The sequence below is a fragment of the Bradyrhizobium sp. genome (assembly GCF_027451485.1).
Taxonomy (GTDB): domain Bacteria; phylum Pseudomonadota; class Alphaproteobacteria; order Rhizobiales; family Xanthobacteraceae; genus Bradyrhizobium.
The window spans coordinates 1-48639 of the sequence record NZ_DAIDJE010000001.1; the positions used below are offsets into that span (position 1 = coordinate 1).

Sequence of the window (48639 nt, forward strand, 5' to 3'; positions counted from 1 at the left end):
TTCTTGACCGGCCTGTCGAAGGTGTAGGCCTCGGCGATGAAGAGGTCGGCATCACGGCCCAGCGAAATCAGCGTCTCGGTCCATTCGGTATCGGCCGTATAGGCGATGATGCGCTCTTCCGCCTCGATCCGGTAACCGAGGAATGGACCACCGGATTGCCCATGCTCCACCGGAAACGGCGTGACGCTCACCTCTCCCAGGCGAACGGTCGCCTCGGGCGAGAGCGAAACGACCTTGAGATCAAAGCGCCGCTTGGTTTGCGACGAATTTTCGAACAGCGCCTCCATCACCTGGCCAAGCCGCATCTCGATGCCTTCGGGACCTGCGATCGTCAGAGGGCGCGTTCGGCGGGAAAACTGCGCATCGAGCAGCAGAAACGGCAGGCCGCCAAAGTGATCGCCATGAAAATGCGTGATCAGGACGAGCTCGATATCGTTGCGGACAATGTCCTGGCTTTTCAGCGCCGGCAGCGACGACGCCCCGCAATCGATCAGGAAGTTGACGCGTTCGCCGGTGTTGTGAAAGCAGGTGTTGAACCTGCCGCCGGAGCCGAACGCGTCGCCGCAGCCGATGAAACGCAATTGCATCGCTTGATCCTTCAGCCGGCAGCAACGATCGCAAGCTCTCCGAACGGCGCACGCATGCTGCGCTCGTTAGCGCCCGCGCGGCGCACCGAACAGCCGGGTCAACAGCCAGACCGGGACCACGACGACCGCGCCGAGCAGGAAATAGCGCCACAGCCAGTTGACGGCGTCGAAGCCGAGATCCCAGATCCGGCGAAACAACAGTTGGATGCTGTGCAGGATATTCCAGGGATCGAAACCGATTGCCGCCAGCACGATCCCGACCAGGATCGAGAGCAGAATCAGCCTAAACGCCACGGCCAAAGGCGAGCCGCCCAGGAAGCGGTACACGGCATCATTATTACTCGCCGGCAATTCTCTCGTGTCGTTCGGCATCAAATGGTCTCCCGCAGGCTGCCGACTTCATTCTAAGGCATGACCGGCAAGGGTGGGAACACGTTTTCCGCTCTTTCTATGGCAGTTTGTCAGTCCGGGGCGGCTTCCGCGGACTCCGATGCTTCGCTTTTCAATAGCCGCTCCAGCGTCTCCAGCCGGTCGGCTTCGCGCGGCGGCTTGTCCCAGCGCAGGCGGTTGATCCGCGGAAACCGCATCGCCACGCCGGATTTATGCCGCGTCGAACGTTGGAGCCCTTCGAACGCGACTTCCAGCACCAGCCCCTGGTCGGGCTCATGCACCACCTGCCGGACGGGACCGAATTTCTCGGTGGTGTTGCGGCGGACGAAGCGGTCGATTTGCAGGAGCTCCTCGTCGGTAAAGCCGAAATAGGCCTTGCCGACCGGTACGAGCTGCGCATCGCCGTCGTCACCGGTCCAGACCCCGAAAGTGTAATCGGAATAGAAAGACGAGCGTTTGCCGTGACCGCGTTGCGCATACATCAGCACGGCATCGACGATGTACGGATCGCGCTTCCACTTCCACCATTGGCCCTTGGGGCGTCCGGGCAGATAGAGCGCATCGCGGCGCTTGAGCATCACGCCTTCCACCGCTTCGGCGTCCGCACCGGCGCCCGCGCTCGCCGGCTCGCGCCGTGCCGCGGCCAGCGCCTCCCAGCTGTCGAAGGCGATTGTCGGTGAGAGGTCCACTCTGGGATCGCCAAGTCGTGCGATGAAGGCCAGAAGCCGCTCGCGCCGTTCCGCAAAGGTGAGATCGCGCAGGTCGGTCTCGTCGTCGGCCAGCAGATCGTAGGCGCGCAAGTGGATCGGATAATCCTTGATCAGCTTGGGCGAGACGACCTTGCGGTTGAGGCGCTGTTGCAGCACGTTGAAACTCTGCACGCGGCCCTGGCGCAACACCAGCAACTCGCCGTCGATGGCTCCGGGCAGATGCAGCGATGGCAACAAGTCCGGAAAGCTTTTGCTGATGTCTTCGCCGGTTCGCGAATAAAGCCGGCTGACGATGTGGCTTTGGGGGCCGCGGCCGCTGACGGCCTGGACGCGAATCCCGTCCCACTTCCATTCGGCGGCATAGTCGGCAGGATCGAGAGTGGCAAAATCGGCTTCTTCGACCGCATGCGCCAGCATCACCGGGCGGAACGGCGCCGGATCGCGATTGACCGGCTTTTCGCCGCAGCCTTCCAGCCAGGCGAACAGATTGAGATAGGGCGGGGCGAGGCCCGGCCAGAGCAGTTCGACCTCGTGAGCATCCTTGTCGCCGAGCGCCGCTGCCGCTGTCTTGGCGAGCCGGGCGGAAATGCCGATCCGCATCGCGCCGGTCACGAGTTTCAGCAGCGCCCAGCGGCCGGTCTCGTCGAGATCGTCGAGCCACCGCGAAAGCTGTTTCGGAATTTCGGTCTTGCCGAGTGTGCGCAGTGTCGTGACGACCTCGGTCAGCGTCGGCGGCGGCGGATTGTTGTGGAGAGGCTGATCGGATTGTCTCGGCCACATCAGCGCCACCGTTTCCGAGAGGTCGCCGACATAGTCATAGGACAAGGCAAACAGCATGGGATCGGTGCGTTCGGCGATCAGATCGCGGATCAGGCCCGGCTTGGCGTGCTTGAACGACAGCGCGCCGGTGAGCGCCGCGAGCGCATAGCCGCGGTCGGGATCCTCGACAGAGCGAAAGTAATTCGTGATCAGGCGCAGCTTGTTGTTGCGGCCGGGCTCATAGGCGAGGCGGTCGAGCAGTTCGGCGAAACGGTTCATGCGTCCTCGGCGTCGCTCGAGGCCACGTCGCCTTCGCCGCTGTCCTCGTCGCCATAGCCGACGAGATCAAGCGGGCGGGCTGCGAGCCCCTGCATCTTGCACCAATGCACCAGCGCGTCTTCCTGGCCATGGGTGACCCAGATCTCGCGCGCGCCGGTGGCCTTGATCGTTGCCGTCAGGCCGTCCCAGTCGGCGTGATCGGAGATCACCAGCGGCAGCTCGACGCCGCCCTGGCGGGCGCGGGCCCGTACGCGCATCCAGCCCGAGGCAAAGGCTGTGACCGGGTCGGGAAATCGCCGCGTCCAGATATCGGACGTCGCCGATGGCGGCGCGAGCGTGATGGTGCCGGCGAGCTCGGCCTTCTTCATGCCTTTGACGGCGCGGAGTTCGCCAAGATCGACGCCGCGGCTTTGGTAATAGCGGGTGATCTTTTCCATCGCGCCGTGCAGATAGATCGGCGCGTCGAAACCGGCTGCGCGCAACAATGCGATCACGCGCTGCGCCTTGCCGAGCGAATAGGCTCCAACCAGATGCGCGCGCTCCGGAAACAGTGTTAGCGAGGCAAGCAGCTTCCTGACTTCGTCAGCCGCATCGCCATGGCGGAACACCGGCAATCCGAACGTCGCTTCGGTGATGAAGATATCGCAGGGCACGACCTCGAACGGCATGCAGGTTGGATCCGGCGCATCCTTGTAATCGCCGGAGGCGACGATTTTCGTGTTGCCGCTTGTCACCGCGATCTGCGCCGAGCCGAGGACGTGCCCGGCGGGATGGAACTTGACCGCGACATCGCCGAGCCGCAGCTCCTCGCCATAGGCGACCGCCTGCGTCGAGCGCGCGAAATTCTCGCCGTAGCGCAGCCGCATCATGTCGAGCGTCTCTTGCGTGGCGAGCACCGCGCCGTGGCCGGCCCGGGCATGGTCGGAATGACCATGGGTAATCAGGGCGCGTTCGACCGGCCGCACCGGATCGATATGGAAACCGCCTGGCTTGCAGCACAGGCCGGCCGGTTGCGGCGTCAGGATGTCTTGCGGGCGCATGTCGTTTATATAGGCTGATCCGGAACTCATTCGAGTCCGGCTTGCAATGGATATCGGCCCTTAAGATGCCCGCGCGCCTGTTTCTGTCCTCCGGCGATCTGATTGCCGACCGCCGCTACGAATTCGCACGCGACCTGCAACTCAAGGACGACCTCGTCGCCGCGGCCGAGGTGTTGGAGCAGGCGATCGAGCTTGCCCCCGGGTTCGTCTCTGCCTGGTTTACGCTGGGCGAAATTCGTCAGCAACTCGGCCAGCAGGACGCGGCGATCGCCGCCTTTCGGAGGGCGCGCGATGCCGATGCCGCCGACCCCCATGGCGCCAGTCTGAAACTGATGCACCTGGGGGCTGAAGAACTGTCGGCGATGCCGCCGGCCTATGTGCGGACGCTGTTCGATCAATACGCGCCGCGCTTCGACCGCGCATTGATCGACGATCTCGGCTATCGCGGACCCTCGCTGCTGTTCAAGGCGGTCCTGGCGGCGCGCCACGCGGTACGGAAGCCTGCCTTCTTCAAGCGTGCCATCGATCTCGGCTGCGGCACTGGCCTTGCCGCGTCGGCCTTTGCCAGGGAGGTCGATCATTTCACCGGCATCGACCTGTCGCCGGGCATGATCGGGCAAGCGAGGCAGACCCGCCTTTATGCCGAGCTTGAGGTAGGCGACATGCTCGAGGGCTTGCGAACGAAGCCCGACGCCTGCGCCGACCTCGTGCTCGCCGCTGATGCCATGGTCTATGTTGCCGATCTCGTTCCCGTGCTGACGGAAATCCGCCGAGTACTTGCCGCCGGCGGCCTTGCGGCATTCACGCTGGAGCGCAATAGCGGTGAGGGCGTCATCCTTGGCTCGGGCCTGCGCTATGCCCACGGCGTGCCATATGTCCGCGCCTCGCTCGCAGCCGCCGGTCTTGAACTGTCGCAGATCGAGGAACAGTCGTTCCGCAACGAGAACAACAATCCGGTTCCCGGTCTCGTCGTCGTTGCGGCGAAATCGTGATCTGAAGTGGAAACGTCAGCCCAACCAGATCTGTTGACCGATGCGCTGCTGCCGGTGAATTTTCTGCGCTGGTTTGCCTTACGCGGATGGTCGCCGCGGGCGCATCAGCTGGCGCTGCTGGAAAAAGCACGCGAGGACCGCTCGGCGCTGCTGATCGCTCCGACCGGCGCCGGCAAGACGCTGGCGGGTTTCCTGCCGACGCTCGTCGAACTGTCTGCAGGCGGCACTTTCGCGTCCACCGGGCGCAGCGTGACGCGCAGCCGGGGTCTGCATACGCTCTACATCTCGCCGTTGAAGGCGCTCGCGGTTGATATCGCCCGCAACCTGGAAACGCCGATCGCCGAAATTGGTCTGCCGATCAAGGTCGAAACCCGCACCGGCGACACGCCAATGTCGCGGCGGCAGCGGCAGCGGCGCTATCCGCCGGATATTCTGCTCACCACGCCCGAGCAACTCGCGCTGCTGTTGTCGTCGGATGATGCGCCGTTTCTGTTTTCGTCGCTGAAGCGCATCGTGCTCGACGAGTTGCATGCGCTGGTGACCTCGAAACGGGGCGATCTGCTATCGCTCGGATTGGCGCGGCTGTGGCGGCTTGCGCCGCAGGTCCGCGCCATAGGGCTTTCGGCGACCGTCGCCGAGCCGGAGCAGCTGTCGCGATTTCTGGTGCCGCAACGCGACGGCAGGCAGCAATCCGCCGACATTGTCGTCGCCGGCGGCGCCGCCGCGCCTCAGGTCGAAATGCTGGATACGCGCGAACGCCTGCCCTGGGCCGGCCATACCGCGCGCCACGCGCTCGGCGAAATCTATGAACTCATCAAGCGCAACAAGACCACGCTTGTCTTTGTCAACACCCGCGCCCAGGCCGAGATGCTTTTCCAGGACCTGTGGCGGATCAACGACGAAGGGCTCGCGGTCGCACTGCATCACGGCTCGCTCGACGTGGCGCAACGCCGCAAGGTCGAGGACGCGATGACCAAGGGGAAATTGCGCGGCGTGGTCTGTACCTCCTCACTCGATCTCGGCGTCGACTGGGGGGACGTCGATCTCGTCATCAATGTCGGTGCGCCCAAGGGCGCCTCGCGGCTGATGCAGCGGATCGGCCGCGCCAATCACCGTCTCGACGAACCTTCGCGCGCGGTTCTGGTGCCGGCCAATCGTTTCGAGGTGCTGGAATGCCGCGTTGCAATCGATGCCGTGGCTGAGAATGCGCAGGATACGCCGCCGCTCCGCACCGGTGCGCTGGACGTGCTGGCGCAGCATGTCTTGGGCTGCGCCTGCGGCGAAGCGTTCCTGGCCGATCGGCTTTACGACGAAGTCCGCACGGCCGCGCCGTATGCGGAACTGAGCCGCGTCGATTTCGACGACGTGGTCGACTTCGTCGCGACCGGCGGCTACGCGCTGAAGACCTACGAGCGATTTGCGCGCATCAAGCAGGACAAGAATGGTCGCTGGCGCGTCGCGAACCCCAAGGTGCGACAGAGCTATCGCCTCAATGTCGGAACCATCGTCGAGGAGGCGATGCTGAAAGTGCGACTGGTGCGTTCGCGCGGCAGCGGATCGGGTTCGACCGGCGCGATCGCGCGCGGCGGCCGCCTGCTCGGCGAGATCGAGGAATATTTCATCGAGGGATTGTCGGTCGGCGATACCTTTGTGTTCGGTGGCGAGGTGGTGCGCTACGAGGTGCTCGCCGAAGACCAGGTCTACGTCTCGCGCGCGAACGATAGCGATCCGAAAGTACCGTCCTATATGGGCGGCAAGTTTCCGCTGTCGACCTATCTCGCCGAACGGGTGCGCAACCTTCTCGCCGACAAACGGGCATGGAAGGGCCTGCCCGAACAGGTGCGCGAATGGCTGTCGCTGCAGGCGCATTTTTCGCGTGTGCCGGAGACGCGCGAGCTGGTGGTCGAGACATTTCCGCGCGGCAACAAGCATTACCTGGTCTGCTATCCGTTCGAGGGACGGCTCGCGCATCAAACGCTCGGCATGCTGCTGACGCGGCGGCTGGAGCGAGCGCGGGCGCGGCCGCTCGGCTTTGTCGCCAATGAATACGCGCTGGCGATCTGGGGTCTCGGCGATGCCTCGTTCATGATCCGCCAGGGCAAGCTCGATCTGAACGCGCTGTTCGATCCGGACATGCTGGGCGATGATCTCGAAGCGTGGCTTGACGAATCGGCGCTGATGAAGCGCACCTTTCGTACCTGCGCGCTGATTTCCGGCCTGATCGCGCGGCGCTTTACCGACGAGGAGAAAACCCGCCGCCAGGTGCTGTTCTCGACCGATCTGATTTACGACGTGCTGCGCAAACACCAGGCCGATCATGTACTGCTGCGCGCCGCTCGCGCCGATGCGGCCGCGGGCTTGCTCGATCTCCGGCGATTGGGTGATATGCTGACGCGAATCAAGGGACGAATCACCCACCGGGAACTCGACCGCGTTTCGCCGCTGGCAGTGCCGGTGATGCTCGAAATCGGCCGTGAGGCCGTCTATGGCGAGGCGTCCGACGAACTTCTGGCGGAAGCCGCCGAGGAACTGGTCAAAGAGGCGACGGGATAGGGATACATCGGGTGGATAGAGACCTATCAACGTCGTCAAGCCCGGCCATGACGAGGACCTCCATTGAACTGGCCACGCGATCTTCAATGACTGTGGCTGGCGTGACGTTCTCCGCCGATCTGTCCGGCGCGCTGTTCTGGCAAGAGCAAAGCCTGCTGGTGGTGTCCGATCTTCATCTCGAAAAGGGATCGAGCTTTGCGGCACGCGGCGTCCTTCTGCCGCCGTATGATACGCTCGCGACGCTGGGCCGGCTCGCGTCGGTGGTTGCCCGCTTCGATCCGAAAACCGTGATCGCATTGGGCGACAGCTTTCACGACCGCACCGCCCATCAGCGTTTGTCGACGGCGAATCGCGAAGCGATCGCTGCACTGCAGGCGCGGCGCGACTGGATCTGGATTTCCGGCAATCACGATCCGGCGTTGCCGTCCGATCTCGGCGGCGCCATCGCGAGCGAAGTCGCGATCGGTCCGATCGTGTTCCGCCATGAGCCGACGGGGGCAATGGGCGAAATCGCCGGCCACCTGCATCCCAAGGCGCGGGTCGCGACGCGGGCGCGCTGGCTGGAACGGCGTTGTTTTGCCAGCGACGGCGAGCGCGCGGTGATGCCGGCCTTCGGCGCCTATGCCGGGGGCCTGAGCATCCGCGACGAGGCGTTTGCGAAAATCTTCCGCAGCCCAGGTTTCATGGCGCACGTGCTTGGCGATCGCCGGATGCACACGATCTCCGCTTCACGGTGCCACTGATCACGGCACTGCTTGCGGGAGGCAAGCCAGGTGAGTAGCCGGCAAGCTGCGTCATTTGGATAAATCGTTGCGGCGTTAGCAAGTCTCTCGATTGCGTCCCCCTTGCTGGATTTGGCCCGGCCCCGTGCTATCTCGGCCGCGGCGGCGATCGCGCGCAACCGCCTGATTCCAGACCCATTCTCACCCGCGGGAGCTTTACGTCCCGGGCTGGGGTTCTTGCATTCGTTCGCAACTCGTATGTTCAAATTTGAACAGAACGCGTCCAACGAATCTGCCACTTCGTGCCGGGTGAGTGGCGCGAACGCTGGTGCGAGTCTCGCCTGAACCGATTTGGCTCCAGAGATCATCTTGAGGTTCAATTGGACGAGAGTCTGCGGCTAGTTCGCGCCATGGCCGCACATGGCTGTCGGCCGGGCGTCGATATTCAAACGCGAGAGGTCGTTCAGTGGCTTCGCGAAAGCGGCATGGATGAGCACGATATTATGATCGGGCTTGTGCAGGCGAGCGTCCGCAAATGGGTTGTTGCGTGGACGTTCGGCACCCTCAGGATCACCGAGGACGGTGCGGCCGCAGGAGCGGAGCACGGACCCAATTGATTTTGCAACCGACCTTCTCTCCATCCCCTCGCGCGCTCCAGCTGCGGGGAAAGCAGCCGCGTAAGACGCACGACGGCACCCAACGCCAGAACTTTAAACTGATCGGGCCACAACTCGGTGCAGCGCACTTTTGCTGGATCTTCCTGGTGCCCGAGGTAGTTAGCGATCGGGTTTTGCCATCGACGGGTTGGATCGCTGGCGCGCCGCCGCATTCACGAGGCATCTTCCACGAGGGCGAACATCGCGGCACCGCCGTGCCGGACCTGTTGCAGCGAATCCCGACGATGCAACTGCGGAGGAATCGCCCTTCCGCGAATGATGGCCGGGATCATCTCCAGGAGATGGATCGCTGAAGCGTCCGTGAGTGTGTAGAAGACCAGCTTGTGCTCGCGCCTGGTCGTCACGAGGGCCGCCTCGCGCAGTTCGCCAAGGTGCTGCGACAGGCTTGGTTGGCGGATCTCGAGCACGCGCTCCATTTCGGCGACCGACGACTCTCCGCCTGCCAGATGCAACGCGAGACGCAGCCGCGTTGGATGCGACAGGATCTTCATCAGCTCGGATGCGCGCTTGAACTCGTCTTCGGACAACGCCTTCGCCGTCATTCCCATGCGGCTCCTTCGAGCGCATCCAGCGGGAATTTCAGATAGCGGCGGCCGTTGGCTTCGGGTTCGGGCAGTTGCCCTCCGCGGATGTTCACCTGCAAGGCGTGCAGGATGAGTTTTGGCATCGGCAGCGAGGCGTCTTTCGCATGTCGGAACCGGACGAACTCGTCCTCGCTCTTGCACTTCATATGGATGTTCGACGCGATCTGCTCGGCAACTGTACTCTCCCATAACGCCTTGCGGCCTCCAGGCCGGTAATCGTGGCCGGTGAAGACACGCGTCTCCGCGGGTAACGAGAGGATATTCTGGATCGATTGCCACAACATGGCCGCATCGCCGCCCGGAAAGTCGGCGCGGGCGGTGCCCGAGTCCGGCATAAAGAGCGTATCGTGGACGAACGCGGCGTCACCAATCACGTAAGTGATCGAAGCCAGCGTGTGACCGGGTGAAAACATGACCCGGCCGGTCAGATCGCCGACCGTAAACGTGTCGCCGTCCGCGAAGGTTCGGTCCCACTGCGAGCCATCGACCGGCAGATCCGGAAAGTTGTAAATGCGCTTCCATAGCTCTTGCACTTTCACAACCCGTTCACCGATGGCGGTGGGCGCCGCCACTTTACCCTTCAGGTATTGCGCGGCGGAAAAATGGTCGGCGTGCGGATGGGTGTCCAGAATCCACTCAACGGTCATGTCGTTGTCCCGGACATAAGCGAGAATCGCGTCGGCGTTGCGTGTTGCCGTCGCTCCCGACTTCTCGTCGAAATCCAGCACCGGATCGATGATTGCGCAGCGTCGGGTGACCGGGCAGGCTGCCACGTATTGGATGCTCCCGGTGCGCCTGTCGTAGAACCCTTTGACGGTGGGACGAAGTTCGGACTTTTTCAGCATGTCACAGGTTCCCGAGCCGATAGTACCAATCGCCGGACTTGTCCTCATGATGAGGTTGGTCGGCTCCCCCAAAGGTCAGCGGCGGCGGCACGAGGATCTGATTGCCCGGGCGCCAGCCCTCCGGAGTCAGGACGTTTGAGCGATCGGTGACGCGCAACGCCTCGAGCAGACGTAAAATTTCCTCCACGTTCCGTCCAACCGTCATGGGATAGGTGATCGTTGCGCGTATCATTCCCTCCGGATCGATGACGAACGTGGTCCGCACGGTGGCGCTCGATCTGGCCTCAGGCGGCAACATTCCGTAGGCGCGCGCGATCGCCATTGAGGGGTCCTCAAGCATGGGAAACGGCACTCTGATTCCGAAGCGAACTTCGATGTCGCGCGCCCAGGCGAGATGTGATGACAGGCTGTCGACCGACAGCCCCAGCAGTTCGCAGTCCAGCGCCTTGAACCGATCATAGGCACGCGAAAAGGCAATGAACTCGCTGGTACATACGGGGGTGAAATCCGCTGGATGCGAGAACAACACGATCCAGCGGCCTCGAAAATCCTCGAGTTTGCGCTCGCCCATTGTACTGCGGGTTCGAAACGGCGGCGCCCTCTCCCCGATCACCGGCGGCCGCACCGGCAGCCCGGAAAGCGGCTGCCGAAGCTCGATATGTGATTCCATATATTGAACTCGCACGTTTAGTTGATTTGTCAGAACGTTCAGTTGATCTCTGGAACGATCGCGTTGGTTTAGTGGTTTGCACTGTCGACAACGAATTCCGCGGCGATTGTTTCAATATGCGTGATCACATAATGACGAGCGGTTTTTGGCAGCGAACAGCTTGCCTGCTCTCGCACACTCAGATCGCGGAAGTGGCCCGCTACGAGATGACCTCCGCCGCTATCGCGGCGAGCGACGTGGCGCAGTGCGGCGGGAGCCGCGGAGGCCTGCCGGACGCGACGCGAATGCCGGCATTGAAGAAGTTTTGCGCGCGGAGGTGCCCATGAAAGTCGAAACGGATCGAAGGACAGTACTGAAGACCATAGGCATGGCGACAGGTGCCGGTGCGCTGTCGGTCGGTGCCGCCGGTGCTGTGGAAGCCGGAGCGCCCTCGGATGAAGGCAGGCTGCTCAAATCCTTGATGATGGAGCTGACGCGCACAACTGCCCACCGGGATTACAAGACCGTCCCGATGATCCTCAATGAGCGCTCGCAATGGGATGCCGACGCGATCGAGTTGCTCAAGAACTATCGAGGTGAGCCGAAGCAGGTCTGGGACCAGACCGAGATCGACGGTCCATGGCTCAACCTGATGCGCAATTCCTTGAACGCACAGGTTTGGTCGTTTAGGCACCCGGATTTCCTCGTGGTCTCCGCAACGCACGGGTCGGCCCATCTTGCGCTGTTTGATCAGGCGATGTGGGACAAATACCGCCTGGCAGAAATGACCAAGGGGAAGATGAAGAACAACGCGCTGATCGAGGCCTCATCCACGCCAACGTCGACCGACTATGAAGATCCGAAGGGAGCCTATTCCGCCGCCGCCAACTCGATCCCTGCTCTTCAGCGCCGTGGCGTGGTGTTTCTCGGCTGTCATAATGCGATATGGGAAGTGGCGGGCAAGCTGATCAAGGCCGATATCAATCCTGACCACCTTGCGCAGGATGCGCTGGCGGCCGAACTGACCAACCACTTGATTCCACGGGCGGTACTAAGCCCTGGAGCGGTGGCAACCATACCCGAGCTGCAGCGCGCCGGATTTTTCTACATCAAGTGAGGCGTCAGATGCTTCACAAAGGCAAAAAGCTGCCCGTTGCCGCCAATATTGCAGCTGGATTTGTTGCCGCCGGATCGCTCTTTGCGACGGCAGCGTCTGCCCAGCCGCCTGATCGCGCGAGTATCGACCCGCCATGGCAACATGGCGAAAACAATGATGCGATCGATCGCGGCCTGGATTTTACCGTCCCCGGGATCGACAGTCTTGCCGATTTTCACGGTGACCTGACGAACTCCCGCCTGGTCCTGTTTGTCGGCGGCAATTATTACTTCGCCATGGCGCCGTTGGTGCGGGCCTTCGAAGAGCAACACCCCGACTATCGCGGACGCATTTACTGGGAGACGCTTCCGCCGGGCCTTCTCGTTGATCAGATTAAACACGGCGGGCGGGTCACCTCCGGCAACATGACCTGGCAGATCAAGCCAGATGCGTATCTCGCAGGGCTGCGCAAGATCCGCGAACTGGTGAAGGACGGGACGCTCACGGGCCCTCCGGTGCCCTATGTTACCAACACCCTCACCATCATGGTTCCGCGAGGCAATCCCGGCAACGTCCATGATCTGGCCGATCTCGGTCGGCCGGACATTCGTCTCGCGATGCCGAACCCGGAATACGAGGGGATCGCCAGGCAGATCAAGCTTGCTCTGGCAAAGACCGGCGGTCCGAAATTGGCCGACGCCGTTTACGGCGACAAGGTCCGCGACGGCACCACCAAGCTCACCCGCATACACCATCGGCAGACGCCGCTGTTCCTGATGCAGCAAAGTGCGCAAGCCGGCGTGACGTGGCAGTCGGAGGCGATCTTTCAGGAGCAGATCGGCAATCCGATCGCGCATATCGACATTCCCGCCGAACAGAATGCGACCGCCATTTACGCCGGAGCCACGGTGAACGGAGCCAACAATCCGGACGGCGCAAAAGCATGGCTCGACTTCATTCGCTCGCCCGAGGCCATGCGCATCTTTGCGCGCTATGGTTTCAAGCCCTACGCCGGGGAGGAGCCCAGCCATGAATGAATTAGCTCGTCCTTCGCTCCGGGCGATCACGATCGATGAGAAGGCCAATTGGCGGATGCTGGCCTTGTCGCTGCTCTCCGTCCGCTTCATCCAGGGCTTCATCTATTGGGGTGGCGGGTCGAGGCGCTTTATCTACGCGCCGGCGAAGCTTGATCCCTCGGCACCACACTGGATGGCCAACAAGTCCCAGTCGGCGATGCCCGGCGCGATTCTTGGGACGGGTCACATCATCTCCTGGCTGCTCCAGCATTTCGTGGCGCTCTATGCCGGCCTCATCGTCTTCAGCGCGCTTGAGCTGTTGTGCGGTCTCGGCTTGATGGCCGGCTTTTTGACCCGGCTGTCCGCGCTCGGCAGTGTCTGCTTTTCGATTGTCCTGATGCTCATGTTCGGCTGGCAGGGCGCAACCTGCATCGACGAGTGGACGATGGCGGCCTGCAATCTGGCGATGGGGATGACGCTGGTGCTGGCTGGCGCCGGCGTCTACAGCCTGGACAATGTCCTGCTGGCACGCAGGCCCTGGCTTGCCAGCCGTTTCTGGTTTCGCTGGGCATGCGGCAGCCTGCCGCTGCCGCTTTCCGGACCCGCGTTTCTGAAGCTCAGCGTGGCCGTGTTTGCTCTCACCGTGGTCTTCAACGTGGGGACCTATAACTATTACCGCGGATCGGTATTCACGCCGTTCCACGCGGGACCGACCAGTCCGAGCAAACATCATTTCTCACTGGACGGCCTGAACGTCACTGCTGATGGGTCGGTAGGCTTCCACCTTTACCTCGATGGCGGCACGCCGGAAGCGCCGGCGCATGTCATGGAGGTGACGCTTCAGGATTCGACCGGGAAGAAGGTCGAAGTCTGGAATGCAGATCAACTCTCTCACCTGCCCAAGGAAGCGATTCAGAACGATTATTCGTACAATCAGATCAAGCCGGGCCGATACGGCCTCAGCGCCGAAATGGGCGCCGCGGCGACAATCCACTTGTCCATGCCGGCTGATCGCATGGATGGAGCAAAGCCGTTCAAAATAGTCGTGACGGATATCGAAGGCCGATCATTCTCGGACTGAGCGTCGAGCATCGAGCCGGAAAAATATCAGGAGCAAGAGAAGAAGTCATCCACTGTCGTCTCCGTGCCAATGGCCGCCTCCGAAGTGGCACTGGACGGTAGCGACGAACGCGCACCGAGCGGCCTCAGCTCGCCAATGGCGGCGAGACAGCTGCCGGCACATTCGCTGCAATCACACAAAGCGGAGAAAAAATGCCAAAGACAATCACCCGCCGTCATCTGCTGACCACAGCAAGCGCTGCCGCACTGGCCCTGAGCTTTACGCCTGCCACAAAAGCCCAGAACCTGGACGTGCGTCAGGGCAAGCGCGTGACCCTGCTGCATTTCACGGATTCGCACGCGCAACTCGAAACCCATCTCGATTATCTCCCGGGAGCTGTACCTCAGTTCCAGATGATGGGCGGCTTTGCGCGCCTCAAGACCGCGATCGATCTTGAAAAGTCACGAGGGAAGGTTCCCTACTTCGTTCTCGACGGAGGCGACGATTTCCAGGGCTCGGGCCCGGCCGCATGGTCGAAGGGCGCCGCGATTCTAGAACCATTGAAGGCAATGGGGCTTGATGTTTTTACGCCTGGAAATTGGGAGCCGGCGTATGGGCCGGAAATCTTCAAAGACACCATGGCCAAGCTCGGCTGCCCGGTGGTCTGCTACAATCTGACCGACACGGATACCGGCAAACGTCTCTATCCTGCGTCGGTCATTCTCGAACGAAACGGCGTCAGGATGGCCGTCGTCGGCATCACCGACATCGGTGCGAGCAAGCGCCAACCCCCTGACGAATGGCGCGGCATGGACACCAGCAGGATGGCGGGCCTCCGCGAATATGTTCAGGATTTGCGCGCACGAGAAAAGCCTGACCTCGTCGTCGCGCTGACGCATACCGGCCTGACCATCGCACGAAGCATTGCGCGGAAGATGCCTGAATTTGACGTTATCCTCTCCGGCCACACACACGAGCGTACGTCCCGGCCGATCATCGAAGGCAACGTGCTCGTCGTCGAACCAGGGGCTTTCGGCTCGTGGCTCGGCCGGCTCGATCTGGTTTTGAAGCCGGGCGGCGGAATCGCCGCGCACGAATTCCAGCTCATCCCGGTTCTTGCGAACAGATATGCCGAAGACCCGGCGGTGAAAAGTCTGGTCGATGCCTCGCTGAAACCTCATCGCGAGCGCATGGCTCGCGAACTCGGCAAGACTGACACCGTTCTCATGCGCTACGACGTGCTCGAAACTTCGGCAGACGACTTCGTTTCGGATGCGATCAAGGCGGTGAGCGGGGCAGATATCGGGCTCACGAATGGATTCAGGTTCGGTGTGCCAGTCAATTTGAGCATCACGGAAGCTGCTCTGTGGAACATCCTGCCCATGGATGCGCGAATGAAGAAGGGTTGGGTGACCGGCAAGGAATTGAGAGATTACTGGGAAGACGAGCTCGAGATGGTCTATTCCAAGTCACCGATGAAACTCAATGGTGGCTGGGGCCCGAGGGCCTCAGGCATGGACATCGTCTTCGACGCCCATGCCGAGCACGGTCATCGCGTCATCTCGATCAAGGTTGGAAACAAGGACATTGCCGATGACGGACACTATACGATCGCGGGCTGTGAACGGGAGGGAGAGCCGGTCGACGTCATTTGCCGCCATCGCAATACCCACGACGCGGAGATACTCCCGTTCTCGATTCATGAGGCGCTCAGCCAATATCTCAAGAGCAACCCGGTGATCTCGCCGAAGCCTGACGGTCGCGAGAAGGCTCGCGACTTGCCGGCAAGGGTGTTCAGCCAGGATGCGGTACTGGCGGGCGGCAAACTGGACGACGCTCCGACGACACCGGAGGGATTGCCGCCGATTCCAGACGGATTTTCGCGGGGCTAGTACCGCCGCGCCGGTAACTTTTGCCCCGTTCCGACGAACCATGGAACGGATCAGGAAGAAAGGCGAACGGCGCGCAACATGACAAAGGCTTCGCCGCGGTCGATCCGTATCACGCACTGGCCAAGCGGCGAGGTCATCGCCGAAGGGCCGCTCGGCGTCTGGGGCATCATGCCGTTTGAAGGCAACTACTATATCAGCCGGAAATGCCTGAAAACGAAGTCGCTGCGGTCGAGCTGGGTACCCGGGCTTTGCATCTACAAGTTCCTCTATGTCTGGCTTGACCTGCGGCTGCCCGACGGAACGCGCGAGCCCTTCATGGGATGGATGTACTGGTTGCCGAATCCGCTATTGCCATTCATAGCCTTTCGTCCGGCAGTTTCACCAGCGTCGCCATCCCTGCAGATCGAAGAGATCGAGGCCTGATGTGGACACGGCGGCAACTTGGCCTCGCCGGGCTGGCCGCCGCGTTGGCCAGCCCAAAGCGATACGCGTCGGCAGCAATGCCCGAAGACGCCGACATGCCCGTGTTTCATTCCGGCCGATATCAATTCACCATCTTGCGGCCGCAGCCGGAATTGCCGCCGATCCGCCTGTTTCGTCTCCAGGGCGGAACGCTTGATTTGAATTCGCTTCGCGGCAAACCGGTGTTGCTTAACTTCTGGGCCTCCTGGTGCGCGGCCTGTCGAGCCGAACTGCCAATGCTGGAGCAGCAACTCGAAAATGTCTGGCGTGGCAGCGTCCAGGTCCTCGCCGTGTCCGAGGACCGAGGCGACCGGTTCATGGTGGAGCGCTTCGCGAAAGCGCTTCGGCTGCGAAGCCTGCCGCTTTTTTTCGATCCGAACGGATACGTCGCATCTTTCGACGGCGAGAACCGCAGGAATGCGCCGTTTGCGCTTTACGGGATGCCGATCAGCTATCTCGTGTCGGCTTCGGGATTGATCGTCGGATACATGCAAGGCGCTGCGGATTGGTCGTCGGCGTCCGCCAGCGACCTGATCGACTACTTCCGCGACAGATGATGTCGCCGCTCGCCGAACGGCACGGCGTAACCTTTTTCTCCATCGCAGCGAACGGCTTGTCAGGCGGGGCAAGTGGCTTGCCCGACTGCTGACCCTGCGCTTCGCATGGTTTAAACCCGAACACCGGAGGAATTTGAATGTCCAATCCTACGCTTTCCGCAATGGTCGGCGGCGCGTTCGCAGTCGCTTTTGGATCGCTGGCCGCCACGTCCGCCGCGGCGCAAATGAGCAAAGGCGACATGGAAAAGATGATGAAAGAGAAGCAGGCCATGACCATGAAGGCGATGGCGGGCGGCAAGATGGAGAAGTGCTTCGGCGTCGCGCTCAAGGGACAGAACGATTGCTATGCCGGAGCGGGAACGACCTGCGCCGGAACGAGCCATGCGGACTATCAGGGCAATGCATTCAAGCTCGAGCCGAAGGGCACCTGCACCACCATGAACACGCCGAACGGTCACGGCAGCCTCACGCCCAAGGCCTGACCGCCGATGACGGGGCGGGCCGCGCGCCCGCTCCGTTTCCTGCACTTTGCGGAGTCCGCCGTGCCGTTTCCCCCTTCACAATCGCAGGATCGCGTTCCACCGCGGGGTGGCGTCGGCCTCAAGGCCGAGCACTATCGCACGATCATCGAAACGCTGCCCGACGTCGGCTTCTTCGAGGTTCATGCCGAGAATTACATGGGCGCCGGTGGCCCCCCGCATCGCTATCTGTCGGCGATCCGAGAGCGATACCGCCTGTCGCTCCACGGCGTCGGACTGTCGATCGGCGCGGACCGGCCGCTCGATCGGGATCATCTACAGCGCCTTGCCCAGTTGATCGATCGCTATCGGCCGGGGCTGTTCTCCGAGCACCTTGCGTGGTCGTCGCACGGTGCAAGCTTCTTCAACGACCTGTTGCCCATCCCCTACACCAACGCCTCACTGGTCCGCGTCGCTGATCATATCGACGAGGTGCAGGCGGCGCTTGGCCGCCAGATGCTGCTCGAAAATCCATCGACCTACGTGGCCTTCGCCGAAAGCAGCTATTCCGAAACCGATTTCATCGCGGAGGTCGTGCGACGCACGGGATGTGGCCTGCTTCTCGACGTCAACAACGTTTACATCGCTTGCACCAATCAGCAGTGGGACCCGGTTGCATATCTTGAGGGTTTTCCGCTTCAGCACGTCCGGGAAATTCATCTCGCGGGCTACACCAGTGAGGCTGACGAAAAGGGCCGGCGGCTGCTGATCGATACTCATGACCGTCCGGTCGCCGAAATTGTCTGGTTTCTTTTTGCCCGCGCCGTCAGGCGCACGGGTGCAGTGCCGACGCTCATCGAGTGGGATAAGGACGTACCGGCATGGCCTGATCTCAAGCGGGAAGCCGAGCGCGCCGAAGCGGTCATGCGTTTTGTCGGATCGGAGGCTGCCTGACATGCAGCTTTGCGAATTACAGCACGAATTCGCGGCGGCGTTGCTCGACCCGGGACGGCCGACCCCGGCCGGTCTGGTCGGGCCGGACGGCGTGACCAGCGCGAGACGCTTTGCCGTCTATCGCAACAACATCGTGGCCGGCCTGGTCGAGACGCTGCGGGCGGCGTTCCCGGCGGTTCATCGCATTGTCGGCGCAGATTTCTTTTTTGCCATGGCACGCGCCTATGTCGTGAAGAACCCGCCCCGTTCGCCGGTCATGCTCGACTATGGCGCGGGCTTTGCGGATTTCATCGCCCGGTTCGAGCCCGCCGCGACGCTGCCCTACCTCGTGGATGTCGCGCGCATCGAGCGCGCCTGGTCCGAGTCCTATCACGCGCGCGAGGCGATACCGATCGATCCGTGCGAATTCAGCGCGATCAGGCCGGACAGGCTGCCAACGATGCGACTTGCCGTTCACCCGTCGCTTCGCGTCGTCCGCTCGCGTTTTCCGGCGCTCACGATATGGCAGATGAACATCGAAGGCGGCGCGCCGGCGCCGGTCGATCTGTCGCTCGGCGAGAACACGCTGGTGCTTCGTCCGGGAAGCGAGGTCGAGGTGCGGCTGATTCCGAAGGGCAGCGCGGAATTCACCGAAGCGCTGATCGAGAAAAGGCCGGTTCTCAAGGCTCTGGAGGCTGCCCTGATGGTCAACTCCGGCTTCGACCTCGCCGGCAATCTTTTCGACCTCATAAAGGCCGGCGCGCTCACCGGTTATGATCTTGCAGGCGCGGCGAGGTGAAGATGAGTGTGCTCACATGCCTGGCGGAAAACGCTGTGCGAGCAATCGTCGGTGGGCTGCCCCGGCTGGCCTTTGTCGCTGCGCCCCCGGTGTTGAGGATCGCGCTGGCGGTGCCCTTCTTCAGGTCCGGACTGACCAAGTGGAATGGCTTGCTGACGCTGTCTCCGGCCGCTGCCTATCTTTTCGAAGACGAATTCAAGCTGCATCTATTCGGCCGCGCCTATGACTTTCCGTTTCCGCTTGCCGTCGCCTGGCTCGATGGTCTCGTCGAGATCGTGCTGCCCGTGCTACTCGTCGCGGGGCTTGCGACGCGGTTCAGCGCATTTGCGATTCTGATAATGGTCGGCGTTATTCAACTCGTCGTGCCCGACGGCTGGGCAAACTTTCATCTGCCATGGGCGGCCATGGCGATCGCGCTCGTCGCGCTCGGACCCGGCCGGCTGTCGCTCGATTACCTCGTGACGCGTGCGTGCGATGCGATCGGCCGCAAGTCTTCTGGAGCCTTTTCTCGATGAGCGGCGATCGTGGCAGCCAGACGCCGGTGCTGAAACTCGTCGCGGGCGGCGAGCGCATCGATGTCAGCACCAGCCCGCCCAACCGTGACCTGGACTGGGCCATTCTCATGGCGCGCGCCCAGGATGGCGACGGCGCCGCCTATCAGCGGCTTTTGCAGGAGATCACGCCCTACTTGCGCTCGCTCGCCGCGCGAAGGCATCGCAGCGCCGACGATATCGAAGACGCGGTGCAGGACATCCTGCTGACCATTCATTCCATCCGCCACACCTACGATCCGACGCGACCGTTCGGTCCGTGGCTGGCGACGATTGGCGAGCGGCGCTCGATCGATCGGCTGCGGCGGCGAAGCCGCCACCAGCGCCGGGAGACGCCTCTCCAGCCGGAGCACGAGGCAGTCGCGGACGTTGGTGTGGATATGGAAGGGAAATCGAACCGGCGAGAGCTGGAACGGGCCATCAGCGATCTTCCGCCAGCACAACAGATGGCCATTGAATTATTGAAACTGAAGGAGATGTCATTGAAGGACGCGGCGAGCGCAAGCGGAATGTCCATCAACTCGCTCAAGGTCAATACCCATCGCGCCCTGAAGAATCTTCGAAAAATCCTCCTTGGCCGGAACGAGTTATGATCAAGACACCCGATCTCATCGCATCACTTTCCACAAATTTGACGCCGGTGCGGCGGCTGCGGCCGCCGTTGATGAGGGCTTTCGGCTGGCTCCTGCTGGCCGCGATGGTCCTCACGCTGCTTGCCGTCGCTCAGGGAATCCGGCCCGATCTCGCGCAGCGTTTGCGCGATCCGGCGTTCGCGTCCTGTATGGCGGCCTCCGCGCTGACCGGCATTCTGGCGGCGGTTGCGGCCTTCCTCGTCAGCCTCCCGGATCGTTCGCGGCTCTGGTTGATGTTGCCGCTGCCGTCGCTGATCCTGTGGCTTTCCAACATCGGCTATCAGTGCCTCGCCGATTGGGTCTCGATCGGGCCCGAGGGTATCGGCATGGGCGAGGCCGCGCGCTGTTTTGCAACTCTCGTGCTGACCAGCTTGCCGCTGTCGCTGGCGCTATTGGTCATGCTGCGCTACGCAGCGCCGCTGCGGCCCACGGCTGTCACCATCATGGGCAGCCTTGCGGTCGCGGCGATCACGGCGACGGCTCTGTCTTTCTTTCACACCATGGACGCCACGGTGATGATCCTGATGTGGAATATCGGAACGGCCGTTATTTTCGTAGGATTTGCCGGGACCTTCGGTCGGACCATTTTTCGTTGGGTCACCCCACGTGTCGACGCGCCGCATTGATTACGCCGGAAGGGGCAGCCCCGGGACAAAATGCGACTTGACCGGGCTGACAGATCACGACCGCCTCCGTCCTTGAACCGGAGACATCAGTCGCTCAATAAGATCGGTTCGGCCGATTTGCCTTCGCCGTCCAGTCCTTCACAGAAAAATATTTCGCTTCCGCCGACGGGCAAATCAGTGGTTCTTCTTCGCGCGTCCCGCGCCCTTGAACGAGGGGCGTATCGCGATCGTCACGAACGTTGGTCGGAAGATGCGGTTGTGGACGCTTGCCATGCGCAGGACGAACGCATGTGACGGGCGGACGGCGAAGTAGTAGCGTCCTGATACCCCGACGCTGGCGTCAACCGGCGATGATGTTTCGCATCACGCCGGGATGGTGACAAAAGAGCCCGATCGCCGGAGAGAGCACGGAGTAAGTCGTAAACCATCGGGCAGGGAATGCCGGAATGTTTCGGCGAACCTGTGGTGACTAACTCGTGTGCTTTCCATCTTTGCACGCGAGGCTGCGGGTGAGCCTGACACCCCCGGCATTCCCTGCGCCCTCGCTTCCTTCTGGGGACAACGTTTGAGCAAGACTCAAGGCGAGGTCCGCCGTGAGAATGCGAACGCGTATCCGCAGTTTGAAAATTGAATCGGAAATCGCGAGCGATCTCACCAATAGACGCCGAACTTCGCGGCAATCCGGCGCGCCTTCTGTTCGGCGGTCTCATGGCGCGCGGGGCGCGACTTGGCCTTTTTGGGCTGCGGCTTGGTTTCCGCAACGGCCGCGGACGCGGCGGGCTTCGCCGGCTCGGCGGCTGACTTTGTCGGCTCTAAGGGCTTTGGTGCCTCAGCAGACTTCGCTGCCTCAACCGGCTTCGGCTGTACCGGTTGAGGCTGTTCGGTGGGTTCGGTCATAATAACTGCAGGCGGCGGTGCTGTCGGCTGATCGTTTTGTGCAAGCCGAAGAGAAGGGGCGGCTTGAGCTGCGGTGGAAATCACCAGAGTTGCGATGGCGAGGAGAGGCTTGCGCATGGGGTCACTCTCTTGATGGTGCTGCCTTACCTGAAACCTCTGCGAAGCAGGCAGCCTGAAACGACGTGCATCGCTGTCTGCAGTTCCATACTTCTCGACGACTGATGCTCGGTGGTCACGGCCCTGCGTTCGGCCAAGCCTGACCTCCGGGCAAGGATGATGCGCTTATGTTGGGGGAAGTATAGCCGAAGCTGATATGGCGGTCGATGTTGGGTTTGTCGGCCGCGCTTTTGGAGTTATCGCGGCCCGCCGGGGGACCCGCCGGTTCCGCGTCGGTTCCATAGTCCGTTCCGGCCAAATGGTTGCAGCTGGCAATCACAGCCGCCGCCCGCCAGCCAACGCTGCACTACATCCGCATCACCGCCTGGCGGTCGATCTTGCCGGTGCCGGTCTTCGGCAATTCTCGGGCGAATTTGATTTCGCGCGGATATTTGTACGGCAGGAGCCTGGCCTTGACGAAATCCTGAAGCGCTTTGATCGCGCCGCCCTCATCGCCGGGGGCCCTGTTCATGACGACCACGGCCTTGAGCGTCATGCGCCGGTCCGGCAGCTCGGCGGCGAAGACGGCGCATTCGCGAACATCGGGATGCTCGGCCAAGCAGAGTTCGACTTCGAGCGGATAGACCCACTGGCCGGAAATCTTGATCAGGTCGTCGGCGCGGCCGCGGAAGAAATAGAAGCCGTCCGCGTCGCGGACAAAGCGATCGCCGGTATAGATCCAGCCGCCTTGACGGATCGTCTCGGCCGATTTGTCCGGCCGGTTCCAGTAGAGCGGCGTGTTGGAATCGCCGCGCACCCACAAGATGCCCTCCGCATGCTCGCCCACCTCCTCGCCATCGCTGTTTTTCAGCGCGATGTCATAGCCGGGAACGCGAAGGCCGGCGGCGCCGAGCTTTTTGTTTTCGGCGCGGTTGGAGAGATAAATGTGCAGCACCTCGGTCGAACCCAGGCCTTCCATGATCTCGACGCCCGTCAATTTCTTCCAGCCGTTGAATACCTCGGCCGACAACACCTCGGCGGCGGACACGGCCATGCGCAGTGACGAAAAATCGGCTCCCTCGGCACCTTCGGCCTTGGTCAGCGAGGTGTAGAGCGTGGGCAGCCCGAAGAAGACGGTCGGCCGATAGCGCGCGATCGCCTCGAAAATCGCGCTTGGCTTCGGCTGGCCCGGCAGCAGCAGCGTCGCCGCGCCGACCGAGAACGGGAAAGTGACGGAATTGCCGAAGCCATAGGCGAAGAACATCTTCGGCACGGAAAAGCAGATGTCCTCCGGGGTGAGCTTCAGAATATTCTTTGCAAAGGCCTGATCGCTATAGGCCATGTCATGCTGAAGGTGGACGATGCCCTTGGGTCTCCCGGTCGAGCCGGACGAATACATCCAGAACGCCATTTCGTTGCGATGGGTGTCTGCCTCGGCGAGATGCGAGGCGAAGCCTGACAGCCATTCCCCGGCAGTCATCGTTTTGGGGACCGCGTGGTGGCCGGCTTCGCCATTGACGACGATGAGCGTGTGCAGCGCCGTCTCCTTGCAGGCGGTGGCGTCGAAACGCGCGGAGAATTCCGCATCGGCAACGGCGACGGTCGCGGCGGAATCGGCGAGATAGAATTGCAGAAGATCCGGCGGCGTCAGCGTGTTGATCAGGAGCGGCACAAAGCCGGCACGTACCGCGCCGAAAAACGCTGCCGGGTAAGCCGGCGTATCGTCCAGAAACATCAGCACGCGGTCGCCGCGTCTGAGCCCTAGCGAGATCAGGCCATGGCCCCAGCGCGAAGCCTCCGCGCACAACTCGGCATAGCTCATTTCGCCGAGCGGGCCGGTCAGCGCGAGACGATCGCCGTTTCCCTTGTCGAGATTGTCAAAAAGAACGCGGCTCGCATTATAGGTCTCGGGAATCGAAAAGCCGATTTCGCGTGCACCGGGGCTGTCGCCCGGCACCTGATCGGCGATCTGCCGGCGATCGGTTGACGTCATGCCCCGCCCCCGCTGGCCGAACGCACTCGCGACGCTTCGTAGCGCGCCATGAAGGCGGGAGCCATCGCGCGCAGGCGCGCATCATCGATCCGGCCTGAGCGGGTGATGTAGCTGTAGGCAAAATCCATCAGGTCGAGTTTCATGTGATCGGCGAAATCGCCGTACCAGTCGGCGCTGGCGCGCGCCGCCGTCACCAGCTTTTTCACAATGGGCTGGCGCTCGCTCTGATAACGGGACAGCGCGTTATCGAGATTGCGCTCCGCCTCAAGGGCCTTGGTGAGCGCGATCGCGTCCTCGATCGCAAGCCGCGTTCCCGAGCCGATCGAGAAGTGCGCTGAATGAAGCGCGTCGCCAAGCAGAACCATATTCTTGAAGAACCAGCGCTCGTTCCAGACCCAGGGAAAATTCCGCCACACCGATTTGTTCGAGACGAGTTCATGGCCGTCAAGAGTGTCGGCAAACACCAGCTCGCAGATGGCTTTGGATTGTTCGACCGTCTTGTCGGCGAAGCCGTAGGCCTGCCACGTCGCAAGATCGCATTCGACCAGGAACGTGCTCATGCCGGGCGCATAGCGGTAATGATGGGCGTTGAAGCTGCCGCGGTCGGTGGCCACGAAGGTCTGCGACAGGGTCTCGAAACGCCGCGAAGTGCCGTACCAGGCAAATTTGTTGCTCGAATAGGACAGCGATGTGCCGAAATCGCCCTCGAAGGCACGGCGCACCGGCGAATTGAGGCCGTCGGCCGCGACGACCAGGTCATATCCCGCCAGTTGATCGAGCGATGCCTGCGTATCGAAATGCAAGGTCACGCCGACGGACGCGGCTCGTCCTTGCAGGATTTTCAGCAAATCGAGCCGGCCGATCGCTGAAAATCCGACGCCGTCGATCTCGACGCTCTCGCCTCGCAGATTGAGCGTGATGTTCTTCCAGCTTTCCATTCTCGGTGCGATCTCCTCGACCGTGTCGGGATCGTCGGCGCGCAAAAACTCAAGTGCGGAATCGGAAAAGACGACGCCGAAACCCCAGGTGGCTCCGGTCGGGTTTTGTTCGAACAGGTCGATCTGCGCGTCCGGATGGCGCTTCTTCCAGAAGGTGCTGAAATAGAGCCCGCCGGGGCCCCCGCCAATGACCGCGATACGCACGATTGTTAGTCCCTTACACGCTGATCATTCTCTTGCCGCGGTTCTCGCCGGCAAGCAAGCCGATCAGCGCCCTCGGCGTGTTCTCGAGTCCTGCGATCACATCCTCCTGCACCTTGAGCGCGCCCGAAGTGACCCAGGATTGCAGGTCGCGTAGCGCCTCGTGCCGCCGCTCCATGTAGTCGGTTACGATGAAGCCCTGCATAATGAGGCGCTTGACGACGATCAGGCCCGGCACGCCGCGTGGTCCACTGCCGGAGGGTATGCCATCATATTGCGAGATTGCGCCGCAACAGACTATTCGGCCGCGAAGGTTCATTTGCCCCAGGCATGCTTCGAGAACTTCACCGCCAACGTTGTCGAAATATACGTCGATGCCATTGGGCGCCGCCGCCTTCAGCGCCTTGAACACCGCGCCATCCTTGTAGTCGACCGCGGCATCGAAGCCGAGTTCAGAGGTCAGCCAGTCGCACTTGTTCTTGCCGCCGGCAATCCCGACGACCCGGCAGCCCGTGATCCTGGCGATCTGGCCTACGATCGACCCGACCGAGCCCGCGGCAGCCGAGACGACAACGGTCTCGCCGACCTTGGGCTTGCCGACATCAAGAAGTCCGAAATAGGCGGTGAGACCGGCAATGCCGTAGACGCTGAGCAGGTAAGTCATCGGCTCGATCTTCGGCATTTTGGTGAGATGCTTTGCGGGCACCGCCGCATAGTCCTGCCATCCGGTGTCCCCGAACACAATGTCGCCTCTGGCGAGCTCTGGCGCTTTCGATGCGATGACTTCGGCGATGCCGCCGCCAGCCATCACAGTGTTGGCCTCGACCGCCGCGCGATAGGTCGCCCCGTGCATCCATGCGCGGTTGGCCGCATCGAGCGAGATGTAGCGCACCCGCAGCAAGGCCTCGCCATCGCGCGGCTCCGGGATGGTTCCATGCCTCATCTTGAAGTGCTCGCTGCCGAGTTTCCCGGCTGGCTTTTCCACCAGCAGTATCTGGCGATTGATGTTGTCGCTCATGGCGCTCTCTCCCGGTGATCTCGTCTGCCCACGGGCAAACGAATGAACGTCGCCATCTCGCCCCAGCTAGTGACGCTTTCAAGGCGTTGGACGATTCCGAGGGCGTCAACGATTAGTGCAGCGAATTTGCCACGGAGCGCCGCAGCCTCGAAGCGGAATGTTTGTCATCCCGCGTCGCCTGCATTCGCGGTCGCTGCGCTTGCCTCGATCGGACCCTACTTGATGTTGAAAAAAGACTTCGTCGCGTTGATCGCATTGTTGAAGGTTGCCTTGGTCTGACCTGCCACCGTCGTTGCCTCGTAGGTGGCCCCCGCCGAGAAGCCGGTCTTCGATCGCAACCCGACCGCGACCTCGGTCTGGCGGAGAAGATTGCCGAACGTGGAGGATGTCGGCGGTTCGGCCTGATTGCGATTCGTCGGCCTGCTGATCACGGCAGGCGCTGGAGTCGGAACGGGTAATATGCTGCTCATGCGGTGCTCCGAGAGTGCAGCACCATCGGCCGGTTATGGTTAATGAATCGTTAGCGGCAGCGCTTGGTCTCAGAGGAACGGCAATGTCGTCGCTTCGAGCCCCCGCACAAGAGCCGCAAATTCGATCGCCGTGAACAGGCCGCCGGCGACATAGATTCGACTATGCCGCGATTGAGCCAGCGCCTTGCTCGCGCTGAATGCCTGCTCGATCGTGGCGGCGATTTCGACATGCGCGTGCGGATTGATCCGGTGCATGGTCGCGGCCAGTGCGGCAGGGTCGCCGCCTTTGTGGTGGGCGGCAGTGCAGATGATGGTGTCGAATTCCATGGCAAGCGCAGCGCCGACTTCCGCGGTGTTCTTGTCGAACGACACGCCTGCGACGAGAATCCAGTTTTGCTTGCCGTAGATCTGCTGGAGAGAGGCGAGCGCCTGACGGATTCCGTCCGGCGTATGGCCGACGTCGATGACAGTGAAGGGGTCTTGTGAGATGACCTCCAGCCGGCCCGGCCAGCGCGCCTCACGCAGGCCGTTCCGAACCGCGCTCTCGATGCCGACGGCTGGCTCGCCGGGCCGCGCGCGCTCGGTCCAGCGAAGGAACAGTGCGGCTGCAATCGCGGCATTGTTGAGTTGGAAGCTGCCGGCCAGCGCGACCTCCATCGCGCGGAAATCATGAGCGCCAAAAGCGAAATCGAAGCGTTGCCTGTCCGTCGCGGCGGATTCGCCGCCGATCCTGATTTCGTCGCGGACGAACAGGCTTTCGACTTTCCGGTTGCGATTGTATTCCATGAGGTGGGGACGCAAGGCGCGGCAATTCTCGCCATAGATGATCGTGCCGCCGGCTGCGCAGGCGTCACTTTTGTCGGACACGATCAGTTCCAATGAATTTCCCAGCAACACGACGTGCTCGTAGTCAACCGACGTGACCGTCGTGATGTAGCTTCCCACGAGGCGAACCGGATCGTAGCGGCCGCCGATGCCGGCCTCGAACACCACGAATTCGCAGTCGCGTTCTTCGAAATACAGACAGGCCAGCGCGAACATGGCCTCGAACGCGCCGAACCGTTCGCCGCGCTTGTCTGAAACAGCTGTGATCGCGGTTGCGATCCGGTCAGACAACCCGTCGAGCTCGTGATCGGAAATCGGTACGCCGTCGATCTGAAATCGTTCGTTGACGTGAAACAGATGCGGGGAGGTGAACAGGCCGGTGCGCAGGCCGAAAGCGTGTCCGATCGCGGCGCAAAAGGCCGCCGTCGATCCCTTGCCGTTGGATCCCGTGATCGCGAGCGATCGTTCCTGCAATCTCGCCCGATCGATGCAAAGCCGCTCGAGCAGTTCAGCCATTCGCGCGAGACAAATGCCGTCGCCAAATTTCGGCAGATCAAACATCTAATAATCCAACCGCGCAAAACGCGTGGCGCCAGATTTTCAGGATCAGGTCGGGCCGTTGCAAGTCCTGCAGCAGCCGGATCGAAGGATTGGAGTTGACCTCGATAACGGCGATCTGGTGCGGTTTTCCATCGATGTCGGTGAACAGGTCGACGGCGGCAGCGCGCAGTCCAAGTGCGCGAACGGCGTCGCGAGCCATGGCGATCGCGGCCAAAGGGGGCGAGGCAAACGCCATGTGGCCGCCTGCGCTGAGATTCGTCCGGCCCGGAATTTCGAAGCGTTCGCCGGCGGGCAAGACCCGATCGAGCGCGGCTTGCGGGATCGCCCCTGGATCGATCCCCGAAAGACCGCGGCCCTTCAGCGCGGAATTGTGCGAGCCAAGGAGATCGCGCAGGCGGCGCGTGCCGTCGCCCTCGACAACAGGCGGAGATTTTCGCGCGGAATAAACCACTTCGTCGTCGAGCATGAAGATCCGGTATTCGTGGCCGCTGACGACCGGCTGCATCACCACCGCGTCGTAATGCGGCGCGACCTCGTCGAGATACCGTCCAAGCGAGACCTCATCTGTGATGGCTTGGGCGAAATCGCCGCGCGATCCCGTGAGCGGCTTGAGGAAGGCGCGCCCGTTCAGCTTCCTGAAATAGTGGAAGGCATCGTCGCGCTCGTGGCCGGCGGGACGGAGCGCGCGGTGTCTTGCGGTCAAAAAGAAATAGCTGCCGCCAAGGTTCGGGATATCGGCCTTGTGAAGGATTCGATTGGCAAAATATTTGTCGGAAGCGAGCGTCGCTGATGTCGCATTGTTTTGCGGATACCATGAGCACCGGCCGGCGCCGAAATACACCGCTTTGACTTCCGAGGTGACGCGAAAGATGAGGCCGGTGCCGCCGTCGACGTCTTCGAACCCAAGCCCCAACGCGGCGCAGGCAAAGGCGGCATACACAGCCTGGTCCGGATAGAAGGCGGGCTTCCCTTCGCGAAATTCCTGCAAATTCGCCATGCGATACCGGCGCGACCCGTCGTTTTCGAATTTTGAAGAACATCTCTAACCAATTTTCCCGCCCAAAGGCGGCATTAATCGGCTGAATTGGAGGGCCATCAGGCAAGTTAATTGCTCAGTCCAGCGGCCCGGGAGAAGGTTTTGGCAGATGGCCTGTCAAACGAGCCAGACCTGCAATTTTCGAACGGATATCTTGCAGTGCAGCATGTTGACACTCCGGTAAAATCGGTTAGTTGAAGAGCGGCAATTCCTCAATCGCCACAGAGGCTTCTGCCGATTCGAACGGGAAGTCCCGGCTGGCTCTTTTTGCAAGACGGAAGCGGAAAATCAGATGAGCGCGTTTCATCGAGAGAAGGTTCTTTCTGTGCGGCACTGGACCGATTCATTGTTCAGCTTCCGTGCTACCCGCAACACCGGCTTCCGGTTTCAGAACGGCCAGTTCGCGATGATCGGACTCGAGGTCGACGGGCGTCCGTTAATGCGCGCTTATTCGATGGCGAGCGCCAACCACGAGGAAGAGCTCGAATTCTTTTCGATCAAGGTCGCCGACGGTCCGCTGACCTCGCGTCTGCAAAAGATCAAGGAAGGCGACACCATCCTGGTCGGGCGCAAAGCCACCGGCACCCTGATCGCTGACAATCTGTTTCCCGGAAAGCGCCTGCTGTTGCTCTCGACTGGCACGGGACTCGCCCCGTTTGCCAGCCTGATCAAGGATCCCGATGTCTATGACCGGTTCGAGCAGATCGTACTTGTGCATGGCTGCCGGCATGTCTCGGAGCTCGCTTATGGCGAGCAGCTGGTGGCGAAGCTGAGGGATGACGAGTTGTTCGGACCGTTGCTCGCCGAGAAGCTTACCTACTATCCGACGGTCACCCGCGAGCCGTTCCGCAACCGCGGTCGCATCACCGACCTGATCACCTCCAAGCAGCTGTTCAACGACATCGGCCAGGAGCCACTGAATATCGAGGACGACCGCATCATGATGTGCGGCAGTCCGGCGATGCTGGAAGAGCTGCGTCAGATGTTCGATGCCCGCGGCTTCGCGGAAGGAAACCACAGCGAGCCTGGTCACTTTGTGATCGAGAAGGCGTTTGTCGAGCGCTGAGCTCCCGATACCGTTGGGCCTTCTCAGTCGACGATGAAGAGCTTCGCTCCCGTTTCGGTCGATGAGCGGTGCGGCGCATCGCCGAAATCTGAAACCTGATAGCTCATTCCGGGCCGCAGCCTAAAACTGCGGCCGTCGCTCAATTCGGTGTTCAGCTCGCCTTCCAGCACGTAGAGCACGTGACCCCGATCACACCAGTGGTCGGCGAGATATCCAGGGGTGTACTCGACCATGCGGATACGGATGTCGCCGATGTTGAGAGTACGCCAGAGCGCCTGACCGGTTTCACCGGGGTGAATGGTGGTCGCAACCTCGCTCCAGTCGGTCACCGTGAAGGGCAGCTGCGGAATCTTCATCTCTCGATGTCCTTTGTCTTCTGCAAAGCGCCAAGGCCGGCGTATCATGATGCCCAGAGCATATCCCCGGTGCACCACAAGCGCATAACTACCGAGCGCTGTTGATCCGACGATTGTGCGAAAAGCCGCTACGTTGCGGTGCGAAAAGCGCCGGGACCGATCGGGCCCGGCCGCCAGCCGGATTGATTATTCTTCGGCTGATTGGGTAGCTTGGCCCAAAGGCAAATCACCGGCAGCCCAATTGTCACATCCGTGATCGTTGCCGCCGGTAATGTGATTGGCCAATTCGCGCAGGCGCGTCAGGCTGCAAATGCGAAAGGCGCCTGACTCATCACCGAGGGGACCCCATGGAAACGCTGATGCTGCCGTTCTCGCCACGTTTTATCGTATTGACGATATGCGCGGTGGTGACAGCGCTGCTGCTCGGCATCGGTCTCGCCGATCACAAGGCATTCGATCTGGTGCTGATCCCGCTGTTGATCTTTGGCGCGCTTACGCTGCTTGGCATTCGCGATCTGATGCAGAAGAGCCATGCCGTGCTGCGCAACTATCCGATATCGGCCCATTTGCGTTTTCTGCTTGAGGAGATCCGCCCCGAGATGCGGCAATACTTTTTCGAGAGCGAAAAGGACGGCATGCCGTTCTCGCGCGATACCCGCGCCGTGGTCTATCAGCGCGCGAAAATGGTGCTCGACAAGCGGCCGTTCGGCACCCAGGAGGACGTCTATCGCGAAGGCTATGAATGGATTCATCACTCGGTGGCACCGAAGGTTCATGCCGACCAGAAATTCCGCATCACCATCGGCGGCCCGGATTGCACGAAGCCGTATTCAGCTTCGGTATTCAACATTTCGGCGATGAGTTTCGGCGCGCTCAGCCCAAACGCGGTGCGCGCGCTTAATGCGGGCGCGAAGAAGGGCGGCTTTGCGCATGATACGGGCGAGGGAGGTGTCAGCCCCTATCACCGCGAAAACGGCGGCGACCTGATCTGGGAAATCGGCTCCGGCTATTTCGGCTGCCGTAACCTCGACGGCTCCTTCAATGCAGATGAGTTTGCGCGCATTGCCGTCGACCCGCAGATCAAGATGGTCGAGCTCAAGATGAGCCAGGGCGCCAAGCCGGGCCACGGCGGCGTGTTGCCGGCAGCCAAAGTCTCGCAGGAGATTTCACGTATCCGCGGCGTTGCGATGAACGAGGACTGCATCTCGCCGGCGACGCACCGGGCATTTTCGACACCGCTTCAGATGATGGCCTTTATCGGCGAAATGCGACGCCTGTCCGGCGGCAAGCCGGCGGGCTTCAAATTGTGCATTGGTCACCCCTGGGAGTTCCTGGCAATCTGCAAGGCGATGCTGGAGACCGGCATCTATCCCGATTTCATCGTAGTCGACGGCAACGAAGGCGGTACCGGCGCGGCGCCGCTCGAGTTCATGGATCACTTGGGCATGCCGATGCGCGAGGGCGTCAATTTCGTCCACAATGCGCTCGTCGGCATCAATGCGCGAAACCGCATCCGCATCGGTGCGTCCGGCAAGATCGCGACCGCCTTCGACATGGCCCGCGCCATGGCGATCGGCGCCGACTGGTGCAATTCGGCACGAGGCTTCATGTTCGCACTCGGCTGCATCCAGTCGCTGAGCTGCCATACCGATCGCTGCCCGACCGGGGTGACGACGCAGGATCCCTCGCGCAACCGCGCGCTGGTGGTGCCGCACAAGGTTGAGCGGGTGTTCAACTATCACCATGCCACGCTGCACGCGCTGGCGGAGCTTCTGGCTGCCGCCGGGCTCGATCATCCGCAGGACCTTCGGCCGATCCACTTCTCGCAGCGGACCTCGACGACCGAAGTGCTGACCTTTGCCAAGCTCTACCCCGCGCTTCGTCCGGGCGAGCTAATTGACGGTACGAGCGATCCGCGCTTCGCCGAGGCCTGGGCGATGGCGCGGCCGGATAGCTTTGCGCCGGTGATTTGAACAGGTGCGGGGCGTCCTCTCGAAAGCAGCGCGTGCGCAGGAACTACGCTCGTGGCTAGTACCGCCGATCTGAAGTCCCTGCACCACAAGCGGCGAATTCGATCAGGGACTTCAGATCGATAACGCGGTACTCGAATCAGTAAATTAGCCAGTGCCCATGACTTTCCGAAGTTCGTGAAAGTGGGTGCTGAGGTGTCACGAGAACTTCGGAAAGCGGGCGCTAGTGCGGATTTTCGAGGCTAAAGGTCTCCGACTGTTCGTCATAGGCGAACAGCTCGGCGTAACGTCCCCATGACACGATGGTCTTGAGGGTTTCGTCTGCCGCCTGCTCGCTCATGTAGTCTTCCAGCTCATTGCGGAAGCGCGCCTCGGGTGCGGTGTGCGAAGGCCGTTCGTCGAGCACCCGCCGCACCAGGCCGATCACCGGCACGTAGTTGATCATGTGCTCGGCGAACAGCCGTTTGCGCGCGTCGGTTTCCATGTTGGCAAAGCGCTTGCCGGCATCAGTCAGCATCAGATCGCCCTCGCTCAACTGGGCGAAGCGTAAAAGCTGCAGTGACTCGCCGAGGTGGAAGATTTCGTCCGCCTCGAGTTGCAAGTGGCCCGCGAGAACCGGCAGGTCCGCATGCCCGTTATAGGGCGGCGCGGCCAGCGTCTCGATCAGGCCCGACAGCACGTTGGAGGAGACGTGGTTGAGAACCATGCCGACGCCGGTACCATGAATGCCTTCGAGGGTCGGCGCCTTCGGTTCGGGGCGCTGCGTCATGCGAGCATAGATGCTGTCGACCAGCTGGCGGAAGGCCGGGTCGAGCCGATTGCGCGGATGCGGCAGGTCCACCTTGATCTCGGAAGCGACGCGGCCGGGATTGGAGGAAAACACCAGGATGCGGTCGCACATCAGCACGGCTTCCTCGATGTTGTGCGTCACCATCAAGACCGATTTGATCGGCAGGCGGCCTTCGATCCAGAGATCTATCAGATCGGTACGGAGGGTTTCGGCCGTCAGCACGTCAAGCGCCGAAAACGGCTCGTCCATCAAGAGCAGGTCTGGATGTACGACCAGTGCGCGGGCGAAGCCGACGCGCTGGCGCATTCCGCCTGACAATTCCTTCGGATAGGCGGATTCAAATCCATCGAGGCCGATCAGGTCGATCGCCGCCAATGCGCGCTTGCGGCGCTCGGCGTTCTCGATGCCCAGCGCCTCCAGGCCGAGTTCGACGTTTTGCAACACCGTCAGCCACGGAAACAGGGCGAAGGACTGGAACACCATCGAGACGCCGTTCGGAGGTCCGATGATGGTTTCTCCTCGGCATCTGGCATCGCCCGCCGTCGGCGCGATGAGACCTGCGATTATGCGCAACAGCGTGGACTTGCCGGAACCGGAGCGGCCGAGCAGGCCGACGATCTCGCCAGACCGGATCGTCAGGTCGACCTTTTCGAGAACCAGGATCTCCTCGCCGCTGCCCTTCGGGAAAGAGCGGCAGACGCCACGGATATCGAGCAGGTTGGCTTCTTTGGAGGTGTCGAGCATAAGGATTCCCTAGCATTATCCGAGGCGAAGGCGGCGTTCTCCGAAGGCGTAGAGCGGTCTCCAGATCAGCCGGTTGGACAACGTGACGATGACGCACATCACGACGATGCCGAGCACGACGCGTGGAAAATCGCCGGCCGCCGTCGCTTGCGCAATATAGGAACCAAGCCCCCTGGCCATCAGGTGAGTGTTGCCCCAGCTCGCCACTTCCGCGACGATGGAAGCGTTCCACGATCCACCCGAGGCGGTGATGGCACCGGTGATGTAATAGGGAAAGATTCCGGGCAGGATCACTTTGGTCCACCACCGCCATCCCTGCAGGTGGAAGCTGCCGGCTGCCTCGCGAAGATCGCTCGGGAAAGCACTGGCGCCCGCAATCACATTGAACAGGATGTACCACTGGGTGCCGAGGATCATCAGTGGGCTCAGCCAGATGTTGGCATTGAGGTCGTAGCGCACAATGATCACCACGAACACCGGAAAGGCGAGGTTAGCCGGAAAAGCGGCCAGGAATTGCGCCAGGGGCTGCACGCGTTCGGCGAATTTCGGCCGCAGGCCGATCCAGACGCCGATTGGTACCCAGATCAGCGAGGCCAGCGAGATCAGCACAAGGACGCGGACGAGCGTGATGAAGCCGTCGCCCACCGCAGCAAACAGGTCCCCCAGGTTCAGCGTCCTCGACATGAACCGGTAGGCGAGCCAGCCGGCATAGCCGGTCGCGACCGCGATCAAGGCGAGCCAGAGCGCATCGACGAGGCGCGACGGCGAGCGGGTGGTCACGGGCAACCGCAGCCCTTCCGGCAATCTCACGTGGAGGTTTGAAAACGCCCTGTTGGTAGCCGCGAAGGGCGCAGTGAGTGCCCGCAAGGCACGCGTGCGGCGGAACAGATCGAGCATCCAGGAACTTGGTGCGGCGCCGGACGCCGTCTGCTCGAAGCGAAACTTGTCGGCCCAGGCTACTACGGGACGGAAAAGAAACTGGTCATAGGCAATGATCACGAGCAGCATGGTCAGTATGGCATAGCCGATCGCCGGCAGGTCCTGCTTCTCGATCCCGAGAGCGACATAGGAGCCGATCCCGGGCAAGGTGACCGTGGTGTTGCCGACGGTGATCGCCTCCGAGGCCACGACAAAGAACCACCCGCCTGACATCGACATCATCGTATTCCAGATCAGGCCGGGCATGGCGAAAGGCACGTCGAGGCGCCAGAAACGCTGCCATCCCGAGAGATGAAAGCTCTGCGAGGCCTCCTCGAGATCCTTTGGTACGTTGCGGATCGACTGGTACAGGCTGAAGGTCATGTTCCAGGCCTGGCTGGTGAAGATCGCAAACACGCAGGCCAATTCGGCCCCGAACACCTGACCAGGAAACAGATTCAGAAAGAATACGACCGTAAAGGTGAGGAAGCCCAGGATCGGCACCGATTGCAGGATGTCGAGCAGCGGGATCAGCACCATCTCCGCCCGGCGGCTCTTGGCAGCGAGCGTGGCGTAGCAAAGGGTGAAGATGATCGAGCACACGATGGCGAGCAGCATGCGCATGGTCGTGCGCAGCGCGTACACCGGCAGATGGGCCGGATCGAGTGAAACCGGCGAGGCGTCCAGCGCCGACAGCGGAAGTGTCGTCTGCGCGCCGCCATAGACAATGAGTACCATCGCCCCGACGACGAGCACGAGCGCGACGATGTCCCAAATGTTCGGCCGCAGCGCCTGTCCCAGCCTCGGCGTCAGGATATCGTCCAGCGTCATGCGGACTGCCTTCCCGCCGGGAACCCCTGGCTGTTCACTTTAGACATCGCTCACTTCCATTTCCGCGATCAGCGCGGCTGGCCGGAGAGCGAACAGTCCTTTAGGCCGGACCGCCAATCCTCACGCGGCTTAAGCGAGCGCGATCAATTCTGAATGTTGCCGGCTCCGCCGTCCCGGTCAGAGCCGGGTTGACGTCGCCGAAGGCGGTACTGCCCATGGCCGGTTGATATGCCTGCTTGTCAGGATTGGAGGATTTAGTTGACACTAATTTTACAGTGACGCGCGGCACCTACGCCCGGCGCTTGCTGCTGTCAACCGCCGATTTACGGGCGGTGCTGAACTTCGACGGTGACATGCGACAAGTCGGCAAGATGCGCCAGCCGCTGCCGGTAATGGGCAGGCCCGCGCTGTGCCGATGTCGCGATCGAAACGATCGCGCCGAGATGCCCCGGCCCCAGCCGCCAGAGGTGCAGGTCGGTGACCCGGTCGCCCTCGCTTTCGATGGCGCGCCTGACCTTCTCGGCCATCCCGGCGTCTGGCACGCGGTCGAGCAGGATCGCCCCGGTGTCGCGCACCAGCCCAACCGACCAGCTTGCGATCACCAGCGCACCGATCAGTCCGGCGAGCGGATCCATCCAGAGCCAGCCAAACGTGCGGGCCAAGAGCAGGCCGATAATGACCAGAACCGAGACCGCGGCATCGGCCGCGACGTGAACCACAGCCGCGCGCATGTTGTTGTCATGGTGGTGGCGCGCGCGGGCGTGGTCATGATCGTGGTCGTGGTGATGGTCGTCGTCATGGTCGTGGTCGTGCGGATGATCGTGGTGATGCGCGTGGCCGTGACCATGGCCGTGCCCGTGGTCATGGCCGCCGGCCAAGAGCCAGGCGCTGGCGATATTGACCAGAAGACCGAGCGCCGCGATCACGATCGCCTCGTTGAAGGCGATCGGAACCGGATTGAGGAAACGAAGCACTGCTTCATAGCCGATCAGAAGCGCAATCATCGCCAGGACGATGGCGCTGGAGTATCCGGCGAGGTCGCCGAACTTCCCGGTTCCGAAGGTGAAATTGGGGTCGAACGCGTATCTGCGCGCCAAGGTATAGGCGAGCGCGGCGAGCAGCAGCGCGCCGGCATGGGTCGACATGTGAAGACCGTCGGCGATCAAGGCCAGCGACCCGAAGAGCGCTCCGCCGACGATCTCGGCCACCATCATGGCCGTGCAGAGGACAATCACCGCCCAGGTCCGCCGCTCTGCGCGCGCGTGGTCACGGCCCAAAAACACGTGGTCGTGGGGCGGCGCCTGTAAGACTGTGCCTTGCTCCGTCATGTTCGTCTCACTTCAGATAGGTGTGAACCACATCGATGAGTTGATCGGCGGCTTCCGAGTTGAGGGCGCCTGGATTCCTCTCCGGGTCCACCAGATGGGTGCGAATATGGTCCTCGACCACCTCGGCCATCAATCCGGCAACGCTGCCGCGGACCCCCGCGATCAAATGCATGATGCGTTCGCATCCAGCCTCTTCCGCCAGCGCCCGCTCGATCGCTTCCACTTGGCCGCGGATGCGGCCGACGCGCGCGATCAGCTTCCTTTTCTCTTTGATAGTGTGGGACATTGTCGGACGAACATAGGGTACCCCCCTATTCTATGTCAATCGGCCCCCGTGAGGGATGCGCCCGGTGCCGCCCGCCGGCGGGCCCAGAACGGAACTCAGCGTTGCGGACGGTTGGACAAACGCTCCAGGTCGAACCGGTCGACCTCGGTCAGCAATTCGCAGAAGCTGCGCGCGCCCTGATCGATCAGGCCCTCCCCCTTCTCCGCGGAGGCGAGCGTCGCGTTGCCCACCGCGCCGCTAGGATGAAGGTCCTGGGTCTGCCAGGCAAATGGGGCGGGCCGCTGCGCGGAGAGCCAGCGAAACTCGTTCTTCATGGCGATCGTTGAGGGACGAAAATCGGCCATCGCTTCGCGCCGCACGTGTTCGCCGTGGCGCGCCAGCATGATCGACGTCTCGACAGCGCCCCCGTGAATGCCGTGCTCGATTTCCTCAGCGGGAAACAGTTGCTCAGGCGCCGAGAGCCGGCCCCAGGCGGTTGTCACCACCAGCATCCTGGCATGGGTGCGCAGCTCCTGCGCCACCAGGCTCATCGCCGCGCTGTTGCCGCCATGGCTGGTGACGATGACGAGCTTTCTGAGGCCGGCGTTCGCGACGCTCTCGCCGAGTCCGATCCAGTTCTTGATGGCGGTTTGCGGCGACAGCGTCAGCGTCCCCGGGAAGTCGGTATGCTCGGACGAGATTCCGATCGGCTCGATCGGAAGAAAGGTCACCGGCATTGTATCGGCGAGCAGTTCGCGTACGCGAGCCAGATAGGCCTGCGCAATCAAGACGTCCGTTTCAAGTGGGAGATGCGGTCCATGCTGCTCGGTCGCGGCCAGCGGCAGCACGGCGATCCAGCGCGCGCGATCGTCACCCGCCGGATCGAGCCGGCCAAGGTCATTCCAGTCGCGGGGCGGGAGGGTTGAAGTCATGGCGCAAAGATAGTTTGTATGGGGTATCCGATCGCGCCCATCATGCGGCCAAACGGCCAACGGAGTCCAACCATGAAGCTATCCTTCCGGCCGCCGATGTTAGCGGCTTTCCTGGTGGCCATGGTGGTAGCGGGAGCGCCGGGATACGCCCAGACCAAGCTGGACAAGGTGTCTTTTGGCACCAACTGGGTGCCCGAAGCGGAGCATGGCGGGTTCTATCAGGCTTTGGCCGACGGCACGTACGAGAAATATGGCCTCGACGTTACGATCGTGCCCGGCGGTCCGAACGAGAACAACCGCATGCTCCTGATCGCGGGCAGGATCGACTTCTTCATGGCCGCCAATACGCTGATGTCGTTCGATGCGGTTGCCAACAACGTGCCGGTGGTCACGGTGGCGGCCATCTTCCAGAAGGATCCGCAGGTATTCCTGACCCATCCGGAGTCCAGGATCACAAAGCTCGAGGAGCTCAAGCCGTTGACGCTGTTCGTCTCAAAGGAGGGCATTTCGAGCTATTTCCAGTGGCTGAAGTCGGAATATGGATTTAGCGAAGACCACGTGAAACCCTACACCTTCAATTCCCAGCCGTTTATTGCCGACAAGCACAGTGCGATGCAGGGCTATGTCACTTCGGAGCCCTATGGAGTCGAGAAGGCAGCCGGGTTCAAGCCCGGCATCATCCTGCTCGCCGACTACGGCTGGAATACCTATTCGACCCTGATCGAAACGCGCCGCGATATCATCGACAAGAAGCCTGATCTGGTACAGCGCTTTGTGAGCGCTTCGATGATCGGTTGGTACAATTACCTTTATGGCAACAACACTGCGGCGAACGCGATGATCAAGAAGCTCAATCCGGAAATGACCGACGAAATGCTCGCATTCTCCGTCGCGAAGATGAAGGAATACGGGATCGTCGATTCCGGCGATGCCTTGCACGACGGTATCGGCGCCATCAACGATGCGCGGATGGCGAGCTTCTTCGACAAGATGGTGCGGGCCCATGTCGTCCGCTCCGATATCGACTATCGCAAGTCCTACACGCTACGTTTTGTCAACAAGGGCGTCGGCCTCGACCTGCGGCCGAAGAATTAGGCTGCCGCGAATGGCGAACTCGGCGGCTTCCAGAGGGTCAGACGTTGATCCCGCAGGCCTTGCGGTCGATCTGCGCGATGTCGTCAAGGCATATGACAACGGCGTCGTCGCGCTCGGGCCGATCGATCTTGCGGTGCGCCGCGGCGAATTCGTGTCCCTGCTCGGGCCATCCGGCTGCGGCAAGTCCACCGCGCTCCGCCTGATTGCCGGCCTCAGCGGCCCGACCTCGGGCACCGTCAATGTGACGCGGCCGGCTCGCACGGAGAACGGGCGCCATCCGATCGGCTTCGTGTTTCAGGAGCCGACGCTGATGCCGTGGACGACCGTGCGCGAGAATGTGCGGCTGCCGCTGAAACTGGCGCATGTGCCGCCTTTGGAATCCAGAGAACGCATCGACGCGGCGTTGGCGCAGGTCGGGCTTCGCGAATTTGCTGACAGCTACCCCCGCGAATTATCGGGCGGAATGAAGATGCGGGTGTCGCTTGCCCGTGCGCTCGTCACCGATCCCGATATCCTCCTCATGGACGAGCCGTTCGCGGCGCTCGACGAGATCACGCGCTTCCGCCTCAACAACGATCTTCTGGCGTTATGGCGTAGCCTGCAAAAGACCGTCATTTTCGTCACTCATTCCGTCTTCGAGTCAGTCTATCTGTCGCAGCGGATAATGGTGATGACGTCGCGGCCCGGACGCGTTGCCGCTGAAATTGCCATCGAAGCCGCCGAGCCGCGCGGCGAGGCGTTTCGCACCTCCGCCGACTATGCGGGCTATTGCCGCAAGGTGTCGGAGACGCTGGCGCCTGCCTATTCGGAGCGATCCTCGTGAGCCCGCCCAAGGCCGCTCCCTCGCCTGCCGCTGTCCCCGCGAGTCAGGATAGTGGCAGCTTGCGCCTCGTTCGCCTTGCGCTTCCCATCCTTGTGCTCGCGGCCGGCATCGCCATGTGGGAGCTGGTGGTGCGGGTCAACGACATCCCGCCTTACGTCCTGCCTGCTCCATCGGCCATCTTCGCTACGCTGGTCCGTGATTGGGGCGTGCTGTCGCAATCGCTGCTCACCACGCTGTTGACCACCTTCGAAGGTTTTATCGCGGCCGCGATCGGCGGCATCGCCCTGGCGCTGCTGTTCAATCTCTCGAGGTGGCTGGAATACTCGCTGTTTCCCTACGCGGTGGTGTTGCAGGTCACCCCTGTCATCGCGATCGCGCCGCTGCTGTTGATTTACCTGTCGCAAGCCACCGCCGTGGTGGTCTGCGCCTTCATCGTCGCCTTCTTCCCCGTGTTGTCCAACACGACGCTCGGTCTGAACTCGGTGGATCGAAATCTCGCCGGCCTGTTCCAGCTTTATGGCGCCTCGCGCCTGCAAACCCTGTGTCTTCTCAAACTGCCGGCTGCGCTGCCGTTCATGCTTGGCGGGCTTCGCATCGCGGGCGGCCTGTCACTGATTGGTGCCGTCGTGGCGGAAATTGCGGCGGGCTCCGCTGGCGCGGGATCGGGACTCGCCTATCGGATCGCCGAGTCCGGCTACCGGCTCAACATTCCCAGAATGTTCGCGGCCTTGCTGTTGCTCTCGGCTGCCGGAATTGTCATTTATGGCCTGCTGGCGCTAACCTCGCACCTGTTGCTGCGGCGCTGGCACGAAAGTGCGATTGGAAAGGAAAGTTAAATGGCGGGCGGAAATATTTCATCGGAGAAGATCGATCTTCTGATCTATGGCCCGAGCAAGCCGATCATCGACAAAGGGTTTTCCGATCAATACGTGCTTCATCCCGCAGAGACGCGCGCGGATCTCGAGCGCATCAGCCCGGCAGTCGCCGCAAAGATCAGAGGCGCCGCGGTGACCTACAGCACCGCCCGATGCGACGGGGGCGTGATGGCGATGTTCCCGAAGCTCGAAATCGTCGCGTCCTTCGGCGTCGGCTACGATCACGTCGAGGCAAACTATGCGCGCGAGCATAACATTATCGTGACCAATACGCCGGACGTTCTCACGGAGGAGGTCGCCGACATCGCGATGGGCCTTTTGATCGCGACCTTGCGCGAATTCGTCAAGGCCGACCGCTACCTGCGCTCCGGGCTTTGGACCACGCAGCAATACCCATTGAGCGTCGGCTCGCTGCGCGACCGTACGGTCGGGTTCGTCGGCATGGGCCGGATCGGCCAGGCGATCGCGCGGCGCTTGGAGGCATCGCTGGTACCGGTGGTCTATCATACGCGCAATCCGGTCGCGGGTCTCAAATACAAGCACTATCCCGACCTGCTCGAGATGGCGAAAGCCGTTGACACGCTGATGGTAATCGTACCCGGCGGTCCGTCGACGGCGAAAATGATCAACGCCGATGTGTTCAAGGCGCTCGGCCCGCGCGGCGTCATCATCAATGTCGCGCGCGGCTCGGTCGTCGATGAAGAGGCAATGATCGCGGCATTGAAGTCGGGAACGATTCTGGCCGCGGGTCTCGATGTGTTCGCCAACGAGCCCGACGTACCGGACGAACTGAAGGCGATGCAGAATGTGGTGCTGCTCCCGCATATCGGCTCCGCGTCCGTCGTCACCCGCAACGCCATGGATCAGCTCGTGGTCGACAACCTGAAAGCCTGGTTCGCAGGCAAGCTGCCGCTGACCCCGATTGCGGAAACTCCGGTGACGGGGCGCTGATGCGGCGCGCTGCGGCCATCATCCTGGCGGCGCCGCTTGTCTGCGGACACCCGGTCGCCGCGCAGGATGCGGCAGCGCTGAAAAAGGACATGATCGGCCAGTGGGAACTGGCCACCGCGGACCGCAGCAGGACCTGCGTCGTGACGTTGCAAGGCGACGCGACACCGCAGGGCCTGAAACTCGAGCTTGAGCCAGGCTGCGCCAAGGCGTTGCCCTTCGCCAAGGATATCGCTGCCTGGAGCGTCAAGGGGCTTGATATCGTCCGCTTGCAGGATGCGGGCGGCGAGCCGGTGGTCGACTTCACCGAGGTCGAAAGCGGCATCTTCGAAGGGGTGCGGCAGGGCGAGGGCGTCTTTATCCTGCAGAACCTCGTTGCGGCGCGCTCGCTCGCGAAATCGATGGACCAGATGATCGGCGACTGGGCGATGGTGCGCGGCAACGGTCAGACCATTTGCGGCCTGACGTTGACCAATACCGATGCTGGCCAGAACGATTTTCAGGTGTTCCTGAAGCCGAAATGCGATCCGGTGGTCGCCGCGTTCGCGCCGACGCACTGGAGGCTCGATCACGGCCAGATCCTGCTGATGTCCGACAAGGGCGAGACCTGGCAGTTCGAGGCCGACGACAACGCGCAGTGGCGCCTCGTGCCCGACAGCGCCGATCCGCTGATCATGGTACGGCAGTAAGACCGTCCGCTTCGCCGTTCGCTGAGCTATCCGGGTGAGTAACGTCGATCGCGATCTGGTCGCTCAATTCATCGACCCAATCCAGGAACTTGTCGATCAGGCGCGCCGGATCCAACAGCCGTCGCGCCGCGCCGTGTAGTCGCTCAATTGTGTGCATCACATCGATCCCCGCTCAGTCGATGAGTGAGGTACTCTCTCACGCATTCCGGAAAACGCGAAGCGGAGAGTTAACGGATGGTAAATGCACGAAGCCGAGCGGGCGCGCAGGCTAGATTCAGCCGCATCCCTTTCAGGCTGGCGTGCCCGTTTTTGCCGACGATGATGTGGTCGTGCACGGAAATGCCGAGCGGGCTTGCAATGCCGATGATTGCCTTCGTCATCTGGATATCCGCCTGCGAGGGCGAGGGATCGCCGGAGGGGTGGTTGTGGACGAGGATCACGGCAGTTGCGGATAATTCCAGCGCCCGCTTGATCACCTCGCGCGGATAGACCGGCGTATGATCCACCGTGCCGGTCTGCTGCACCTCGTCGGCGATCAGCTGATTGCGCTTGTCGAGAAAAAGGATGCGAAACTGCTCCTTCTCGGCAAACGCCATGTCGCTGCGGCAATAGGCGATGACGTCATTCCAGGACGACAGGGCGAGGCTTCGCTTGATCTCGCCTTTGGCGATGCGTCCCGCCGCCGCGGCCAGCAACTTGAGCTGGGTAATCGAGGCCTCACCGATGCCGTCGACTTCGCGCAGCAGGTTTTCCGGCGCGTGCACGACCTCGGCGAAGGAGCCGAATCTTTTCAGGAGCGCCTTGGCAAGCGGCTTGGTGTCGCGCCGCGGCAATGCCGCAAACAGCGCCATTTCCAACAGCTCATAATCGCTCAGCGCATCTGCCCCCGCGTCGTGGAAACGCGCGCGTAGCCGCTCGCGATGGCCGTGATAGTGCGGCGGCTCGTCGCGTGCCGGCTTTTTGTCAACAGGATCGGTACTCTCGCTGCCCATCGGCCCCAATGTGCCGTGGCGGGCGAGTTTTGCAACCGGGAAGTACGGTCATGGCCGGGCTGCGGCCGGTCACAATGCAACTCCGCGCGCTTCAGGCTTGCGTCCTGCGCCTCAGATAAAACTCGCCGGTGAGGCGCCAGGTCTGCCGCTCGTCGATCGATTCGCGGCTGACCCAATGAAAGGAATTGGCCGTGATCTCGAAGAAGCACCATTGGCAGATCGCGCCATCAGCCTTGCGGTACTCCTGGATAATGTCGGGGCCGGCCTGGCGGCCAATCATCCGGTCGTGTGTTTGCCGGACCGGATCGACGAAAGTGATGTCCCAGCAATCGTGCTGCGGATCATAGATGCGCAACGTCGTGCCGAACATTCTGTCGGGCTCACCGGGAGTGCGGCCAAGACGCGAGGGCACGATCCAGACGTCCTGAATGGCGCGTCCTTCGAGCGCCCAACCGAAATGCACTTCCGCACTTGAATCGAATCGCTCGCCGTTGGCGCCATATCTCGTGACCGTTCCGTCCCATGCGCCGACGAACCTCCCGTAAAGCATCATCTTGTCGGCACGATCCGGCGCCGGACCATCGGTGCCGGACAGCGCTTCGATGAAGGAGAGGGAAGCTTTTGCCATGATGTTCTCCAGGAGATGCCTCGTTCTGCGGCTAGTCCCGCCGATCTGAAATCCCTGCACCACAAGCGGCGAATTCAATCAGGGAGTTCAGATCGATAAAGCGGTACTCGGATCAACAGGTGTACGAGTGCCCATGACTTTCCGACGTTCGTGAAAGTGGTTGCTGCGATGGAGCACGAACTTCGGAGAGCGGGCACTAGGCTCGCCGCAAACCGAGGTCATGGCTTGGAGAAAATTGCTGGGTGAGCGGCTATGTCGCCGCAGCAAGTCACGCCTGCGCCGGCGGCTTTTCCTTGTGACGTTCCGACAGCGTGAACACTTCGACGCCGGTTGTGGTCACGCCGACCGAATGCTCGAATTGGGCGGAAAGCGAGCGATCCCGCGTCACGGCGGTCCATCCGTCGGACAGGATCTTCACGTGCGGCTTGCCAAGATTGATCATCGGCTCGATGGTGAAGAACATGCCGGGCCGGAGCGGTACGCCTTCGCCGGGCCGGCCGACATGAATGATGTTCGGCTCGTCGTGGAACAGCCGCCCCAGTCCATGGCCGCAGAAATCCCGCACCACGCTCATGCCTTGCGGCTCGACGTAGCTCTGGATGGCATAGCCGATGTCACCGGTGGTGGCGCCCGGCTTGACGGCGGCGATGCCGCGCATCATGGCCTCGTAGGTCACCTCGATCAGCCGCTCGGCCTTTCGCGCGATCGGCTGGATCGCATACATCCGGCTGGAATCGCCGTACCAGCCATCGACGATGAAGGTGACGTCGATGTTGACGATGTCGCCTTCCTTGAGGGCGCGGTCACCGGGCATGCCATGGCACACCACATGGTTGATCGACGTGCAGGTCGAGTAGCGATAGCCGCGATACATCAGCGTCGCCGGAAAGGCGCCATGGCTGAAGGCAAATTCGCGGACGAAATCATCGATTTTCGAGGTCGGCATCCCGGCCTTGACGATGTCCGTCAGTTCGTCGAGGCATTTTGCCACCAGCGCGCCCGCCTTGCGCATGCCGGCAAAGGCACCCGCGCCATGCAGCTTGATCTGCCCGGTTTTGCGCAGGGAGGTATCTGACGCCTCGACATAGCTCATGGATGGATCGTGTCTCGTGGGGAGGGCTGGCCAATGCGCCTAATTTAGTGATTAGCGCCGGCAGTGCAAGTTGGACGGAGCTCCGGAACCCCCGGTAGCGGTGTCAATCCGGGACTTCCACCGACGTGTCCACCGGCAGAGCACCGCCGCGGATCCGGAGCTCGCGCACCGGGTAAGGCACCTTGATGCCCTCGCGCCTGAACGTGTCCCACAGCATCAGCATCACCTCGCTCTTGACGGTGTCCATGCCGTCGGGGTCTGCGATCCAGAAGGTCAGGGAGAACTTCATGCCGGTCTCGGCAAAATCGGTGAGGATGCAGTTCGGTGGCTTTGACTTGATGGCGCGGGGGGCCGCCGCCGCGATTTCGACGGCGAACTGGCACACTCGCCGCGGGTCGGACTCATAGTTGGTGCCGAATGTCACCTTCACCAGCGTGTTCTTGTCGGTGTAGGTCCAGTTCGTGACCTTCTGCGTCACGAGGTCCTCGTTCGGAATCAGGAATTCGCGGCCATCGCCGGCGGCCACCGAAATATAGCGCGTCTTCATCGCGCTGATGCGCCCGGAGCTGTCACCGATGGTGACGAGATCGCCGGGTTTAACCGACTTGTCGGCGAGCAGAATGATGCCGCTGATGAAGTTGGCGACGATCTTCTGCAGGCCGAAACCGATGCCGACGCCGACCGCGCCCGAGAACACGGCCAGCGCGGACAGGTTGATGCCGACGGCACTGAGCGCGACCGCGACCGCGAGCACCATCAACCCGATGCGGATGATCTTCACCAGCAGCACCTGGACCGACGGGGTCAGGTCCGAAGACTGGTTGATGCGGCTTTCGACAAAATTGCTGGCGATATTGGTGACCCAGAGTGCGGCGATCAGGATCAGACCGAGCTTGATCACGAGCAGCGGCGTCAGGCGCAGCCCGCCCAGAACGACCGAAACCGAATCGAGCGCCTCGGCCATCGGATCGAGCTGGTTGATGACGCTCAGCGCCGCGATCACCCAGGCCGTGATCGAGACCAGCTTGACCAGGAACGCGTTGCGGATAATCGACGTCATCAGGCGGATGATCAGCCAGGCCAGCGCGAGCTTGGCCGCCACAACCAGCATGTAGCTGCGGCTCGGCCAAGTGGAATGGTACATCACGATCCGCGCGGCGATGACCAGGACCGCGAATACGACGGTGGAAAGGCTTTGCACCAGCACATACGCCAGTCGCCGCAGCGGAAGCGGCCATCGCTTGGCGAGCGAAGTGGTATCGACGCGCGCCCGAAATGCGGCGTTGGCGGCCAGCGCCATCGCGGCGGCAACCAGGATCAGACCGAATTGGAGATAGAAAAAGGGGGAGGAGATTTCGGCGCCGACGGAGCGCGCCACCATTCGCAGGTATTCGATGATGTCGTTCAAAGCCATCGTCAAATCTCATCTCGGGCAGAAGGCCGCGAGGCGCGGCGTGATTCGGGCGATTCTCACATAACCACTCCACTGGCGCTATCGCCGTGACGCGGTTTGATGCGTAATGAAGCGAAAAAGCAAGCCCGGGCAGAAATCGGTTGGCGTCCAACCGCGGCGACGATAAGGATGCGCTCACAAGGATTTACGTAACGCTCATGGCTTCTCTCGATCAGGTCAGCATAGCCATCCTGCTCGGTGCGGTGCTTGTCATGGCTGGCATCCTGTCGAGCCTGCTGGCGCTTCGCTTCGGCGCGCCGTTGTTGCTGGTATTTCTCCTGATCGGCGTTCTGGCCGGGGATTCCGGCCCGGGGCAGCTCGAGTTCAACGATTTGCGCAGCACCTATCTGGTCGGATCGGTGGCGCTCGCGCTGATCCTGTTCGATGGCGGCCTGCGAACCCGTCTGCAAAGCATCAGCGCGGTTCTGGCGCCATCCGTGGTGCTTGCGACCGCCGGCGTGCTGCTGACAGCGCTGATCACCGCACCCGTTGCCAGGTTTATCCTCGATCTGAGCTGGACCGAAGCGCTCCTGGTCGGCGCGGTAGTGGCTTCGACTGACGCGGCAGCGGTATTCCTGCTGGTGCATGCGCAGGGCCTGCGGCTGCGGCCGCGCGTCGGTGCGACCTTGGAGGCGGAGTCCGGCACCAACGATCCGTTCGCTGTCTTTCTCACCTTGATGCTGGTCGAGCTGATTTCCTCCGGCGGCAGTTCTTTCGCCCATGTCGCGATGGAACTCGGCCGGGAGGCGGTGTTGGGCGCGGTGGCTGGAATTGCCGGCGGCAGGCTGGTGGTGCTGGCGCTCAATCGCGTGGCCCTGCCGCAGGGTTTGCACGCACCTTTCGTGCTGACGGCCGCGCTCGTGATATTCGGCGCCGCGCAAATCGCCCACGCTTCGGGGTTTCTGGCGGTCTATCTCGCCGGCATTATCATCGGCAACCGGCCGACGCGCGCGCATAATGCGTTGGTGACGTTCCTGGATGCCGCGACCTGGCTGGCGCAGATCATCATGTTCGTGCTGCTCGGGCTTCTCGCCTCGCCGCAGCGCCTGATGGTGAGCATTGGACCTGCCATTGTCATCGCGCTTGTCCTGATGCTGGTGGCGCGTCCGCTCGCGGTGTTTCTGTGTCTGCAGCCGTTTCGCTTCAATTGGCGCGAGAAACTCTTCATCGCCTGGACCGGCTTGCGCGGCGCGGTCGCGATCTTTCTTGCATCGATCCCGATGCTGGTCGGGCTCTCAAAAGCCTATCTTTACTTCGACGTTGCTTTCGTCATCGTGGTGATTTCACTCTTGTTGCAGGGCTGGACGCTGGCGCCTGCCGCGCGGCGGCTCCATGTCGCGCTGCCGCGTTCTGACCGCGGTCCCCGCCGGGTCGAGCTCGACCTTCCCGGCCAACTCGAGCAGCAACTGGTCGGCTATCCGGTCCGGCCGAAAAGCCTGTTTTTCCGGCGCGGTCTCACGCCGTCCTGGTCCAAGGCGACGCTGGTGATCCGCGAAGAGCACATTCTCTCGCCCGCGGAGGCCGATCCGGTTCGGCCTGGCGATTACATCTACCTGCTCGCGCCGCCGGAGAAGGCGGAGGCGCTCGACCGCTTCTTCGTCGACATGCCGCCGAGTTCAGCTCCCGACCCGCATCTGCTCGGCGATTTCACGGTGTCCGGTGAGCATACGTTAAGCGAACTGGCCGAAGTCTACGGCGTCAGAATCAATCCCGACGAAACCGCCCTCACGCTCGCCGATTATTTCGACATCCATCTCGACCACGCACCAAGAGAGGGCGCCGCGCTCGAGCTCGACAGCATCGTTCTGGTCGCGCGCAGCATCAGCGGCGGAAGGGTAAACATGATCGGCCTTCGCCTGCCCGAAGATCCGGAAGAGGTGCCGCCACCGACGCCACCGCTTGCATTACTCAAGCAGAAACTGGCCGGCTTCTGGTCGTC

At 62.1% G+C, this 48639-nt stretch carries 48 protein-coding genes and 1 pseudogene; 24 read left to right on the top strand and 25 right to left on the bottom strand.

Going from position 1 to position 48639, the window contains the following annotated elements; all coding sequences use genetic code 11:
- The 4 genes from NEZ08_RS00005 to NEZ08_RS00020 all read right to left on the bottom strand — a co-directional run.
- A partial coding sequence (locus NEZ08_RS00005; protein WP_298101585.1) for an MBL fold metallo-hydrolase occupies positions 1-587 on the bottom strand: 587 nt, incomplete at its 3' end.
- Between the two features lie 66 nt (positions 588-653).
- Entirely contained in the window at positions 654-959 is a 306-nt protein-coding gene (locus NEZ08_RS00010) for a DUF6460 domain-containing protein (protein ID WP_298101588.1), read from the bottom strand.
- 89 nt (positions 960-1048) lie between these two features.
- A complete protein-coding gene (locus NEZ08_RS00015) occupies positions 1049-2725 on the bottom strand; it encodes a cisplatin damage response ATP-dependent DNA ligase (RefSeq protein ID WP_298101590.1) in 1677 nt (558 codons plus the stop codon).
- Positions 2722-3765, bottom strand: a complete 1044-nt coding sequence (locus tag NEZ08_RS00020; protein ID WP_298101708.1) for a ligase-associated DNA damage response exonuclease — start codon at positions 3763-3765, stop codon at positions 2722-2724. Before NEZ08_RS00020 ends, NEZ08_RS00015 begins: the two co-directional genes overlap by 4 nt.
- Positions 3766-3830: 65 nt before the next feature.
- Between NEZ08_RS00020 and NEZ08_RS00025 the strand changes: the two genes are divergently transcribed.
- The 4 genes from NEZ08_RS00025 (at position 3831) to NEZ08_RS00040 (ending at position 8649) form a co-directional block, all read left to right on the top strand.
- Positions 3831-4757, top strand: coding sequence for a methyltransferase domain-containing protein (locus NEZ08_RS00025; protein WP_298101592.1), 927 nt, complete (start codon positions 3831-3833; stop codon positions 4755-4757).
- A 30-nt stretch (positions 4758-4787) separates the two neighbouring features.
- Positions 4788-7310: a ligase-associated DNA damage response DEXH box helicase gene (locus tag NEZ08_RS00030; protein ID WP_298101711.1), complete on the top strand. Its 2523-nt coding sequence runs from the start codon at positions 4788-4790 to the stop codon at positions 7308-7310.
- A gap of 86 nt (positions 7311-7396) precedes the next feature.
- On the top strand, positions 7397-8053 hold the full coding sequence (gene pdeM / locus NEZ08_RS00035; protein WP_367278351.1) for a ligase-associated DNA damage response endonuclease PdeM: 657 nt from the start codon (positions 7397-7399) through the stop codon (positions 8051-8053).
- A gap of 464 nt (positions 8054-8517) precedes the next feature.
- A complete protein-coding gene (locus NEZ08_RS00040) occupies positions 8518-8649 on the top strand; it encodes a hypothetical protein (protein WP_298101598.1) in 132 nt (43 codons plus the stop codon).
- Between the two features lie 212 nt (positions 8650-8861).
- Here the strand turns inward: NEZ08_RS00040 and NEZ08_RS00045 are convergent, their stop codons facing one another.
- The 3 genes and pseudogenes from NEZ08_RS00045 to NEZ08_RS00055 all read right to left on the bottom strand — a co-directional run bounded on the left by NEZ08_RS00045 (position 8862) and on the right by NEZ08_RS00055 (position 10808).
- Positions 8862-9251, bottom strand: coding sequence for a helix-turn-helix transcriptional regulator (locus NEZ08_RS00045; RefSeq protein ID WP_298101600.1), 390 nt, complete (start codon positions 9249-9251; stop codon positions 8862-8864).
- Positions 9248-10135, bottom strand: a pseudogene (locus NEZ08_RS00050) (MBL fold metallo-hydrolase); the annotation flags it as partial. The gene NEZ08_RS00045 and the pseudogene NEZ08_RS00050, both read right to left, overlap by 4 nt.
- Positions 10136-10139: 4 nt before the next feature.
- The gene (locus tag NEZ08_RS00055) at positions 10140-10808 is read right to left on the bottom strand and encodes a peroxiredoxin (protein ID WP_298101603.1); all 669 of its coding nucleotides are present in this window, start codon (positions 10806-10808) and stop codon (positions 10140-10142) included.
- A 304-nt stretch (positions 10809-11112) separates the two neighbouring features.
- On the opposite strand from NEZ08_RS00055, the gene NEZ08_RS00060 reads away from it, so the two are divergent.
- The 12 genes from NEZ08_RS00060 to NEZ08_RS00115 all read left to right on the top strand — a co-directional run bounded on the left by NEZ08_RS00060 (position 11113) and on the right by NEZ08_RS00115 (position 20869).
- The gene (locus NEZ08_RS00060) at positions 11113-11904 is read left to right on the top strand and encodes a transcriptional initiation protein Tat (RefSeq protein ID WP_298101605.1); all 792 of its coding nucleotides are present in this window, start codon (positions 11113-11115) and stop codon (positions 11902-11904) included.
- A gap of 8 nt (positions 11905-11912) precedes the next feature.
- On the top strand, positions 11913-12920 hold the full coding sequence (locus tag NEZ08_RS00065) for a substrate-binding domain-containing protein (protein ID WP_298101608.1): 1008 nt from the start codon (positions 11913-11915) through the stop codon (positions 12918-12920).
- Positions 12913-13980, top strand: a complete 1068-nt coding sequence (locus NEZ08_RS00070; protein ID WP_298101611.1) for a TQO small subunit DoxD — start codon at positions 12913-12915, stop codon at positions 13978-13980. Before NEZ08_RS00065 ends, NEZ08_RS00070 begins: the two co-directional genes overlap by 8 nt.
- 191 nt (positions 13981-14171) lie before the next feature.
- Complete coding sequence (locus NEZ08_RS00075) at positions 14172-15851, top strand: bifunctional metallophosphatase/5'-nucleotidase (protein ID WP_298101613.1); 1680 nt, start codon at positions 14172-14174, stop codon at positions 15849-15851.
- A 78-nt stretch (positions 15852-15929) separates the two neighbouring features.
- On the top strand, positions 15930-16274 hold the full coding sequence (locus NEZ08_RS00080) for a hypothetical protein (RefSeq protein WP_298101616.1): 345 nt from the start codon (positions 15930-15932) through the stop codon (positions 16272-16274).
- Positions 16275-16369: 95 nt separating this feature from the next.
- Positions 16370-16870, top strand: coding sequence for a TlpA disulfide reductase family protein (locus NEZ08_RS00085; RefSeq protein WP_298101619.1), 501 nt, complete (start codon positions 16370-16372; stop codon positions 16868-16870).
- Between the two features lie 137 nt (positions 16871-17007).
- On the top strand, positions 17008-17352 hold the full coding sequence (locus tag NEZ08_RS00090; RefSeq protein ID WP_298101623.1) for a DUF2282 domain-containing protein: 345 nt from the start codon (positions 17008-17010) through the stop codon (positions 17350-17352).
- Positions 17353-17412: 60 nt separating this feature from the next.
- Complete coding sequence (locus NEZ08_RS00095; protein WP_298101625.1) at positions 17413-18282, top strand: DUF692 domain-containing protein; 870 nt, start codon at positions 17413-17415, stop codon at positions 18280-18282.
- A 1-nt stretch (position 18283) separates the two neighbouring features.
- Positions 18284-19060: a DUF2063 domain-containing protein gene (locus NEZ08_RS00100; protein WP_298101627.1), complete on the top strand. Its 777-nt coding sequence runs from the start codon at positions 18284-18286 to the stop codon at positions 19058-19060.
- A 2-nt stretch (positions 19061-19062) separates the two neighbouring features.
- A complete protein-coding gene (locus NEZ08_RS00105) occupies positions 19063-19575 on the top strand; it encodes a DoxX family protein (RefSeq protein WP_298101630.1) in 513 nt (170 codons plus the stop codon).
- Complete coding sequence (locus NEZ08_RS00110; protein WP_298101632.1) at positions 19572-20204, top strand: sigma-70 family RNA polymerase sigma factor; 633 nt, start codon at positions 19572-19574, stop codon at positions 20202-20204. The genes NEZ08_RS00105 and NEZ08_RS00110 overlap by 4 nt, the downstream gene beginning before the upstream one ends.
- On the top strand, positions 20201-20869 hold the full coding sequence (locus tag NEZ08_RS00115; RefSeq protein WP_298101634.1) for a DUF1109 domain-containing protein: 669 nt from the start codon (positions 20201-20203) through the stop codon (positions 20867-20869). Before NEZ08_RS00110 ends, NEZ08_RS00115 begins: the two co-directional genes overlap by 4 nt.
- 651 nt (positions 20870-21520) lie before the next feature.
- Here NEZ08_RS00115 and NEZ08_RS00120 read toward each other — a convergent pair.
- The 7 genes from NEZ08_RS00120 to NEZ08_RS00150 form a co-directional block, all read right to left on the bottom strand.
- The gene (locus NEZ08_RS00120; protein ID WP_298101637.1) at positions 21521-21766 is read right to left on the bottom strand and encodes a hypothetical protein; all 246 of its coding nucleotides are present in this window, start codon (positions 21764-21766) and stop codon (positions 21521-21523) included.
- A gap of 463 nt (positions 21767-22229) precedes the next feature.
- On the bottom strand, positions 22230-23855 hold the full coding sequence (locus NEZ08_RS00125; protein WP_298101639.1) for a benzoate-CoA ligase family protein: 1626 nt from the start codon (positions 23853-23855) through the stop codon (positions 22230-22232).
- Positions 23852-24997, bottom strand: a complete 1146-nt coding sequence (locus NEZ08_RS00130) for an FAD-dependent monooxygenase (RefSeq protein WP_298101642.1) — start codon at positions 24995-24997, stop codon at positions 23852-23854. The genes NEZ08_RS00125 and NEZ08_RS00130 overlap by 4 nt, the downstream gene beginning before the upstream one ends.
- 13 nt (positions 24998-25010) lie before the next feature.
- The gene (locus tag NEZ08_RS00135; protein WP_298101645.1) at positions 25011-26012 is read right to left on the bottom strand and encodes an NADP-dependent oxidoreductase; all 1002 of its coding nucleotides are present in this window, start codon (positions 26010-26012) and stop codon (positions 25011-25013) included.
- Positions 26013-26227: 215 nt separating this feature from the next.
- Complete coding sequence (locus tag NEZ08_RS00140; protein ID WP_298101648.1) at positions 26228-26482, bottom strand: hypothetical protein; 255 nt, start codon at positions 26480-26482, stop codon at positions 26228-26230.
- A 69-nt stretch (positions 26483-26551) separates the two neighbouring features.
- Positions 26552-27868: a cyanophycin synthetase gene (locus NEZ08_RS00145; protein WP_298101650.1), complete on the bottom strand. Its 1317-nt coding sequence runs from the start codon at positions 27866-27868 to the stop codon at positions 26552-26554.
- Positions 27861-28865, bottom strand: a complete 1005-nt coding sequence (locus tag NEZ08_RS00150) for a hypothetical protein (protein WP_298101652.1) — start codon at positions 28863-28865, stop codon at positions 27861-27863. The genes NEZ08_RS00145 and NEZ08_RS00150 overlap by 8 nt, the downstream gene beginning before the upstream one ends.
- A 331-nt stretch (positions 28866-29196) precedes the next feature.
- On the opposite strand from NEZ08_RS00150, the gene NEZ08_RS00155 reads away from it, so the two are divergent.
- Positions 29197-29970, top strand: a complete 774-nt coding sequence (locus tag NEZ08_RS00155) for a ferredoxin--NADP reductase (RefSeq protein ID WP_298101654.1) — start codon at positions 29197-29199, stop codon at positions 29968-29970.
- A 23-nt stretch (positions 29971-29993) separates the two neighbouring features.
- On the opposite strand, the gene NEZ08_RS00160 is transcribed toward NEZ08_RS00155, so the two are convergent.
- Positions 29994-30326 carry a DHCW motif cupin fold protein gene (locus NEZ08_RS00160; protein WP_298101656.1) on the bottom strand — a complete coding sequence of 111 codons (333 nt, stop codon included), beginning with the start codon at positions 30324-30326 and terminating at the stop codon, positions 29994-29996.
- A gap of 347 nt (positions 30327-30673) precedes the next feature.
- On the opposite strand from NEZ08_RS00160, the gene NEZ08_RS00165 reads away from it, so the two are divergent.
- Positions 30674-32299, top strand: a complete 1626-nt coding sequence (locus NEZ08_RS00165; RefSeq protein WP_298101659.1) for an FMN-binding glutamate synthase family protein — start codon at positions 30674-30676, stop codon at positions 32297-32299.
- A 220-nt stretch (positions 32300-32519) separates the two neighbouring features.
- Here the strand turns inward: NEZ08_RS00165 and NEZ08_RS00170 are convergent, their stop codons facing one another.
- The 5 genes from NEZ08_RS00170 to NEZ08_RS00190 form a co-directional block, all read right to left on the bottom strand.
- On the bottom strand, positions 32520-33830 hold the full coding sequence (locus NEZ08_RS00170; RefSeq protein ID WP_298101662.1) for an AAA-associated domain-containing protein: 1311 nt from the start codon (positions 33828-33830) through the stop codon (positions 32520-32522).
- A gap of 15 nt (positions 33831-33845) precedes the next feature.
- A complete protein-coding gene (locus NEZ08_RS00175) occupies positions 33846-35579 on the bottom strand; it encodes an ABC transporter permease subunit (RefSeq protein ID WP_298101664.1) in 1734 nt (577 codons plus the stop codon).
- Between the two features lie 323 nt (positions 35580-35902).
- Positions 35903-36907 carry a CDF family Co(II)/Ni(II) efflux transporter DmeF gene (gene dmeF / locus NEZ08_RS00180; protein ID WP_298101667.1) on the bottom strand — a complete coding sequence of 335 codons (1005 nt, stop codon included), beginning with the start codon at positions 36905-36907 and terminating at the stop codon, positions 35903-35905.
- A gap of 7 nt (positions 36908-36914) precedes the next feature.
- A complete protein-coding gene (locus NEZ08_RS00185) occupies positions 36915-37193 on the bottom strand; it encodes a metal/formaldehyde-sensitive transcriptional repressor (protein WP_298101669.1) in 279 nt (92 codons plus the stop codon).
- Between the two features lie 95 nt (positions 37194-37288).
- Positions 37289-38104, bottom strand: a complete 816-nt coding sequence (locus NEZ08_RS00190) for a creatininase family protein (protein WP_298101672.1) — start codon at positions 38102-38104, stop codon at positions 37289-37291.
- A gap of 96 nt (positions 38105-38200) precedes the next feature.
- On the opposite strand from NEZ08_RS00190, the gene NEZ08_RS00195 reads away from it, so the two are divergent.
- Genes NEZ08_RS00195 through NEZ08_RS00215 form a run of 5 tightly spaced genes read left to right on the top strand, consistent with a single transcriptional unit; the run spans position 38201 to position 42534 of the window.
- Positions 38201-39199, top strand: coding sequence for an ABC transporter substrate-binding protein (locus NEZ08_RS00195; protein WP_298101714.1), 999 nt, complete (start codon positions 38201-38203; stop codon positions 39197-39199).
- A 10-nt stretch (positions 39200-39209) separates the two neighbouring features.
- Positions 39210-40022: an ABC transporter ATP-binding protein gene (locus NEZ08_RS00200; RefSeq protein WP_298101675.1), complete on the top strand. Its 813-nt coding sequence runs from the start codon at positions 39210-39212 to the stop codon at positions 40020-40022.
- A 59-nt stretch (positions 40023-40081) separates the two neighbouring features.
- Positions 40082-40858: an ABC transporter permease gene (locus NEZ08_RS00205; RefSeq protein ID WP_298101678.1), complete on the top strand. Its 777-nt coding sequence runs from the start codon at positions 40082-40084 to the stop codon at positions 40856-40858.
- Positions 40859-41848: a 2-hydroxyacid dehydrogenase gene (locus NEZ08_RS00210; protein ID WP_298101682.1), complete on the top strand. Its 990-nt coding sequence runs from the start codon at positions 40859-40861 to the stop codon at positions 41846-41848.
- Positions 41848-42534 carry an AprI/Inh family metalloprotease inhibitor gene (locus NEZ08_RS00215; protein ID WP_298101685.1) on the top strand — a complete coding sequence of 229 codons (687 nt, stop codon included), beginning with the start codon at positions 41848-41850 and terminating at the stop codon, positions 42532-42534. Before NEZ08_RS00210 ends, NEZ08_RS00215 begins: the two co-directional genes overlap by 1 nt.
- Here NEZ08_RS00215 and NEZ08_RS00220 read toward each other — a convergent pair.
- The 5 genes from NEZ08_RS00220 to NEZ08_RS00240 form a co-directional block, all read right to left on the bottom strand.
- Entirely contained in the window at positions 42518-42691 is a 174-nt protein-coding gene (locus tag NEZ08_RS00220; RefSeq protein ID WP_298101688.1) for a hypothetical protein, read from the bottom strand. The two genes, NEZ08_RS00215 and NEZ08_RS00220, sit on opposite strands and share 17 nt — an antisense overlap.
- A gap of 70 nt (positions 42692-42761) precedes the next feature.
- Positions 42762-43526 carry a DNA repair protein RadC gene (radC, locus tag NEZ08_RS00225; RefSeq protein WP_298101691.1) on the bottom strand — a complete coding sequence of 255 codons (765 nt, stop codon included), beginning with the start codon at positions 43524-43526 and terminating at the stop codon, positions 42762-42764.
- Positions 43527-43617: 91 nt separating this feature from the next.
- Positions 43618-44154 (bottom strand): hypothetical protein, encoded by a 537-nt coding sequence (locus NEZ08_RS00230; protein ID WP_298101694.1) that lies wholly within the window; start codon positions 44152-44154, stop codon positions 43618-43620.
- A gap of 268 nt (positions 44155-44422) precedes the next feature.
- A complete protein-coding gene (gene map, locus NEZ08_RS00235; RefSeq protein ID WP_298101697.1) occupies positions 44423-45247 on the bottom strand; it encodes a type I methionyl aminopeptidase in 825 nt (274 codons plus the stop codon).
- Positions 45248-45350: 103 nt separating this feature from the next.
- Positions 45351-46667, bottom strand: coding sequence for a mechanosensitive ion channel domain-containing protein (locus NEZ08_RS00240; RefSeq protein ID WP_298101702.1), 1317 nt, complete (start codon positions 46665-46667; stop codon positions 45351-45353).
- A 191-nt stretch (positions 46668-46858) separates the two neighbouring features.
- Here NEZ08_RS00240 and NEZ08_RS00245 point away from each other — a divergent pair.
- Positions 46859-48639, top strand: a 1781-nt coding sequence (locus tag NEZ08_RS00245; protein WP_298101705.1) for a potassium/proton antiporter, incomplete at its 3' end; no start/stop codon positions are given.

What these genes read in the sequence shown, in the direction of transcription:
- NEZ08_RS00010 (WP_298101588.1), bottom strand. Translation starts at nt 959, where the DNA reads ATGCCGAACGACACGAGAGAATTGCCGGCGAGTAATAATGATGCCGTG.
- NEZ08_RS00015 (WP_298101590.1), bottom strand. Translation starts at nt 2,725, where the DNA reads ATGAACCGTTTCGCCGAACTGCTCGACCGCCTCGCCTATGAGCCCGGC.
- NEZ08_RS00020 (WP_298101708.1), bottom strand. Translation starts at nt 3,765, where the DNA reads ATGCGCCCGCAAGACATCCTGACGCCGCAACCGGCCGGCCTGTGCTGC.
- NEZ08_RS00025 (WP_298101592.1), top strand. Translation starts at nt 3,831, where the DNA reads ATGCCCGCGCGCCTGTTTCTGTCCTCCGGCGATCTGATTGCCGACCGC.
- pdeM (WP_367278351.1), top strand. Translation starts at nt 7,397, where the DNA reads ATGACTGTGGCTGGCGTGACGTTCTCCGCCGATCTGTCCGGCGCGCTG.
- NEZ08_RS00040 (WP_298101598.1), top strand. Translation starts at nt 8,518, where the DNA reads ATGGATGAGCACGATATTATGATCGGGCTTGTGCAGGCGAGCGTCCGC.
- NEZ08_RS00045 (WP_298101600.1), bottom strand. Translation starts at nt 9,251, where the DNA reads ATGACGGCGAAGGCGTTGTCCGAAGACGAGTTCAAGCGCGCATCCGAG.
- NEZ08_RS00055 (WP_298101603.1), bottom strand. Translation starts at nt 10,808, where the DNA reads ATGGAATCACATATCGAGCTTCGGCAGCCGCTTTCCGGGCTGCCGGTG.
- NEZ08_RS00065 (WP_298101608.1), top strand. Translation starts at nt 11,913, where the DNA reads ATGCTTCACAAAGGCAAAAAGCTGCCCGTTGCCGCCAATATTGCAGCT.
- NEZ08_RS00070 (WP_298101611.1), top strand. Translation starts at nt 12,913, where the DNA reads ATGAATGAATTAGCTCGTCCTTCGCTCCGGGCGATCACGATCGATGAG.
- NEZ08_RS00075 (WP_298101613.1), top strand. Translation starts at nt 14,172, where the DNA reads ATGCCAAAGACAATCACCCGCCGTCATCTGCTGACCACAGCAAGCGCT.
- NEZ08_RS00080 (WP_298101616.1), top strand. Translation starts at nt 15,930, where the DNA reads ATGACAAAGGCTTCGCCGCGGTCGATCCGTATCACGCACTGGCCAAGC.
- NEZ08_RS00085 (WP_298101619.1), top strand. Translation starts at nt 16,370, where the DNA reads ATGCCCGTGTTTCATTCCGGCCGATATCAATTCACCATCTTGCGGCCG.
- NEZ08_RS00090 (WP_298101623.1), top strand. Translation starts at nt 17,008, where the DNA reads ATGTCCAATCCTACGCTTTCCGCAATGGTCGGCGGCGCGTTCGCAGTC.
- NEZ08_RS00100 (WP_298101627.1), top strand. Translation starts at nt 18,284, where the DNA reads ATGCAGCTTTGCGAATTACAGCACGAATTCGCGGCGGCGTTGCTCGAC.
- NEZ08_RS00105 (WP_298101630.1), top strand. Translation starts at nt 19,063, where the DNA reads ATGAGTGTGCTCACATGCCTGGCGGAAAACGCTGTGCGAGCAATCGTC.
- NEZ08_RS00110 (WP_298101632.1), top strand. Translation starts at nt 19,572, where the DNA reads ATGAGCGGCGATCGTGGCAGCCAGACGCCGGTGCTGAAACTCGTCGCG.
- NEZ08_RS00115 (WP_298101634.1), top strand. Translation starts at nt 20,201, where the DNA reads ATGATCAAGACACCCGATCTCATCGCATCACTTTCCACAAATTTGACG.
- NEZ08_RS00120 (WP_298101637.1), bottom strand. Translation starts at nt 21,766, where the DNA reads ATGACCGAACCCACCGAACAGCCTCAACCGGTACAGCCGAAGCCGGTT.
- NEZ08_RS00125 (WP_298101639.1), bottom strand. Translation starts at nt 23,855, where the DNA reads ATGACGTCAACCGATCGCCGGCAGATCGCCGATCAGGTGCCGGGCGAC.
- NEZ08_RS00135 (WP_298101645.1), bottom strand. Translation starts at nt 26,012, where the DNA reads ATGAGCGACAACATCAATCGCCAGATACTGCTGGTGGAAAAGCCAGCC.
- NEZ08_RS00140 (WP_298101648.1), bottom strand. Translation starts at nt 26,482, where the DNA reads ATGAGCAGCATATTACCCGTTCCGACTCCAGCGCCTGCCGTGATCAGC.
- NEZ08_RS00145 (WP_298101650.1), bottom strand. Translation starts at nt 27,868, where the DNA reads ATGTTTGATCTGCCGAAATTTGGCGACGGCATTTGTCTCGCGCGAATG.
- NEZ08_RS00150 (WP_298101652.1), bottom strand. Translation starts at nt 28,865, where the DNA reads ATGGCGAATTTGCAGGAATTTCGCGAAGGGAAGCCCGCCTTCTATCCG.
- NEZ08_RS00155 (WP_298101654.1), top strand. Translation starts at nt 29,197, where the DNA reads ATGAGCGCGTTTCATCGAGAGAAGGTTCTTTCTGTGCGGCACTGGACC.
- NEZ08_RS00160 (WP_298101656.1), bottom strand. Translation starts at nt 30,326, where the DNA reads ATGAAGATTCCGCAGCTGCCCTTCACGGTGACCGACTGGAGCGAGGTT.
- NEZ08_RS00165 (WP_298101659.1), top strand. Translation starts at nt 30,674, where the DNA reads ATGGAAACGCTGATGCTGCCGTTCTCGCCACGTTTTATCGTATTGACG.
- NEZ08_RS00170 (WP_298101662.1), bottom strand. Translation starts at nt 33,830, where the DNA reads ATGCTCGACACCTCCAAAGAAGCCAACCTGCTCGATATCCGTGGCGTC.
- NEZ08_RS00175 (WP_298101664.1), bottom strand. Translation starts at nt 35,579, where the DNA reads ATGACGCTGGACGATATCCTGACGCCGAGGCTGGGACAGGCGCTGCGG.
- dmeF (WP_298101667.1), bottom strand. Translation starts at nt 36,907, where the DNA reads ATGACGGAGCAAGGCACAGTCTTACAGGCGCCGCCCCACGACCACGTG.
- NEZ08_RS00185 (WP_298101669.1), bottom strand. Translation starts at nt 37,193, where the DNA reads ATGTCCCACACTATCAAAGAGAAAAGGAAGCTGATCGCGCGCGTCGGC.
- NEZ08_RS00190 (WP_298101672.1), bottom strand. Translation starts at nt 38,104, where the DNA reads ATGACTTCAACCCTCCCGCCCCGCGACTGGAATGACCTTGGCCGGCTC.
- NEZ08_RS00195 (WP_298101714.1), top strand. Translation starts at nt 38,201, where the DNA reads ATGTTAGCGGCTTTCCTGGTGGCCATGGTGGTAGCGGGAGCGCCGGGA.
- NEZ08_RS00200 (WP_298101675.1), top strand. Translation starts at nt 39,210, where the DNA reads ATGGCGAACTCGGCGGCTTCCAGAGGGTCAGACGTTGATCCCGCAGGC.
- NEZ08_RS00210 (WP_298101682.1), top strand. Translation starts at nt 40,859, where the DNA reads ATGGCGGGCGGAAATATTTCATCGGAGAAGATCGATCTTCTGATCTAT.
- NEZ08_RS00215 (WP_298101685.1), top strand. Translation starts at nt 41,848, where the DNA reads ATGCGGCGCGCTGCGGCCATCATCCTGGCGGCGCCGCTTGTCTGCGGA.
- NEZ08_RS00220 (WP_298101688.1), bottom strand. Translation starts at nt 42,691, where the DNA reads ATGCACACAATTGAGCGACTACACGGCGCGGCGCGACGGCTGTTGGAT.
- radC (WP_298101691.1), bottom strand. Translation starts at nt 43,526, where the DNA reads ATGGGCAGCGAGAGTACCGATCCTGTTGACAAAAAGCCGGCACGCGAC.
- NEZ08_RS00230 (WP_298101694.1), bottom strand. Translation starts at nt 44,154, where the DNA reads ATGGCAAAAGCTTCCCTCTCCTTCATCGAAGCGCTGTCCGGCACCGAT.
- map (WP_298101697.1), bottom strand. Translation starts at nt 45,247, where the DNA reads ATGAGCTATGTCGAGGCGTCAGATACCTCCCTGCGCAAAACCGGGCAG.